We start from the raw sequence: 54,759 nt of genomic DNA, 5'->3' as shown, positions 1-54,759 counted from the left end.
TCAGGGGGCTTGGGGAGATGTCCCCAGCTGCCGTCCTCTCGCCAGCCCTTGTCCTTCGCGTACCGACGCGCACGGGCCTGATGGACGGCCTCGTGGATATCGGCGTAAGGGTCCTCCAGGGCGTCGCCGGGCCGGAACTCGACGCTGGCCGGCTTGATGGCATCGTCATCGATGCTGTCGCGGATGGTGGCGACGTCCTCGCTGCTGACCAGGCCTGACAGGTTGCCGAAGGGGTCGGGGTGGGCCACCAGGCGGCCTTCGTGATGCCAGCAGTGCTGCGGGACACGGGAAACCTGCCAGGTCAGGCCCCGCCAGAGGGCGAGATGCTCATGCTCGAGCCTGAGCGCATCGACGGGGACCAGGGCCTCGAAGAGCCGGCTGTTGAGCACCACGCCGGTCTGGCCGATGCGCACGCCGCCGCGATAGTTGCCCCGTTCCAGGGCCTCGCTCACGGCCTTGCGCTTCTGCGTGGTCTGTGGGGTGCCGACCCCGCAGAGGTGCAGGACGCCATCATCGATCTGCTTGATGACCCAGACCTCGATGGCCTTGCCCAGCAGCTTCCTGATCATCGCAGCCTCCTCCGGGGGGTGCCGCGGGAAGAGGGAGAGAGCGAAGTCCATGTCATCGGGTCGCGTTCCTTGCGCGGCGAGTGGTGTCGCATGACGGTATCACAATGAGACGACAGGCTTTCCTGCCTGGCGTCGGGACGGCCGGCAGCCGTCACGATAGGTAATGATCGCTGGCAGATCAATGCAGGCATTCAGCGCGGCGAGAACCGCCGGGTCAGGCCCATCTCGGCGATCATGCGGGTGGAGATCTCCTCCACCGAGAAGCGGGTGGTGTCGATGTAGGGAATGTGCATCTGGCGGTAGAGCCCCTCGGCCTGGCCGACCTCCTGCATGCACTGGTCCATGGAGCTGTAGCGGCTGTTGGGCCGGCGCTCGTGGCGGATCGCCGCCAGGCGGCGCGGGTCGATGGTCAGCCCGAACAGCTTGTGGCGGTGGGCCGCCAGGGCCCTGGGCAGCTTGAGCGTGCCGTCCTCGTCCAGGTCGTCCTCGGTGAGCGGGTAGTTGGCGGCACGGATGCCGAACTGCAGCGCCAGGTAGAGCGAGGTCGGCGTCTTGCCGCAGCGCGAAACGCCGATCAGGATCACGTCGGCCTTGTCGTACTGGTGAGTGCGGGCGCCGTCGTCGTTGTCCAGGGCGAAGTGCACCGAGTGGATGCGATCCATGTAGACCTCGTCCTTGCCGATGGAGTGGGTGCGCCCCACGGTGTAGCTGGAGTGGGTCGCCAGCTCCTGTTCCAGCGGCGCCAGGAAGGTCGAGAAGATGTCGATCTTGAAGCCGGTGGCGTCGCGAATCACCTCGCGGATCGTCTCGTCGACGATGGTATCGATGATGATCGGCAGTTCGCCGTCGTGCACGGCGGTGGCCTCGATCACCTCCACCAGGGCGCGCGCCTTCTCCACCGAGTCGATGTAGGGCTTGGTCATCATGCGAATCTCGACGTTCTCGAACTGTGCCAGCAGGCTGCGTCCCAGGCTCTCGGCGGTGATGCCGGTGCCGTCGGAGATGAAGAAGGCGGTACGGGTCATGGTCGGTCCAGTCACTCGGGCGGAGATGGCCCATTGTCGATGCTGGCAACGCCGGGAACAAGCGACGGGCCCCGTTGCCCCTCCTGCCCGGGTCACTACAGGAATCCGGGATATTCACCGATTGTTGTAAAAATCCTCCAGTGACTTCGATGTTAGACCAATGGCGAATATGGTCGACCGCTGTTAGAGTCGCGACCATCCCTTCATGCCCTTGCGAGGGACACCGTCATCCGGCATGAAGTCTCAATCGTCGATATCCTGGGAGGTCATGTGGACGAGTACATTCTGTGGTTCGATCAGCTGGGCATGGACGACGTCGAGCGTGTCGGGGGCAAGAACGCCTCGCTCGGCGAGATGATCTCGAACCTGTCCGGAGCCGGTGTCACCGTGCCCGGCGGCTTTGCCACCACGGCCCACGCCTACCGTGAATTCCTCTCCCACGAGGGGCTCAACGACCGGATCAACCAGGCGCTGGCCCGGCTCGACGTCGATGACGTGGGCGAGCTGGCCCGCGTCGGTGCCGAGATCCGCCAGTGGGTGATCGACACCCCGCTGCCGCCGACCTTCGAGCAGCACCTGCGCACCGCCTACGACCGGCTGGTCACCCGGCATCCCGGCCTCAAGGCCGCGGTGCGCAGCTCGGCCACCGCCGAGGACCTGCCCGACGCCTCCTTCGCCGGCCAGCAGGAGACCTTCCTCAACATCGAGGGCTTCGACAACATCAAGCGCGCCGTGCACGAGGTGTTCGCCTCGCTGTTCAACGACCGCGCCATCTCCTACCGGGTGCACCGCGGCTATGCCCACGAGAACGTGGCGCTCTCCGCCGGCATCCAGAAGATGGTGCGCTCCGAGACAGGGGCCAGTGGCGTGATGTTCACCCTGGACACCGAGTCCGGCTACCGCGATGCGGTCTTCGTCACCGCTTCCTGGGGCTTGGGCGAGACCGTGGTGCAGGGCGCGGTCAACCCCGACGAGTTCTACGTCCACAAGTCGACACTGGCCGCCGGCCGCCCGGCGGTACTGCGCCGCAACCTGGGCTCCAAGCTGATCAAGATGGTCTATACCGACGACGCCAGCGCCGGCAAGTCGGTGGCCACCGTGGACGTGCCGCTCAAGGAGCGCGGCCGCTTCTGCCTCGACGACGAGCAGGTCATGGCCCTGGCACGCCAGGCGGTGACCATCGAGGAGCACTACCAGCGCCCCATGGACATCGAGTGGGCGCTGGACGGTGACGACGGCAAGCTCTACATCGTCCAGGCCCGGCCCGAGACCGTGGTCTCCCAGCAGGAGGGCGGCAAGCTCGAGCGCTTCCAGCTCAAGGAGAAGGGGCGCACCCTGGTCGCCGGCCGCGCCATCGGCCAGCGCATCGGCCGCGGTGCGGTGAAGGTCGTCTTCTCCCCGGACGACATGGAGAAGGTGCATCCCGGCGACGTCCTGGTCACCGACATGACCGACCCCGACTGGGAGCCGATCATGAAGCGCGCCTCGGCCATCGTCACCAACCGCGGCGGCCGTACCTGTCACGCGGCGATCATCGCCCGCGAGCTGGGCATTCCCGCCGTGGTGGGCTGCGGCGACGCCACCGAGGCGCTGTCCGACGGTCGCGACGTCACCGTCTCCTGTGCCGAGGGCGACACCGGCCATGTCTACGAGGGGCTGCTGGAGTTCGATCGCCGGGTGACCAGCGTCGACGCCATGCCCGAGATCCCCTTCAAGATCATGATGAACGTCGGCAACCCCGACCGCGCCTTCGGCTTCGCCGGCCTGCCCAATGCCGGCGTCGGCCTGGCGCGCCTGGAGTTCATCATCAACCGCATGATCGGCGTGCACCCCAAGGCGCTGCTCGAGTACGACACCCTGCCGCTCGACCTGCAGCAGACCATCGACCTGCGCACCGCGGGCTACACCGATCCGGTCGGCTTCTACGTCGACAAGCTGGTCGAGGGCATCTCCACCCTGGCCGCGGCCTTCTACCCCAAGCCGGTGATCGTGCGCCTGTCGGACTTCAAGTCCAACGAGTACGAGAACCTGATCGGCGGCAAGCTCTACGAGCCGGGCGAGGAGAACCCCATGCTCGGCTTCCGCGGCGCCGCCCGCTACATCTCCGACTCCTTCCGCCCCTGCTTCGAGCTCGAGTGCCGCGCCCTGAAGCGCGTGCGCGAGGAGATGGGCCTGGACAACGTCCAGATCATGGTGCCCTTCGTGCGCACCACCGACGAGGCCCGCGAGGTGGTCGACCTGCTGGCGGCCAACGGCCTGGCCCGCGGCGACAGGGGGCTCAAGGTGATCATGATGTGCGAGCTGCCGGCCAACGCGCTGCTGGCCGACGACTTCCTCGAGCACTTCGACGGCTTCTCCATCGGCTCCAACGACCTGACCCAGCTCACCCTGGGCCTGGATCGCGACTCCGGCATCGTCGCCCACCTGTTCGACGAGCGTAACCCGGCGGTGAAGCGGCTGCTGGCCATGGCGATCCAGGCGTGCAAGGCCCAGGGCAAGTACATCGGCATCTGCGGCCAGGGCCCCTCGGACCACCCCGACCTGGCCAAGTGGCTGATGGAGCAGGGCATCGACTCGGTCTCGCTCAACCCCGACGCGGTGCTCGAGACCTGGTTCATGCTGGCGGGGGAAACCCTCGGCTAAGTCCCCTTTGGGGTCTGACCCCAAAATTGACTTAGGGGTCTGACCCCGATACAGGACGCCCGGCCGGCTCACATCGGCCGGGCGTCCTGCATGCGTTTTCGCCTATGCTGAAACTCTCCCGACCCCGTCGACGACCACAAGGAGAGTTGATCATGACGACCCCCGCCATTCCCTTCCGCTGCCGAGCCCTGGTGCCGCTCGCCGCGGCGCTGATGCTCGGCCTGCCGCTGTCCGCCCAGGCGGAGGTGGCCTTCGAGTACGACATCCCGGCCATCGCGCCGGAGGTCGCTTCCGGTTTCGAGGAGAAGCCCGGCTGGGCGACCCAGCGCTTCGCGGTGGCCGCCGCCAACCCGCTGGCCACCGACGCCGGCTACCAGGTGCTCAAGGCCGGTGGCAGTGCCATCGATGCGGCCATCGCCGTGCAGATGGTGCTGACCCTGGTGGAGCCCCAGTCGAGCGGCATCGGCGGGGGGGCCTTCCTGATGCACTTCGACGGCGAGAACGTCACGGCCTTCGACGGCCGCGAGATGGCGCCGGGCGGGGTGGATGAAAGCCTCTTCCTGGACGAGGAGGGTGAGCCGCTGGCGTTCATGGACGCCGCCGCCAGTGGCCTCTCGGTGGGGGTGCCCGGCACGGTGCGCATGCTCGAGATGGCCCACAAGAAGCACGGGACGCTGCCCTGGGCCGAGCTCTTCGCCCCGGCCATCGCCCTGGCCGAGCAGGGCTTCGCGGTCAGCCCGCGGCTGCACTCCAGCCTGGCCGGCGAGGAGCGCCTGCGTGACGATCCGCTGGGCAGCGGCTTCTACTACGATGACGACGGCGAGGCCCTGGCGGTGGGGCATGAACTCAGGAACCCCGCTCTCGGCGCCATCCTGCGCGAGATCGCCGAGCATGGCAGCAAGGCGCTGCATACCGGGGCCATCGCCGAGGACCTGGTGTTCCGGGTGCAGGACCACCTCCAGCGCCCCGGCAGTCTGAGCCTCGAGGACATGGCGAGCTACGCGGCCAAGACGCGCGAGCCGCTGTGCACCGACTGGCAGGCCTATACCGTGTGCGGCTTCCCGCCGCCCTCGTCCGGGCACCTGACCGTGATGCAGATCCTCGGCATCCTCGAGCATCTGCCGGCGGTGGAGGAGCCGCTGGTCGACGGCCTGCCCGGCGAGGCGTGGCTGCACCAGTTCCTCGACGCCTCGCGGCTGGCCTTCGCCGACCGCGGCAAGTACATCGCCGACCCGGATTTCGTCGACCCCCCCGGCGGCGGCTGGTCGAGCATGCTCGAGCCCGACTACCTGGCGCTGCGCGCCGGGCTGCTCGGCGACGAGAGCCTGGGCAACGGCGGTGCCGAGCCGGGCTATCCCGGGAAGATGGCCACCGCCTGGGCGGTGCAGCCCGACCAGCCCGAGTACGGCACCAGCCACATCAGCATCGTCGACGAGCAGGGCAACGCCATCGCCATGACCACCACCATCGAGTCGGCCTTCGGTGCGCGGATCCTGGCCGACGGCGGCACCGGCCTGCCTGGCGGCTACCTGCTCAACAACGAGCTCACCGACTTCTCCTTCACGCCCGAGGACGAGGCGGGCACGCCCATCGCCAACCGCGTCGAAGCCCGCAAGCGGCCGCGCTCGAGCATGAGCCCCACCCTGGTCTTCGACCGCGACAGCGGCGACCTGGTGGCGAGCCTCGGCTCCCCGGGCGGGGCGGCGATCATCCACTACACCGCCAAGGCGCTGGTGGCGATGCTCGACTGGGGGCTCGACGCCCAGGAGGCGCTGGACCTGCCCCACGCCATCACCCTGGGCGGGCCGGCGTTCCTGGAGGAGGGGCGCTTCCCCGCCGCGACCCTGGAGGCGCTGAACGCCCGGGGCCACGACGCCAGCGAGCGCGAACTGGTCAGCGGCCTGCAGGCGCTGCGAGTCACCGACGAGGGCTTCTTCGGTGGCGCCGACCCGCGCCGCGAAGGCGTGGTGATGGGCGATTAACTGCGCAGCCAGTTGCGCAGCTTGACCAGCAGCAGGGCGCCGTCGCTGAGGTTGCGGCGGTCGTCGATCAGCTCGCCGAGCAGCTCCGGGCGGTCGGTGATGATGGCGTCGACCCCCAGGTCGATCAGCTGCGACATGCGCGCCCGATCGTTGATGGTCCAGGCGTGGATCTCGTAGCCGTAGGTCCGGGCGAGGCGGATCTCGTTGTCGGTGATGCGGTTGTGGCGCAGGCCCAGGGCGTCGAAACTGCCCCGGTCGAGGGTCCCGGGCAGGATCAGCTGGGCCAGCAGGGTGGTCTGGAGCGCCGGCTCGCGTACCTTGATCTCCCGCACCAGCGACGGCGACATGGTGGCCAGGCGCGTCTCGCCGATCACGTCCGGGTTGCCGCAGAACGCCGCTTCCCTGGCGTCGCGGGTCCTGGCGAGGCAGTCGGCACGCGCTTCGGCCTCGCGATGCAGGGCCTCGATCACCGCCTCGACCAGGGCCACCTCGCGACCCGGGTCGGGCTTCATGTCGATCATCAGGCGGCTGCGGCCGCGAACCGCCGCCAGTGCCTCGTCGAGGCCGGGGATCCGCTCGCCGACGAAGGCGTCGCCGAACCAGCTGCCCACGTCGAAGGCGGCCAGCTCCTCGCGGTCGAGCTCGCGCAGGTCCCGCGGGTCGCCGATCAGCCGGGAGAGGCTGCGGTCGTGGTAGAGCACCACCTGCTCGTCGGCGGTGAGGCGCACGTCGATCTCCACGTAGTCGGCGCCATCCGTGACGGCACGCCGCACCGCCGCCAGGGTGTTCTCCGGCGCCGCCAGGGAACTGCCCCGGTGGGCGATGTTGGTGACCTGGTCGCGCAGCTCGAAGCTGTTGACGATCAGCCAGGCCTGGAAGAGGGCGAAGGCGATCACCCCGAGCTCCACCCCCCAGGCCAGCCGGCCCGGATGGGCGTCCGCCGGGGGCGGGGCGGGGCGCGGCTCGCGATGGGCCAGGCGCAGGTAGAGGCAGGCCGAGAGCAGGGCGTTGGCGGCGATACCCACGAAGGTGATGGCGAGCGTCAGCAGCACGTAGGCGGTGAGGTAGCCGAGCATCGCCGGAATGAGCACGGCGTTGCGCTCCGGCAGCCACCACAGCAGTGGCGTGAAGGCCCGGTCGAAGAGGGTGGTGGCCAGGAACGGCAGGGCGATGATCACCACCAGCAGGGCGATCACCGCCACGGCGATGTGATGGCGTCGGCTGCGGGTCAGGTGGTGGCTGCGGTCGAGCGCCTTGCGGGGCGACAGGTTCTCCAGCACGACCAGCGGCAGGGCGAGGATCCAGCGGAAGTAGAGGGTCGCGGCCAGTCCCGCCCAGATCACCAGCAGCGGGCTGGCGACGGCCAGGAACTGCCACAGCGCCGGCGGGCGCACGCGCTGCACGTAGTAGGGATCCAGCCCACCGAGGAAGACCCCGTAGAGCCAGGCCACGGCGAAGGCCACCGGCACCAGCAGCAGCAGGTGGGTGCCCACCTGCAGCACCACCAGGCCGGCCAGCGCAGGCAGGCGGCGCAGGCTCGTCCACAGCGCCTCGAAGGCCAGCCGGTAGTGGTTGTCCCGGGGGCGCACCGCCACCAGGATCATGCCGGCCTGCTGCACGTAGAGCACCAGGAAGGAGAGACCGATGGCCGCCAGCAGCCAGAGGAGGCCCCCGGGGCTCATCAGGATGTCGATCAGCTCGGCGTTGGTCAGCACCGGCCGGCCGAACTGGCCCAGCAGGCGGGTGAGGGTCCAGGCCACCGCCGGCAGCACCAGGCTCGAGGCCAGCAGGGTGAAGAAGAGATGGTAGGCCACCAGCGGCCGCAGGTGCTCGCGCAGGCTCTGCAGCACCGCGTGACTCAGCTGTGGGAGGGCCAGCATGGAGGGTGTGTCATGACGGTTGGCATGACCTCAGGGTGGCACCGGCAGGACACGCCTAGCAAGTGGCCGGTGTCGGGGGTCAGACCCTTAAGTCCGCTTTGGGGTCTGACCCCAAAGTTTGCTTAATCCTCCAGCGGCAGGCGTTCGTCGGCGACGAGGATGCCGTTGTTGTCGGCGTAGAGCCACTGGCCCGGGGTCAGGGTCACGCCGGCGAAGGTGACCGGTACGTCGCGCTGTCCCTCGCCGCGCTTCTCGCTCTTGCGGGGGTGGGCGCCGAGGGCCTGGACGCCGAGGTCGGTCTCGGCCAGCACGTCCACGTCGCGCACGCAGCCGTACATCACCACGCCGGCCCAGCCGTTCTCCAGCGCCTGCTCGGCGAGCATGTCGCCGAGCATGGCACAGCGCTGCGAGCCGCCGGCATCCACCACCAGCACCGCGGCCTCGCCGGGCTCGCCGACCGCCTGCTTGACCAGGGAGTTGTCCTCGAAGCACTTGACGGTGCGGATCGGCCCGCAGAAGGCCTCGCGGCCGCCGAAGTTGACGAAGATCGGATCCAGGACCCGGACCTCGGGATGGGCATCGCAGATGTCCGGCGTGATGATGGGAGTCATGGGGGCTCCTTGCTCGTGGGGTCGAGTCGCCGATGATGCCACAGACGCGGCGGGGCGGGGGGTGTCCTCGACGAAGGGGGAATCACCGGTAGCCGTCGGGTCGTGACGCCCGGGGTATTTTCCTGATGTCTAGGCTTGGTCCGAAAAGTCGGCGAGCGAAGGCCAGACAAGGCAAAAATCGGCGAAAAGATGGAGTTTACGGGGTGTAAATGAGTACTTTGAGCCGATTTTTAACGCCGTATGGTCGAGCGCAGCCAGTTTTCAGACAAAGCCTAATGCGACAGGAATCGGCATGATAGGCTCTGTTACGTTGACCACTCATGACAACAGGCATCGCCCACGATGCCGGATACGCTAGAGGGAGTCCTTCATGTCTCGCCACTTTCCCCCCTTCGCCCGTACCCTGCTGGCTTCCGCCACCGCCGTGCTGATGGGTGCGACCGCGCTCTCCGCCCAGGCGGAGACCCGTGTCACCTACAAGTCCGCCTCGGCGGGCACCGCCTACTACCAGATGGGCGTCGAGCTCTCGGAGGCGATCCGCCAGGGCACCGACGGCGACGTCGTCCTGACCCTCGAGGAGAGCCAGGGCTCGGTACAGAACGTCATGGAAGTGATGGCACGCCAGGGCAACTACGTCTTCACCACCCCGCCCGGGCTGGTGGAGAGCGCCATGGCCGGCGAGGGCCCCTTCGCCGAACGCCAGAATCCGCGCTTCCAGGAGATCCGCGGCCTCTTCCCGATCCCCGCCATCACCATGCACTTCGTGGTGGCCGGTGACGAGGGCGTCATCTCGCTCGACGACCTGGAAGAGAAGCATATCCTCATCGGCCGTGGCACCTTCGGCGCCCGCGAGGCCCAGCGCTATCTGGAGCTGTTCGAGCTGATGGACAAGGTGCAGGTGGCCAATGCCGAGATCGGCAGCGGGCCCGATGCGCTGAAGAACGGCCAGATCGACGCCTTCGTCACCGCCAGCTCCTTCCCCACGCCCAACGTGATCGAGACCGCCGCCAGCATGCCGATCAGCCTGGTCAGCCTCACCGACGAGCAGATCGAGCAGACCGGTGCGGCCCGCCAGACGATCCCGGGCGGCACCTATGCGGGCGTCGAGGGGGATGTGCAGACCACCTCGCTGCCGGTGATCGCCTACACCACCAGCGACATGGACGACGACACCGCCTACACCCTGACCCGGACCTTCTGGGAGCGCCGCGAGGCGATGGCCGTGGAGTCCCCCTGGTGGGGCGGCATCACCACCGACATGATCGACAACATCGCCGGCAGCCTGCACCCCGGGGCGGTGCGCTACTACGACGAAGCCGGCATCGAGATCCCCGACGACCGGCGTTAACTCCCCTTTGGGGTCAGACCCCTAAGCGGACTTTGGGGTCTGACCCCAAGGTTTGCTTAGGGCTACCTTCGGTTGGCAAGGCTTTCCCATGCATGAATCCGCTGCTCGCCTGCACCCGGCCTGGGTGGTGCTGGGCGCCGTGACCGTGATCTTCCATCTCGGGCTGATCTTCTATGGCCTGACGCCAGCGCTGGTCAGCCGGCCGATCCATATGGCGCTGGTGCTGCCGTGGATCCTGATCTTCGCCGCCCGCACGCCGTTCGAGCGCGGCAGCGGCTGGCTGCTGACCGGGCTGGGGATCGCCGCCTGCGGCTACATCGCCTTCAACGAGGAGGCGCTGTCGCAGCAGTACGGCTTCATCGACACCCGACTGCAGATGGCCATCGGGGTGTTCCTGATCGTGCTGGCGCTCGAGACGGCGCGCCGCGCCATCGGCTGGCCGTTGCCGCTGGTGGCGGCGCTGGCCCTGCTCTACGGGGTGTTCGGCGCCCAGGTGCCGGGCCAGTTCGGCCACCCCGGGCTGCCGATGCAGAGCTTCGTCGGCACCCTGACCATCGCCGAGGGTGGGCTCTGGGGCAAGCTGACCGGGGTGAGCGTGGGCGTGGTGGCGGTCTTCGTCATCTTCGGCGCCGTGCTCAACGCCGGCGAGGCGGGGCGCGGCTTCATGAACATGGCCAGCGCCTTCGCCGGGCGGTTGACCGGCGGGGCGGCCAAGGTCTCGGTGATCTCCTCGGCGCTGATGGGCTCGATCTCCGGCTCCGCCTCGGCCAACGTGGCCTCCACCGGCGCCATCACCATTCCCACCATGGTGCGCCTGGGCTACCCGCGCTCGCTGGCCGGGGCGGTGGAGGCGGTGGCCTCGTCCGGCGGGCAGATCATGCCGCCGCTGATGGGCGCCGGTGCCTTCGTGATGGTCGAGCTCACCGGCACGCCCTATACCCAGATCATGGCCGCCGCGCTGCTGCCGGCGATCCTCTACTTCGTCACCGTGTGGGTCGGCATCAACGCCTACGCCACCCGCCACGACCTGCGGCCCATGGCCACGAGCGAGCAGCCGGCCCCCAGGGAAGTGCTGATCACCTCGCTGTTCTTCGCCGTGCCCTTCGTCATCCTGCTGGAGCGCATCTTCCTCGGCGGCGTCACGCCCCAGTACGCGGCCAGCATCGCCATCTTCGCCGGCATGGCGCTGCTCTGCTTCGACGTGACCCTCGCCTTCTCGCTGCGCGGCTTCGCCGGGCGCATGGCCGAGGCCATGGTCATCGCCGGCCGCCAGGTGGCGGTGATCGGCGCCATCATCATCTGTGCCTCGCTGGTGATCGGGGTGCTCTCGCTGACCGGGCTGGGCGTGAAGGTCACCTCCGGGATCCTCTCGCTGTCGGGCGAGGTGCTGTGGCCGGCGCTGCTGCTCACCGCGCTCGCCTGCCTGGTGCTGGGCATGGAGGTCCCGACCACGGCGGCCTACGTGATCTGCGTCTCGGTGGCCGGTCCGGCGCTCACCGCGCTGGGCCTCGAGCCGCTGCTCGCGCACCTCTTCGTGTTCTGGTTCGCGCTACTCTCGACCATCACCCCGCCGGTGTGTGGCGGGGTCTTCATCGCCGCCGGCATGGTCGGGGAGAACTGGCTCAAGGTCGCCATGAAGGCCATGGCGCTCGGCATCGGGCTCTACATCATCCCGCTGGCCATGGTCGCCAACCCGGACGTCATCCGCCTCGCCTTCGACCCCGTCGGGGCCGTCTTCGACGCGGTGAAGATCGCCGTCGGCCTCACCGGCATCGCCTACGGCGTCATCGCCCGCCGCGCGTGGTGGCTGAGAGCGGTACTGGTGATTGCCGGCGCGCTGGTGATCTTCGCGGTGTGAACCCGGCGGCGCCATTCTCGCACCCGTTCCATGAGCGCGCGCTTATGCTGATGTAAGCGATCGCCTATGGTGCCGAGCGTCGATACCTTCGTACCCTGATCGGGGTCAGCCGGCAGGGAAACGCTTGCGTGGCCGACCGGTCGCGCTCGCAGCGCTCCTTCCCGGCATGTCCAAGACGAGTGGAACGCAAGGGAATCGCATGAAGCTCACATCGCCTTTTCGCCTGCGCGACCTCGACCTGCCCCATGTCGAGTCGCCGTATCGGGCTCGAGAGCGGGTCAGGCAGCGGGCCCGGGCTCCGGCCAACGATCTCTGGATGCTCGGGGTCAACCTGAACCTGGCGTCACCCGAGGGGCAGCGCGGCTATCGACGGCTGCTGGAGCAGGTGGGCGATGGCCGCCTGGTCCTGGTCGAGGACCACCCCCGCTCGCCGATCGTCGAGTGGGACGGCAGCCGCTGGGTGAAGGCCCCGGGCGTGCTGCCTTTTCACTACGAGAGCCTGCTCGAGCGCCAGCTTCCCCGGCTCAATGCGCGTGGCCTGGGCCCGGCGGAGGTCAGGCAGGCCCGGTATCCCGCCTGGGCGGTGTCGCGCCCTGCATCGCCGCCCGAGCCCCCGCGGGAGCCCGCACCTTCGCCACCCCCGGCTCCCGAGCCCCCGCGGGAGCGCATCCTCGAGATCGGCGTCTTCTTCGATGGCACCGGCAACAACAGGGAGAACGACCGGCGGCGGACGGATCGCGATATCACCAATGTCGCCAAGCTTTTTGACCTGTACCTGGAAGATGAAGACCAAGGTTATCACCGGGTCTATGCGCATGGGGTTGGCACGGTAACTGGCGATGAAGGTGCAGACAGGCTTGCGGCCTTGCGCAATCTCTCGGGGCTGGCCTTGGGCGTCGGCCCGGAAGGGGGCCATGCCCGCATCGAGCTGGCGCTGGATCAGCTCCGAACGTTCCTGCGGGGGAACGAAGGCGCCACGGTGATCCTCGATGTGTTCGGCTTCAGCCGCGGCGCGGCCCTGGCCCGGCACTTCGTCAACCTGATCCATCGCTGGCCGGAAACGCTGCCGGTGCCGGACTTTCGCCCGGGCCTGCCGACGCCCCGGGTGCCGCTGCGTCGCATCGAGGCCTTCCCGCCCGGCTTCGTCCCCTTTCCCCAGGTTCGCTTCGTGGGGCTGTTCGATACCGTGGGCAGCTTCTACCTCCCCGGCGACGCCCGCAATCTCGACTTCAACCTGCACCTGGCGCCGGGCAGCGCCATGCGGGTCGTGCAGCTGACCGCCCATCACGAGATCCGCCGCAACTTTCCCCTCAGCAGCCTGGCCGACCCCCGGGGCAACCTGCCCGGGGGATTCAGCGAGATCGTGCTGCCGGGTGTGCATTCCGATGTGGGCGGAGGCTACGAGAATCCCGAGGTGGATTTCGCCAACCACGAGGAGCTGCTGGTGCGCCGCCGGGCCGGACTGGGCAGCAACGGGCGAACCATACGCCTGGCGCAGGAGGAAGCCGCGGCACGGGGGCTGGAGCTGCGCGTGGAGCCGCCCGATGTGCTCGAGATCGAGCGCCGCGCCACCCGCAAGGAGCTGGCGATCCTCGCCCTGCACCAGATGCATCCGCTGGCCCTGCAGCTGGGGGTGCCCCTGCGTGGGCTGGATGAGGCAGAACCAGACCATGCCCTTCCTGCTGAATTGAAGAATGCGTGGGAAACCTGGCAGAGAGCCGGTGCCCGCCTGGAGGATGCGCGAAGCTACCTGCACGGCTATATCCATACCTCCCACCGACAGGAGAGCCTCCCCCATGCCCCGGAAGCTTCCGGCGTTCGCCGTGTCTTCGCCAACCGTCCTCGCAGCGTGTTCGACAAGGCAAGGGAGGTCCAGGATGCCTAGCTTGTCACGTCTGGCGAGGGCCGTGCTGTTGCTGGCGCTGGCATGGGGACTCACCGCCTGCGAGTCGGAACCGCAACGCTACGAGTTTTCCGTGCAGCCGGTGGGTGGGCCTCGAGGCTGGCCTGTATGGGTGGAAGAGCTGACCTTTGATGATTCGTGGGGATCGCCGGCGGGTAACCTGAATGCCGGTTTCGAAAAACGGCCTCCCCGTAGCGGGGCGATCGTCACGTTGCCTCGAGCCATGCCCGCGCCGACCTCGGTACAGGCCCGCTGGTTCTCCTATCGTACCCAGACTTTCTACGAGATCGATCTGGCGCTACCCGAGACGGATGACCTGTTACGCCAGTGGTATCGCGAATATCCGGCGTCCCGGTACCTCCATTACCTGGTGGCCGGTTTCTCGGGAAAGGGGGAGGTGATCGTGTGGTGGCGCGCCTGGTGCCGCGACTGCGGAAATGACCGCAGCCAGGACTTCCATGCCCCGATCATCGAGTCGGCCTTTGCACAGGAAGCAGAAGGCGAGCCCGTCAGGTACGAGAACCGTACTCAAGAATATATCGATGAGGGCGTGATTCCCTCGCCCTGGTGAGCGTGATGTTCAACGTGGGGATGCCTGGCTTGCTGCGCCCTTGACGAGCTTCGGTATTACTGACACTTCTGTGGCGGATGGCTGCCCGCCCGGCGGAACCGGAACCCTCCCGCCATGCATTCGCGGTAAAGACCAATGGCGGCGCCAGGGGACGGCGCTCGCCAGCCCCGCACTTCACATTTCGAACTGCCCGGTGACCGGCGCATCCGGCCATACCACCAACGCCTCCGCCAGCTTCTGCCGGCCGAACAGCACCCACACATCCAGCGCCGGGCCGAGGTCCTCGACCAGTCGCAGGCGATCGGGGTGCCGTTCCAGTACCTCGAGCGCGCAGATGCCGGCGTCATAGCGGCCGGCGAGCAGCCCCTCGGCCACGGTCACGATCGACGCCTCCTCGACCTGCTCGGCATAACCGGCGAGATCGGTGTAGTGCCGCGTGGCCGGTTGCAACCCGATGCGGCGCGGCACCGCCACCTCGGTGCGGGCGAGTACCGCCAGCGGCTTGCTGCCGGCGATGAAGGTATCCACCGGGAAGGCACGATGCATGTAGCGCCCCACGCAATCGCCATGGGACGGATGCGCCGAGCACTGCAGCACATAGTCCACCTCGCCGGCGAGCAGTGCCTCGAAGGCCGTGGGAAAGGCATCGACCAGGCGAATATCGGCCCGCGCAAGGCCCCGAACGGCGAGGTAGCGCTCCAGCACCAGCTCATGGTTGCTTCCGGCAGGGCCCAGGGTGGCAAAGCGCATCGCGGTCTCCCAAGTTCTCTGTGGGGTCAGACCCCTAAGCGAATTTTGGGGTCTGACCCCAAAGCTGAGTTCGGTCGCCTCCATCATCGTCATTGCCGGGGTGGCGGGCAAATCGGCTGCTAGGGGGGCGTGTCCAGGCGGCGGGCGACGGTCTGCCGGAAGGCTTCGCTGCCCAGCACGCGGCCCCGGCGGGTCTGCTGGCGTATCTCCTCGAGCAGGGAGTCGGGCAGGTCGCTGTTGAAGAGCTCACGGTAGCGGTGCTGGCGTCTTGCCGGAGTGGCACCCAGTCCGGTGTAGATCGCATGGGGCTGCACGATGGGATTGTCGTGGCCCAGGGCATTGGCACGATGGCTCGACCACTCGTAGTCCGCCGGCCCGGGCACCATGCCGGCGCGTACTGGGTTGAGCTCGATATAGCGGTAGCAGGCGAAGAGGTAGGGCTCTTCCGCCACCAGGCAGGAGCGGTAGCGGCCCTCGAAGAGCCCGCCGGTACGCTGGTGACGGCGGTTGAAGAACTGGGCGTAGCGCTGTCCGAGCTCCTTCATCATCAGGATCACGCCCTCGGGCGCTTCCTGCGGCGTGGCCAGCAGGTGCACGTGATTGGTCATCAGCACATAGGCGTGCAGGGCGACCCGATAGACCTGCCGGAGCTCGTCGAGCAGGTCCAGGTAGCGCAACGCGTCCTTGCGGTACACGAAACAGGCACCGCGATTGTTGCCGCGCTGAATCAGGTGGAGCGGGGTATCGGGAAGCAACAGCCGAGCCGGACGCGCCATATCGCACTTCCTTGTGCCGTGGACGGATCGAGACTCAGTATAGACCTGAACCGGCTGAGCCGGCTTTGGGGTCAGACCCCTAAGGGGATTTTGGGGTCTGACCCCGGCGCATATGCGAACATGCTGCCATCATCACCGAGAACCCCCTGGTATGCCCGGGACGGGAGAATGGCATGTATGACACCCTGAAGGCCCTGGCGGCGCAGCTGCTGATGCCCATGCCGTTGATGCTGGCAGGCGTGGTGGCGGGCCTGGTGCTGCGGGGCGTTGGCCGGCGCCGCCTGGGCAATGCCCTGGGCATCGGCGCGGTGGGGCTGCTGGTGCTGGCGAGCTGGGCGCCGGTGGCCGACCGCCTGCTCGAGCCCCTGGAGCAGCGCTACCCGGCCATGGTGATGCCCCTCGCGACCCCGGCCGAGGCCATCGTGGTGCTGGGCGGGGGCTGGCATCCGGCGACGGAGTGGCCGGTCACCGCGCAGCTCTCCGAGAGCTCGCTGCCGCGCCTGGTGGAGGGCCTGCGGCTGTGGCATGCCCAGCCCGAGGCCCTGCTGATCGTCAGCGGCGGCAACAGCGAACCGTCGCTGCCCGGCGTCGCGGTGGGCTACGCCCGGGCCGCCAAGGCGCTCGGCGTACCCGACGCGAGTCTCGCCGTGCTGGATAGCGCCCGGAATACCGGGGAGGAGGCCCGAGCCGTCCGCGACCGCCTGGGCGAGGGAGCCAGCATCGTGCTGGTGACCTCGGCATCGCACATGCCCCGTGCCAAGCGGCACTTCGAGGCCGCGGGGCTGTATCCACAGCCGGCACCGACCCACTTTCTCACGGGCCGACACAGCGGCGGCTGGCGCTACTGGCTGCCCGGCGCCGAGCACCTGGCCAAGACCGAACGCGCCCTCTACGAATGGCTGGGGCGCCTGGCCGTCAGGTGGGAGCACGACTCACCGTCATGACCCGGCGGCCACCTCGGGGTCTGACCCCCAGCCCGATCGAAGCCGGTAACATGGCCTTCTCCCGTGACCTCGACAACCCGGGGGTCAGACCCCCGTGGGGGAGTGGCGCCAACCCGGCCAGCCCCGAAAAGCACTCGGCCCCGGCGGCCGCCACCTCGGGGTCTGACCACGAGCCCGATCGGAGCCGGTGACATGGTCTTCTCCCGTGACCTCGGCAACCCGGGGGTCAGACCCCCGCGGGGGAGGGGCGCCAGCCCTGTCTTATAAGGGGCTTTCCCTGCTCAACATCTCTGCCTATCCAACTGATATGGCGTGAATTTCCCCTCCTTATCGCGCGTTGACCTGGCGGCTCGCTGCTGTATGCTTCTCGATCCAAGCAGACTTAGGCCATCACCAAAGATCAACCGCCTGGCGGGCGCCACGCCATGGAGCATAGCCGCGTGGTGGCGTAGAATGCTGTGATTCCAAGAACGATACCGCAGGGGCTGCCGAGCCGAGGCTTGGCAAGGGACGATGAAGGGGCGCAGGAACCGCTCCCGGGCATCTATGTGTTCGCCTTTCCTGGCGCTGCATGGCTTACCTTGTCCTCGCCGCGTGCTCAGCCACGGTATCCAGGCTTGATACAGGGCATGGGAATGCGCCCGTCACAATCCCCGGGCGGTAGCGTGCCTGCAAGACCGCGACCCCCTCGGCCATGAACCGACACGACATCACTTGATCGATACGCTACCGACAAACGCCTGGCTGACCCTGGGCACGGTGCTTGCCGTGCTGGGCACGCTGGCTTCCACGCGCATAGCCCCCGATACGATCCTCATGGCCGCTCTGGCCTTCCTGGTGATCAGTGGCATCCTGACCCCCGGCGAGGCGCTGGTGGGCTTCTCCAACCCGGGTGTGATGACCATCGCCACGCTGTACGTGGTGGCGGCAGGGCTCAAGGAAACCGGGGCCATCCAGTGGCTGGCGCACCGCCTACTCGGTCAGCCGCATCGCCTGCGCCAGGCCCAGCTGCGGGTACTGCTGCCGGCCTCTGGCCTGAGTGCCTTCATGAACAACACCACCGTGGTGGCGATGTTCATTCCCGCCGTGCAGGAGTGGGCCGGGCGGCTCAAGCTGCCCCCTTCAAAGCTGCTGCTGCCGCTGAGCTATGCGGCCATCCTCGGCGGTACCTGCACGCTGATCGGCACCAGCACCAACCTGGTGGTGGATGGCCTGCTGCAGAGCGAGCAGGGCATCGCACTCACCATGTTCTCGCTGGCCTGGGTCGGCGTGCCGCTGGTGCTGGTGGGCGGCGGTTTCCTCTATCTGTTCGCCGACCGGCTGCTCCCCAACCGCCAGGGCGTACTGGAGCAGCTCGAACAGGCTCGGGAATATGCCGTCGAGGTGATGGTGGATGGCAAGGGCCCCCTGGTCGGCAAGACCATTGCCGGTGCCGGGCTGCGCCATCTCACCCACGGCTATCTGGCCGACATCGAGCGCCATGGTCGCTTGCTGACCGCGGTACCGCCGGAAACCGAGCTGCTGGCCGGCGACATCCTGGTGTTCATCGGCGCCCCGGAGTGCGCCCGCGAGTTGCGCCGCATCCATGGCCTGAAGCCCGCGAGCGGCAACGTGCACAAGCTCGATATCGCCCATCACCACCGCTGCCTGGTGGAGGCGGTGATCGGCCCCGACTTCGGTGGCCTGAACCAGACGGTACGCCAGTCGCGCTTCCGTTCCCGCTACCAGGCGGTGATCCTGTCGATCTCTCGTCATGGCAAGCGAATCCCCGGCAAGCTCGGGGACATCAAGCTGCAGATAGGCGATACCCTGCTGCTCGAGACCGCCCAGGACTTCGTCGACCAGTACCGCTACCGCAAGGACTTCCTGCTGGTCAGCGGGCTCAACGACTCCACGCCGCCGGACTTCCGCAAGGCACCGGTGGCGCTGGGCATCCTCGGTGCCATGGTGATGGCCAGCGCCAGCGGCCTGCTGAGCATCCTGGAAGCGGCGCTGCTGGCCGGCGGCGGCATGCTGGTCACCCGCTGCGTGCCGGCCAGCAAGGCGCGGCGCTATGTCGACCTCTCGGTGCTGATCGTGATCGCCGCCTCCTTCGCCCTGGGGGCCGCCATGACCAAGACCGGCGCCGCGGCACAGATCGCCCAGTGGCTGCTGCTGATCGACAACCTGGCCCCCTGGGCAGCCCTGGCGCTGGTCTACCTGATGACGGTGATCTTCACCGAGCTGATCACCAACAACGCCGCCGCGGTGCTGATGTTTCCCATCGCCGTCTCCGTGGCCGAGCAACTGGGCGTCAACTTCATGCCGTTCGTCATCGCCATCATGTTCGCCGCCTCGGCCAGCTTCATGACCCCGCTCGGCTACCAGACGAACCTGATGGTGCTCGGCCCCGGCGGTTATCGCTTCACCGACTACCTGAGGCTGGGTGCCCCGCTGAGCCTGATCGTCGGCGCCACCGCGGTGGGGTTGATACCGCTGGTGTGGGGGTTTTGAGAGGCAAGACGCCGCTTCGCGGCTGAAGAAGGAAGAGGTAAGAAGGAGGGCGTCACTCTCTTCCCTCTTCCTTCTTCTCTCTTCCGTCTGATGTAAGGAGTTGTTTTGACCCATTTCGTAACGAACGAACTACGCGACCACCTGGTCGAGGGCGTTCACGCCGCGGGGCGCGAGGTGCTGGCGATCTACGAGCGTGACTTCGCGGTGGAAACCAAGGACGACGCGAGCCCGCTCACCGAGGCGGACATGGCCTCCCACCACGCGCTCGTGGCGCTGCTCGAAACGTGTGCGCCGGGCGTGCCGATACTCTCCGAGGAATCCGGCGAGATTCCCTACGAGACGCGCCGGGGCTGGCAGCGCTACTGGCTGATCGATCCGCTGGACGGTACCAAGGAGTTCATCAAGAAGAACGGCGAGTTCACTCTCAACGTGGCCCTGGTCGAGCAGGGCGTGCCGGTGTTCGGTATCGTGCATGCGCCCGTGCTGCGCACCACCTGGGTCGGCCAGGTCGGCGGCGCTGCCTTCAAGCTCACGAACGGCAACCACGCCGAGGTGCGGGTGCGCGAGTTGCCCGACCCCGCTGACGCGCCCTGGAAGGTGGTCGGCAGCCGTTCCCACGGCGCCGCAGAGTTCGAGGCCTTCTGTGCCGAGCTGCCGAATCACGAGCGTGTCTCCATGGGCAGTTCGATCAAGCTCTGCCTGGTCGCCGAGGGTGCGGCCGACCTCTACCCGAGGCTCGCCCCCACCTGCGAGTGGGACACCGCCGCCGCCCAGGCCGTGGTCACCGCCGCCGGCGGCGAGGTGCTCGATGCCACCACCCTCGAGCCGCTGCGCTGCAACCGGCAGGAGAGCGTGCTCAACCCCTGGTTCATTGTCTGCGGCCAGCGAGACCCGCGGTGGGAAAGCGCGCTGCGCGCGAGCCTTAAGCCGTAAGCTTCAAGCTGTAAGAAGACCATCCGTGCTGGTGTTGGGGTTACTTACAGCTTACGGCTTCCAGCTCACAGCTACTCTGTGGCTAGCGAGGGCAAAGCCTGCTTGAATGATGGCATCTGGCCTCGAATCGAGGGTGACGTTATGTATGCTCAAAATCTGATTGACAAGGACTTGATGAAAACCTCCATTGAGTCCCTTCCATTACCTGATTTCGTCCGTGACGTCGAGGTAGAGACAGGTGTCGATGCCTCTGGAGAAGAGGCAGTCTGGGTGTGGCTCGTTGTCGATAAGGGCACGATGTCCAGTCTTGAAAACAAGCGAGTCATCAAAGGATTGAGAGAAAAGATCTATGAAATCTTTTCAGACAAGGCTGCGGGCGTGTTGCCCTACATAAGACTGCGAAATCCAGATGAGACGTGAAAGGAGGTATGCTTGACGCTTGCAAACGACCTCCTGGAACAGGCCAGGATACTGGCCAAGCGCGAACCTCAACGCCCCAAACAAGCGAGCCTTCGGCGAGCCGTATCGACGGCCTATTATGCCTTGTTTCATCTTCTGGTCGAGGCTGCCAGTCGTGAGGTGGTCAGAGGCAACAATCACAGGGGGCTGCGTGAGGCTGTGGCGCGCTCGCTTAATCATGGGGACATGAAGAAAGTCTGCAGGAGTATTGCCAACTGGAATCCCCAAAAGCCTCCTGTCCCCATCGCCACGCTTCTAGGCGGGCCTCCGTGTGCTGAGCTGGTTTCTCTATCTCAAGCGTTTTTCGAACTCCAGCAGGCACGACATGAAGCCGACTATGATTTGTCCATGCGCTTTTCTCGAGATGAGGTGACAGAGCTCATTGATATTGCTGAGTCTGCTTTCAGCGATTTTAATGCGCTCAGGAGAGACTCTCGTCAATACAGGACTTTCATGATGGCATTGATGTTTCACCCTGGCTGGTCGCGAGTGTAAAGCTTCAAGCCGTAAGCTGTAAGAATACACCACCTAACTGGTTTTGGGATTACTTACAGCTTACGGCTTACAGCTTAAAGCTATCTTTCTAATAACCTTGAACCCTGAATTTATCTGGAATCTCGATGTCCGAAATAACCCCCGAACGGCAGACCCACCTCAAGCAGCTCGAGGCCGAGTCGATCCATATCATCCGTGAGGTGGCGGCGGAGTTCCGCAACCCGGTGATGATGTACTCCATCGGCAAGGACTCCTCGGTGATGCTGCACCTGGCGCGCAAGGCCTTCTATCCCGGTGTGCCGCCGTTCCCGTTGCTTCACGTCAACACCACCTGGAAGTTCCGCGAGATGATCGCCTTCCGCGATCGCATGGCCGCGGAAGCCGGCATGGAGCTGATCGAGCACATCAACGAGGAGGGGCGTGCCGCCAAGATCAATCCCTTCGACCACGGCAGCGCCAAGTACACCGACGTGATGAAGACGGCCGCCCTCAAGCAGGCGCTGGACAAGTACGGTTTCGATGCCGCCTTCGGCGGGGCGCGCCGCGACGAGGAGGCCAGCCGCGCCAAGGAGCGGGTGTTCTCCTTCCGCGACAAGCATCACCGCTGGGACCCCAAGAGCCAGCGCCCGGAACTCTGGAACGTCTACAACGCCAAGGTCAACAAGGGCGAATCGATCCGTGTCTTCCCGCTCTCCAACTGGACCGAGCTCGATATCTGGCAGTACATCCACCTCGAGTCCATTCCCATCGTGCCGCTCTACTACGCCGCCCCGCGCCCGGTGGTCGAGCGCGACGGCATGACCATCATGGTCGATGACGATCGCCTCCCGCTCGAACCCGGCGAGGTGCCGGAGGAGAAGTGGGTGCGCTTCCGCACCCTGGGCTGCTACCCGCTCACCGGCGCCGTGGAATCCAAGGCCGCCACCCTGCCCGAGATCATCCAGGAGATGCTGCTGACCCGCACCTCGGAACGAAGCGGCCGCGCCATCGACCACGACCAGGCCGGGTCGATGGAGAAGAAGAAGAGGGAAGGGTACTTCTAACGCGCTTCGGGCGCGTTAGAGAGATGGAAGAGGGAAGAGGTCAGAAGGAAGGGAGGCAACATGAACTTTGAGACACTGGATGTGTGGAAACGCTCGGCCAGATTGTCCGCACAGCTTTACCAGCAATTTTCCGGCTTGCGCGATTTTGGTTTTAAGGACCAGATCACTCGTTCCGGCTTGTCGATTCCCAGCAACATCGCTGAAGGCATGGTACGGCCAACCACCAAGGATCGTATCAAGTTTCTATATATCGCATTGGGGTCTTGCGCCGAGTTGCGTACTCAGGTGTATATCGGTACGGAGATTGGGTATGTCGAGCGTGAACAGGGACGCCTGTGGGTGTCCGAAACCAAGGAGATTGCCGCTATGTTAACCGGACTGATTCGACGGCAAGCCTCCCATGGTAAAGCGTCAGCTTCAGGCCACAGTTCGTAGCGGATGTCATCCCTGACCTCTTCCTTCTTCCTTCTTCCCTCTTTTCTCTTATGCCTAGGATTGCGCTATGTCCCACGCCTCCCCGATGATCGCCGACGACATCGAAGCCTACCTCCGCGAACATGAGCAGAAAGACCTGCTGCGCTTCATCACCTGCGGCAGCGTCGACGACGGCAAGTCGACCCTGATCGGCCGGCTGCTGCACGACTCCAAGATGATCTACGAGGATCAACTGGCGGCGATCACCCAGGCCTCGAAGACCAGCGGCACCACCGGTGACGAGGTCGACCTGGCGCTGCTGGTCGATGGCCTGCAGTCGGAGCGCGAGCAGGGCATCACCATCGATGTCGCCTACCGCTTCTTCTCCACCGACAAGCGCAAGTTCATCATCGCCGACACCCCGGGGCACGAGCAGTACACCCGCAACATGGCCACCGGGGCCTCCACCGCCAGCCTGGCGATCATCCTGATCGATGCGCGCCACGGCGTTCAAACCCAAACCAGAAGGCACAGCTTTATCGCCGACCTGCTGGGTATCCAGCACCTGGTGGTGGCCATCAACAAGATGGATCTGGTCGACTACTCCCAGGCGCGCTATGACGAGATCGTCGCCGAGTACCAGGAAGTCGCCGAGAAGCTCAACGCCCGTGACATCCGCTTCGTGCCCATGTCGGCGCTGAAGGGCGACAACGTGGTCAACCCGAGCGAGGCGATGGGCTGGTACCGTGTCGATGGCAAGCCGGGGCCCGCACTGCTCGAACTGCTCGAGCACGTCGAGATCAGCCACGACCAGAACCTGCGCGACCTGCGGCTGCCGGTGCAGTACGTCAACCGCCCCAATCTCGACTTCCGTGGCTACTGCGGCACCCTGGCCGCCGGCATCCTGCACCCCGGCCAGGCCGTGCGTGCGCTGCCCTCGGGCAAGACCAGCAAGGTCGAACGCATCGTCACCTTCGACGGCGACCTGGGGGTGGCCAATCCCGGCCAGGCGATCACCGTCACCCTGGAAGACGAAATCGACATCTCGCGGGGCGACTGGCTGATCGCCGCGGACGACCAGGTGCCGCTGGCCTCCAGCTTCGAGGCGGATATCGTGTGGATGCACGAGACCACCCTGGAACCGGGCAAGCTCTACGACTTCAAGCTCGCCACCCGGGACCTCGCCGGCAAGGTGACGACCATCGACTACCAGGTCGACGTCAACACCCTCGAGCAGCGCCACGCCGATCACCTGGACCTCAACACCATCGCCCGCTGCCGAGTCGAGCTCACCGCCCCGGTGCCGGTAGACGACTACCGCACCAGTCCCGGCACGGGCAGCTTCATCATCATCGACCGGTTGACCAACATCACCGTGGGCGCCGGCATGATCCACCAGTCGCTCGATGCTGAGCTGCCCTACGAATTCCGCGAACACGACAGCAAGGCCAACGTGGTGTGGAACCGCACCAGCGTGACCCAGGCCATGCGCGAGCAGCTCAACGGCCACGCCGGCAAGTGTGTGTGGTTCACCGGGCTCTCCGGTGCAGGGAAATCCTCGCTGGCCAACGCCCTGGAGGTCGAGCTGAATCGCCGCGGCTATCACACCATGCTGCTCGACGGCGACAATATCCGCCACGGCCTGTGCAAGGATCTGGGCATGGGGGAGGCGGATCGCGCCGAGAACATCCGGCGGGTGGGCGAGGTGGCCCGGCTGTTCGCCGAGGCCGGCATCATCGTCATCACCGCCTTCATCTCGCCGTTCCGCGCCGACCGCGACGCCGCCCGCGAGATGTTCGCCGAGGGCGATTTCATCGAGGTCCACGTCGACACCCCGCTGGATATCTGCGAGCAGCGCGACCCCAAGGGGCTCTACCAGAAGGCCCGCGAAGGCAAGATCAAGGACTTCACCGGCATCAACAGCCCCTACGAGGTGCCCAAGGCGGCCGAGGTGACCGTCAACACCGAGGAGCTGGGGCAGCAGGAGATCATCAGCCGGCTGCTGAAGGAGCTGTAATGTGCGGAATCGTTGGCGCAGCCAGCCTGCGCAATGTCACCCCCATTCTTCTCGAAGGGCTGAAGCGGCTGGAATACCGCGGCTACGACTCTGCCGGCATCGCCGTGGCGCTGGCAGGCCAGCTCCAGCGGGAGCGGGAAACCGGCAAGGTCGCCGAACTGGAAGCGAAGCTGGCCAGGCGAGAGGTGAAAGGGCAGCTGGGTATCGCCCACACGCGCTGGGCCACCCACGGCAAGCCGAGCCGCTACAATGCGCACCCGCATATGTCGAATGCCTCGGTGGCGGTGGTGCACAACGGCATCATCGAGAACCACGAGAGCCTGCGCTCGTCGCTTCAGCAGCAGGGTTACACCTTTCACTCCGAGACCGACACGGAAGTGATCGCCCACCTGTTCGATCACCATTACCGGCAGGCCGAAGCGCCTGATGCCGAACAGCGCCTGCTGAGTGCGTTTCGCACCACGCTCTCGTTCCTGCATGGCGCCTATGCCCTGGGCATCATTCATATCGAGCACCCGGAAAGCCTGCTCTGCGCCCGCATGGGCAGCCCGCTGGTGATCGGGGAAGGCAGCGAAGAGCACTTCATCGCCTCCGACCCCCTGGCATTGTTGCAGGTCACCGACCGCTTCATCTACCTGGAAGAAGGTGACCATGCCCTGGTCACGCGCGATGCCTGCCGGATCTATGAGGCCTTGGGGTCAGACCCCAGGGCTGAACAGGCTCGCCAGTCAATGCCGATGACCACGACAGGACAGCCAGCGGGGTCTGACCCCAAGGCCGTGCTGGAGTGGTCAGAGGTGCAGCGCCCCGTCGTGCGCTACGAGCACGGTGACCAGGTGGCCGACAAGGGTGAGTATCGTCACTTCATGCTCAAGGAGATCCACGAGCAGCCGCGCGCCCTGAAGGCCACCCTGGAAGGCAAGGTGTCGGACGAGGGCAGGCTGCTCACTTCCATTCTGGGGCCCGGTGCCGATGCGCTGCTGGCCAGCGTCAAGCAGGTCCAGATCGTTTCCTGTGGCACCAGCTACCATGCCGGGCTGGTGGCGCGCTACTGGCTGGAGGGGCTGGCCGGCCTTCCCTGTGCGGTGGAGATAGCCAGCGAGTTTCGCTACCGCCATGTGGTGGTGCCCGAAGGCACCCTGTTCGTGACCATCTCCCAGTCGGGTGAGACGGCGGATACCCTGGCCGCCCTGCGCTTCGCCAAAACCGCCGGCTATCTCGCCACCCTGGCGATCTGCAATGTGCCGGGCAGTTCCCTCGTCAGGGAATCCGATCTGCGCCTGCTGACCAACGCCGGGCCGGAGATCGGCGTGGCCTCCACCAAGGCCTTTACCACCCAGTTGGCGGCTCTGTTGTGGCTGAGCGTTGCCCTGGGCCGTGAGCGACTGGGCGAGGAACGTGTGGCGTCACTGATGTCCGACCTCGCCGCGCTGCCGGAGCAGGTCGAGCGGGTGCTCGATCTCGAGCCGACCATCGAAGCCTTGGCTGCCCGCTTCGCCAGCAAGCACCATACCCTGTTCCTGGGGCGTGGGCCGCACTATCCGGTGGCCATGGAAGGGGCGCTGAAGCTCAAGGAGATATCCTACATTCACGCCGAGGCCTACGCCGCCGGCGAGCTCAAGCATGGCCCCCTGGCGCTGGTCGACGACGACATGCCGGTGGTGACCGTGGCGCCCAGCGACGAGCTGCTGGAAAAGCTCAAGAGCAACCTGCAGGAAGTGCGCGCCCGCGGCGGCCAGTTGATCAATTTCGTCTGTGAGCATGCTGGCCTTGAAGACGGGGAGGGCGTGCACAACCTGCTATTGCCCAAGGTGGCCGATGAGGTGGCGCCCATCGTCTACAGCGTGCCATTGCAGTTGCTTTCCTACCATGTGGCACTGGTCAAGGGTACCGATGTCGACAAGCCACGTAATCTCGCAAAATCGGTGACGGTCGAGTGATCCCGCTTTCATCCGTTACCGGCAATGCGTAACGACTGACCTTATATGCCCATCAAGACTCTCTGCGTGTTCGGTACGCGCCCCGAAGCCATCAAGATGGCTCCCCTGGCCCTAGCCCTCGCCGGCGATGCGCGTTTCGACGCCCAGGTCTGCGTGACCGGCCAGCATCGCCAAATGCTCGATCAGGTGCTGGATCTCTTCGAGCTCAAGCCCGATCATGACCTGAACATCATGACGCCGGGGCAGGACCTGACCGATGTGACCACGGCGATCCTGCAAGGCATGAAAGGGGTTCTGTCCGAGGTCAAGCCCGATATCGTGCTGGTGCACGGCGACACCTCGACCACCCTCTCCGCCACGCTGGCCGCTTACTACCAGCAGATTCCGGTAGGCCACGTGGAAGCGGGACTGCGCACCGGCAATATCTACTCGCCCTGGCCGGAAGAGGCCAACCGCAAGCTCACCGGCGCCCTGGCCGAGCTGCACTTCGCCCCCACGGACCGCTCCCGGCAGAACCTGCTCGAGGAGGGCGTGGCCCCCGCCAAGGTGCATGTCACGGGTAACACCGTGATCGACGCACTGCTCGATGTGGTCCGCAAGCTGGAACACAGCCCGGTATTCCAGCAGCAGTTTGCCGAGCAGTTCGACTTCCTGGATGCCAACCGCAAGCTGATCCTGGTGACCGGTCACCGTCGCGAGAGTTTCGGTGGCGGCTTCGAGCGTATCTGTCAGGCGCTGCACGATACGGCCGCTCGCCACCCCGAGACCCAGATCGTCTACCCGGTGCATCTCAACCCCAACGTGCGTGAGCCGGTTAACCGGCTGCTGTCGGACATCGACAACGTGCACCTGATCGAACCTCTCGATTACCTGCCGTTCGTCTACCTGATGAACCGGGCCCATCTGATCCTCACCGATTCCGGTGGCGTGCAGGAAGAGGCCCCGTCACTCGGCAAGCCGGTGCTGGTGATGCGAGAAACCACCGAACGCCCAGAAGCCGTTCGTGCAGGTACCGTACGGTTGGTAGGAACAGATGTTGACGCGATCGTGACAGAGATTTCTCGGTTATTAAATGACGGAAGTGCCTATGATCAAATGAGAATGGCTCATAATCCGTATGGCGATGGCCACGCTTGCGAACGGATTATCACCATACTTGCCAGCTGGAAAGCCCGTGCAGGAGCATAACAGGAAATTACAGTCGCTATGAGTTTTCGTAAAATCTGTGTCATTGGGCTAGGTTACATTGGCCTACCAACCGCTGCCGTCATTGCCTCCAGGCAGCGACAGGTCGTAGGCGTTGATATCGATAAAAATGCGGTGGAGACGATCAATCGTGGCGAAATCCACATTGTTGAGCCCGACCTGGATATGCTCGTTCACGCGGCTGTCAAGGAGGGGTACCTCAGGGCGACCACTCGCTCCGAAACAGCAGATGTTTATCTCATTGCCGTTCCGACACCTCTAACCGAAGAAAATCAGCCTGATCTGTCGTTTATTGATAAGGCCGCGCACAACCTTGCTGCAGTGTTGAAGAAAGGGGATCTTGTGATCCTCGAGTCGACATCCCCAGTCGGAACCACAGAACGCTTGGCAAGAATGTTGGCTGAACAGAGACCCGATCTCTCATTTCCGCAGGTTGCTGGCAGCAACGCCGACGTGAATGTTGCTCACTGCCCTGAACGTGTCATGCCTGGAAAGGTTATTCACGAACTGGTTCATAATGATCGAATTGTTGGGGGGATGAGTTCTCGATGCGCAGAACGAGCACGCTCACTCTATGAATTTTTTGTTTCTGGCAAGTGCATAACAACGGATGTTCGTAGTGCCGAGATGTGCAAGCTTGCTGAAAATAGCTTCAGGGATGTGAACATCGCCTTTGCCAACGAGCTATCGGCAATCTGTGACAAGCTTGGGGTGCCCGTTTGGGAGCTTATTCGCTTGGCAAACTTGCACCCGCGGGTAAATATTCTTAACCCTGGCCCAGGCGTGGGCGGACACTGTATCGCTATTGACCCTTGGTTTGTCATCTCGCAGGTACCGGACGAAGCCAGGTTGATCCGGCAAGCCAGAAATGTGAACGACACCCAGCCCAGCAGGGTCATCTCAAAGATTATGGAGAGAGTATCCAATCAGTTCAATAATGAGCATAATGTAACGGTTGGCCTGCTTGGATTGACTTACAAGGCGAATACAGATGATTTGCGAAACAGCCCAGCCTTGGCCATTGCAAATACTTTGGCACATGAAAGGGGGGTGACAATCATGGCGGCCGAGCCGCATCTCAGACGCCGACCTGAGGCCCTCAACGATAATGTTGAGATCGTTTCTTTCGAAGAGGCATGCCAGGCCGACATTGTTGTGGCGCTTGTTCCCCACAGACAGTTTCACAGCAAGATTCATGATCTCACAATTCATGATGTGATAGACTTATGTGGCTTGCTAAATACTCTATAACACATAGTTCAACGAGAAGGTAGAAATGGACTTTTTTCAAGATAAAACAGTAGTGGTGACTGGTGGTTGTGGCACAGTTGGGAAAGAGTTGGTTAACCAGTTGATTTATGAATATCATGTGAAAGAGTTAATCGTTCTCGACAACAACGAGAGTGAGCTTTTTTTTCTTACGGAGACCTACCGGGATCATCCGAACGCTCATTTCTTCCTTTGCGATGTCCGTGATGAGTACGCCTTGACCCGCAAGATGGAAGGCGCAGATATCGTTTTTCACACGGCGGCCTTCAAGCACGTGATCCTCTGTGAACAAGTGCCCCACGAGGCGGTGCAGACCAACATCATGGGCGTGGACAATGTCATTCGTGCCGCCGTGAATGCTGGCGTCTCAAAGGTTATCTTCACCAGTTCCGACAAAGCTGTGAACCCCACCAATGTGATGGGCACCTCCAAGCTCATGGGTGAACGGCTGACCACCGCTGCGAACGTGGAATTCCGTAAATCCGGTTGTATCTTCGCCTCCACACGATTCGGTAACGTCCTCGGCTCCCGTGGTTCTGTGATTCCCATCTTCCGGGAGCAGATTAAAAAGGGTAGGCCCATCACCCTGACTCATGAGGCGATGACTCGCTTTATCATGAGCATTGAAGAGTCTGTACAGCTGATCATCGACTCCGCCATGCTGGCCAGGGGCGGTGAGGTATTTGTGACCAAGATGCCGGTAATCCGCATCAAGGACCTGGCAGAAGTCATGATCGATAAACTAGCGTCTGAGTACCAACGGGACCCGGAGCGGGTTGAGATTCAGGAGATTGGCGTAAAGCCCGGTGAAAAGCTTTACGAAGAACTTATGACTGGCGAAGAAACTGGTCGCGCTATTGAGCTTGAGCGTTATTTCGTGATCAAGCCGGCCATTATGAAACGCTTTACCGACATTGATTACTCATACGACGGAGTGCTATCGAACGAGGTAACAAATCCTTACAATTCGGCCAATGAGCCGGCGCTGACTCATGACGAGTTGTCACAGTTCCTAAGAGACAATCGTCTGATTTAAACTAATTGTCTAAATTATTCATTTCCCAAAGCTCGTATGCGGGAAGAGTAGCAACTGATTGGAGTTTATTATGCACGTTCTCATTCTTGGTGGTGATGGTTATCTGGGTTGGCCGACGGCTATGTACTTCTCGGCCCGAGGCTATGAAGTAACGGTGGTAGACAATTACCTGCGTCGCAACAACTGCCAGGACCTAGACGTTGGTATGCTGTACCCCGTGCCAACTCTCATGGAGCGGGCAAAAATATGGCACGAAAAAACCGGCCATGAGATCAAGGTCGTTATTGGTGACCTGGCTGAACCCCAGGTAATGCGCTCCCTGTTCGATGGCAGTGTTAAATACAATTGGTGTGTTAACCCGAAGTTCACCGGCATTCCGGAAACCGTCGTCCATTACGCGGAGCAGCCGTCCGCGCCTTTCTCTCTGATCGACTACGCCCACGCAGACCTGACTCTCGTCAACAACTTACGGGTTACTAACAACCTTATGTTTGCAGTGCGGGATTTCTCCCGGGACACCCACATCATCAAGTTGGGCACCATGGGCGAGTATGGCACCCCGAACATCGACATTGAAGAAGGCTGGATTGAAATCGAGCATAAGGGGCGTAAGGGCAAGTTCCTGTTTCCCCGTGCAGCCGGCTCGATCTACCACACCACCAAGGTCATGGATACCGACCTTCTCTGGTTTGGCGTACGCATGTGGGACCTGAAGGTCACTGACCTGATGCAGGGGCCGGTATACGGTATTGAGACGGAAGAAGCCGCCGTCGACCCCCGCCTGAGCACGATCTTCAACTACGACGAAGTGTTCGGCACCATCGTAAACCGCTTCATCGTGCAGGCTGTGGTGGATTACCCACTGACTGTCTATGGCAAAGGCGGCCAGACTCGGGGTTACCTGAACATCAAGGACACCCTGCAGTGTATTCATCAATCAGAGAAAAGCCCGGCTGAAAAAGGTGAGCTGCGTATCTTTAACCAGATTATGGAAACCTTCTCGGCCAACGAGCTGGCGGAAATGACCCAGCGTGTAGGCCAGCAGCTTGGCTATGACGTGCAGGTGGACCATCTTGAAAATCCCCGGAAAGAAGCCGAAGAGCACTACTACAACCCGACCTATCAGGGGCTGATTGAGCTTGGCGTGAAACCACACTACCTGACGGAAGACGTTATGGCAGGAATGTTCAAGGTGGTGAAAAAGTATAAAGACAACATCCGTAAGGACGTCATATTTAAAGGCGTTAAGTGGTAGCTGTAGCTAGCATGTCATAGATTTAATTAATTTCCGATTGTGTGGCGGTATAGTATAGGTGAGAGGGCAGATGTCGAAATTAATTCCAATGGACTATTTAAGTGACTTGGATAGTAGGACTATTTTTTGGGGAGATGATCCCGAGACCCTTGGACAAGTTCAGCCACGTACCGATCACACAATTGGATTAATTGGAAGCAGATGGCTTCATAGAAATCTTTCAACTGAGGTAAAAGTTCTACGATTAACTATTGATAACTATGAGGCCTTTATCAAAGGAGGTTGTCCTGATGTTCTCATTGTTGAATCCGCTTTCTCGTTCTCAGCAGGCTGCTGGGATGGAGCGCTGAATAAAACCTCATACAAACATGAAATAATTCTAGAGGTGCTATCGCTTTGCAAAAACTTATCAATACCGACTTTGTTTTGGGATACGCAAGGGATTGAATCAAGCGACTACTTCTCAGGGATTTCAAAATCATTTGACTACGTTTTTTTTTGCTGATAAGCGGCAGGTAGATCTATATTCGCCACAGAATGGAAAGCATCTGCCGCTAGCTGTAAATCCGAGATTTTCTAATCCTTTCCGTCGTTATGATTCAAAGGAAAATAATGACGAATTTGATTTTATAATTGATGGTGCCGCACAAGTTCACCGACACCCCGATCATTTTCGCGTTCTGAAAACTGATTTTTTCTCTAAATCATATTTAATTGATTCTCAAGATCGCGTACTTCGATCAAAAGCGAATGAGCTCGGCTTGCCTTTGTCTCGGATTTTGGGTTCGGTTAGTTACGCTGAACGAAATAGTATTCTAAAAAATACCTTAGCTGAGATTATCATTCCGAACAAAACTCAATCAGCGATGTCCCAGCAAAGAATGATATTGGAGGCGACTGCTAGTAAAGTAATACCGCTCTATGCTGGATACGCAGATCAAGCTGGATTATTGTGTGGTATCCAGTTAGAGTGCGGTAATGATTTGGGGTTAATCGATGCAGCAGCGAAAATCCTACAAATGCCAAAAATGCAGCAAACCGAGTTGGCAAAAATTTACTGGCGCAAGGTTTGTTCTGAGCATACATTTGCAAATCGGCTAAAAAAAATCTACAAAACAGTCGGGTTAAATTTCGATTATCACAATGATCCGCTCGTTAGCGTAATTGCACCGACTTTCCGGTTGGGTAAATTAGCCTCTTTAATTCAATGCTTTGATTCGCAAGACTATAAAAATAAAGAGCTGATAATAATAATAAACTCCAGTAGTCCGCTGCCAGATAGAGTTCGCGACATAACTGAAAATCGTAAAGATATTATAGCAGTTCGCGTACCCAACCATGAATATACAGGGACTTGCTTAAAGATTGGATTAAGTGCTGCGAGGGGGGAGTTGGTTTTTAAAATGGATGATGATGACGTCTACGGGCGCCATTACTTGACAGACCTAGTGTTAGGCCAGCATGCAGTAGATGCTGATTTGTTTGGGAAGCCACCTTGTTATATTGCCTTTGAGGGCGATGACTCATTATATAGAAGAAAAAGCAAATGCCCGATCGATGTTAATTTTAAGTCTTCGGAGTTAATGCCTGGCAAGTTATGGGTCGGGGGTAACTCGATAGGTGGAAAAGCAACAGTATTGCGTGAGATTGATTTTGATGTGAACTGCTATGGTGCGGCTGATACTTCACTTTTATTAGCAGCTAAAAGTGAAGATTTGACAGTATGCCTTCACGATCTATCAAATTTAGTAGCGATTCGCCAGGAAAATACAAACAATCACACATGGCGAGTGTCCAATGCTGAGTTTAGAGAAAAATGTGAAGAAACAGGGAGTTCGTTGAGCAGCATTTGTGATTATTGGTATTCTAGGAGCGCGTTCGAGAAATTTGAAAAGTACTTAGGTTCGAGACAAGGGCGCGACCAAATTACCATGGCACTTGCTTCGATTCCTGAACGAGTTAATCAGCTTCATAGAACATTGCTTTCCGTTATAACTCAAGTAGACAAAATCTATATCTATCTTAACGGTTACGAATCTGTTCCTGAATTTCTGGATCATCCTAAGATAACGGCAGTTCTTAGCAAAGAGTTTGAGGATTTGGGGGCTGCCGGAAAATTTTATTGGATTGACCAGGTTAGTGATGGTTACGTATTTACTATTGATGACGATATTATTTATCCCGGCGATTATGTCGCTCGAATGATTAAAGCTTTGAAGAAGTATAATGACACGGTCGCCGTTTGCGTCCACGGTTCTATATTTGCCAGCCCATTAACTTGGTATTTTGAAAGAACTGAAGTTTTTGGTTTAAAGAAAAGACTAGATAATGACAGGTTTGTAACCTTAGTAGGGACCGGATGTCTCGCGTTTCACAGAAAATGTATAGATTTGAAGTTTTCCGACTTTTATCCAAAAGTTATGTGTGATTTGACCTTTTCTGTCAAAGCTCGGGAGCAAGGTATTCCGTTGATATCTATTAATCGAGAAGCAAATTGGCTAAAACCGCAAAAACAACTTTCGAATAACACATATTATGACCGAATGCTTTTGGAAGATGGTGGGAGAACATTATTAGCTTGTTCTTATGACTGGAGTTTTTCTGAGTATGGACGTTTAATATCTGCTTGGTTAAAAGAAAATATGCAAGAAGTCCCGCTAGAGCAATATTCCGAATTAATGATGGATGTTGAGTTTATTAACTCATTAGATGATGGCTCAGTTCCTCCGCTCTGGGATTCTTCTAAAAGTGTGGTTTATCATAAAAGAAAATTGCAAAAGCTAATGATTGATGCAGAGATAGCTAGAAACGGTAATCTGAAAGACGCGAAAATATTTCTGCCGAGATGCAACGACATTAATGAGTTGCGGTCACATATCGATCTAATTAAGGCTGAATTATGATGAGTGATGATGGTCATAAAGAGCTAGTCGTTATTGTTGGTCCTGGACGGTCTGGTACTTCACTGTTGACAGAGCTGCTCTCAAATCTTGGTTTGAGAAGTGTAGATAATGTTGAGGTGACGGGTGATCAGAATCCTAATGGTGATTTTGAAGATCGGGATGTTAATAAATTAAATCTAGATGTTTATAATCACCTAGGATGCAGTCCTAATTTACCAGTTAGATCAGATTTTGTTACAGCCCCAGGCATTCGCCCATATTTTAAAAGGGCTAGAGCTGTTATAAACAATAGGGTAAATGATGCTAATGGAAAGTGGGGTTTCAAGGATCCAAAGACAGCGAGTTTATTGCCGTTCTGGATTAGGACATTTAATGTTGAAAAAGTGACTCCTCGGTATGTTTTGGCTATTCGAGAGCCTTCTGCGGTTATCGCGTCTTTTGTTAAAAATTATGCAATAAGCCCTCGGTTGGCGGAGTTGATTTGGCTGACACGAATATGTGACTCGTTGCGTCACACTGGTGGCAATTGCTTTATAGTACATTACGAGCACTGGTTTGGAGAATCCTATTTAGAATTGGCGTGTCAGCTAGTTTCTTATCTTAAGTTACCCGTTACCTCTTTAGAGGAAATTAAATCTGTTTTGGACAGAACGGTGGCAGAAAATTTGAACCGGTCACAATATTCCAATGAAGTTTATGAGAGTCCATTTGTAAAAAGGCTATACCAGTCACTATATAATTGCTCTGGTTTCGAATTCGACCGCACTGAGTTAATGCGAGTTGTGAGTGAATGCGAAAGCGCAATGAATGCGTTTTCTGGATGGTGGCTAGTTGCGCAAGAACTGCATAAAAAGAATTTGCGTTTAACCGCTACCAAGAGTGATGTTGACCAAAAAAGTCTTAAAGAGTACATCGAAAACAATAGACAATTGGTTGATTTATCAAATAGATATTTAGAGAATTCTGAAGCGTTAAAAGCTCAGCTATCTTCAGCATCTTTGAGGTTAAATGCTTTAGAAAAAGAAAAAAATGAGCTGTTGTCGAGCTATAAAAATAAATTAAAACGAGCGGAAGCCCTATGTGTTTCTTCTTCATGTAAAATTAAGAAGAAGGATCAGCAACTGGAAAAAGCTCGTCATAGCCTAAAAGTTACACAGCAGTCTTATGCTTATAAAATCGGCTTGATAATTGTAAATGCCATCAAAAAACCTGGAGTAAATACCTTGAAGGCACCTTTTCGATTGCTTAAATTATCCTTGATGTTTCTGAGCGGCCGTCGCTCAACCTAAGAGGGTGTTTACAAAATGGTATATAATTGATTGCTATCACCCCCCTCATGATCGGGAGCAGCAATCATGGCGCGCCGAGGTCGCCCCAAGAAGGTCAAGCCTGAACACCTGCCGGTACTGCGTGAGATCGTCACCGACAAACCGCTGGCGACTCTCACTGAAATTCGCGATGCGCTCGCCGACAGGACCGGGATATCGCTGTATATCGGCACCCTGAGCAAGGCGCTTCAGGAGGCAGGTATCACGCGCCACAAGGGCGCTCCCGATGAGTCTTCTGACAACGGTGACCCGCCGCCTGAGGCAGAGTCGCCTGCGCGGTACGGCTATCAGGACCGCCACCGACAGCAGGCACCAGAACAACGCTATCCCAGTTGCCTGACCGATGCCGAATGGAAGTTAGTGGCCGACATCTTTGATGGCGATGGCCATCGTGGCACACCGCCTCGTTACCCCCGGCGCTTGTTGGTCGATGCGTGCTGCTATGTGGTCCGCAGTGGTTGCTCGTGGCGGATGTTGCCACAGGACTTTCCACCCTGGCAGACCGTGTATCGCATCTTTCGACGCTGGAGCGAACAGGGCAAGTTTGAGCAGATGCACGACCGCTTGCGCGCTCAATGGCGTGAGCGTGAAGGGCGTGACCCGATGCCCAGTGCCGCCATTCTGGATGCCCAGTCGACGCGGCATTCGCCACAAGGCGGAACCAGTGGCTACGACGCCGGGAAGAAGATCAAAGGTCGTAAGTGTCACGTCCTCGTCGATACTCTGGGGCTGGTGCTCGCTGTGAGCGTGACGGCCGCCAGCGTGCAAGACCGCGACGGCGCACACCCTGTCATGGCAAATGGGATGGAAAAATATGCAGGTATATCAACAGTTTTTGTCGATACTGGATATGCGGGACGCTGTGCGCAGACGATCAACCAACAGCACGGCATTACGGTAGAGGTCGTGCGCCATCCTGCCAATGCCAACGTGGGCCGGTGGTGTACACCGAACCAGGGAGACCTCTTCACACGGCAGCCGGATGCCAAGGGCTTCACTGTCCTCCCGAAACGGTGGGTCGTCGAGCGTACCCATGCCTGGATCGAAAAGGCACGTCGGCTGGTGATGCACCATGATCGACGTGTTGAAGTCTCCGAAGCCTGGGTATGGCTGGCGGCTGGCCGCCAGTTGCTCAACCGATTAACCCACACGGCCTGAAAAATTTGTAAACACCCTCTAAGGAAACGCTGCATAAATCCCGCCACAGCTGCCTGACAGCCGTCGGCGGGGTAAAATCTGGCTACCCTGTCACCACCTGACCGAGCCATCCGATGAAGCAGATCTCTTTCGCCCAGGCAGAGCACCAGAACAAGAAGAAGGTGACCCGCCGCGAGCGGTTCCTGGCCCAGATGGAAGCGCTGGTGCCTTGGCAACGGCTCATCGACGTGCTGTCGCCGTCTTACTTCCCGAATGCAGCGGGCAAGCGCGGCCGTCCGCCTATCGGCCTGGAGCGCATGCTGCGGATCTACTTCCTGCAACAGTGGTATGCGCTCGCCGACGAGGCACTTGAAGATGCCATCTACGATAGCCAGGCGATGCGCGATTTCGTGGGTATCGATTTGGCCATCGAGAGCGTGCCGGACGCGACCACGCTGCTGCGCTTCCGTCATCTGCTGGAGAAGCATGCGCTGACCCAGCGAATCTTCGAGGAGATCAATGCTCACCTGGCCGAGAAAGGGCTGTTCATGCGCGAGGGCACGATCGTCGACGCCACCATCGTGGCAGCCGCCCCTTCCACCAAGAACAAGGCCAAGCAGCGCGATCCGGAGATGAAACAGACCAAGAAGGGCAACCAGTGGTACTTCGGGATGAAGGCCCATATCGGCGTCGATGCCGTCACCGGACTGACTCACAGTGTCGCCGCGACCTCGGCCAACGTCGCCGATGTCACCATGGCCGGCGCTCTGGTCCGGGAGGATGACAAACGGGTATACGGCGACGCGGGCTACACCGGCATGTGGAAGCATCTCGGCGAAGAGAAGGATGCCCCGGATTCCAAGTGCTGTGTGGCCGCCAAACGCGGCGCCATCAAGAAGATGGACGACAGCCCAATGAAAACGATGCTGCTGGCGATCGAGAAGGCCAAGGCCAGCATCCGCGCCAAGGTCGAGCACCCGTTTCATGTCATCAAGAACCTCTTCGGCTACCGGAAGGTGCGCTACAAGGGGTTGGCCAAGAACCAGGCGCAACTCTTCAGCCTGTTCGGGCTGGCTAACCTGGTGCTGGCGACACGATGCGAGGGCCAAGTTGATGGGGCCAGTACGCCCTGAATCTGGCCTGGCAGCCGGATAACCCCGCTGTCAGGGAAAACCGACGACCTGAAGTGGTCAGAAAATGATCGCTGACGCGATGATTGAGTCACTCTGAGCCACTCAGCCTCTAAGAACCGAATTGATCAGTGGTTCCCTAAGAACCGAATTGATCAGTGGTTCCCTAAGTAAAGTAAATTTTCAAATTGGACATTGTGCGTGAAGTAGCTTCTTCGCAGTATTGATTAAATATCAAATCAAAAGTCGAGTGACAGTGATAAATCCAGTAACTACAGAACCTCTGGTTTCGGTAATTATTCCAGTCTTCAATACCGAAACCTATCTCCGAGAGTCCATTGATTCCGCTCTGAACCAAACCTTGCGAGAGGTGGAGGTGCTGATTGTCGACGACGGGTCGACAGATGGCAGTCTTGAGATTGCCGAAGAATTCGCGGGTAAACATTCGAACGTTCACGTCTTCAACCAGCAGCGAAAGCGGCAAGGTGCTGCACGCAATCTGGCGTTGGAGTATGCCAGGGGTCGCTATGTTTCGTTTCTGGACTCGGATGACACGCTACCAGCTGATTCATTAAAGCGTATGGTCAACGCTGCGGAACAGTATGGCAGTGATATGGTGTGCGGGATTCAGCAGTCTTTTAGCCATTGGCGCACTTGGGTTGGCGTCCCTGTGCATCAGCGGGAGTTCAATCGCCTGATTGAACGAACCACGATTCATGAGATGCCTACCCTGATACAGGATATCAGTGCCTGTAACCGGCTTATCCGTCGCGAAACTTTGGAGATGCACAGCATTCGCTTTCCGGAAGGTACGGCTGGTGAAGACCTGGATTTTATGGCCAGGATGTATCTGAACTGCGAAGCGATCACCATCTTGCCGGAGGTGGTTTATAACTATCGCGGGCGTGATGACTCCCGAACGAGCCGCATATCCTCTCAGTTTTTCGAGGATCGGGTGTCGGTCACGGAGGGTCTTTCGGAGGCATTTACCTACCACCAGGCCCAGGCTATTTATCAGCGTCTTTTGCGTTCCGAAGTCAGAAAGCTTGTAGGCAACCGCTTCCTGAAGGTGATCAGGCAATCCCCTTACGATGAGCAGTTACAGATTTTCCGGATTGTTGGACGCCTTGTAACCCGGTTGACGTCGGAAGACATGCGGTCTGAAGAGGATTATTCCCTCCGGGAGCAGGTACGCATCATCATGCTTAGCGGGCACGAGTACGATGCCCTTATCGCCTATGAAAATGCCCCACGTAATCCCCGTTATCTTGCCTTGCTGGAGTCGGAAGCTGTCAAGGCGCAGCTTCTTGACCCCATGATGCGGATGCAGTTTCAGGGACTCGCGCGGTTTGAAAAGGTCCAGCAGATTCAGAATTCTCGGGTATTTCTCGTGGCTTCCCGCCTCAGTCTGGCGGCTGCGAAGGTCTTGAGGCTGGCTTCCAGGGTCAAGGGACTTCCGATGCTCAAGTATTTTGCGGTCGCGCCGTTCGCCAAGTTGGCTGGCACGCTGCAGCCAAACGAAGACATCTGGCTGATGGATGAGCGGGTTGCCAGCAGCGCCGAGGACAACGGTTACTTTTTCTTCAAGTACCTTCGGGAAATACATCCGAAGCTTCCCGTGTTCTATGTGCTCAATCGTAATTCGCCACATTGGAACATCGTAGCGCCTTTGGGTAATGTTGTACCGCAATACTCATGGAAACACGCGTGGTTGCTGTGGCGTGCCACCGTAATGCTGTCCACAGACAGCTTCAGGGGCATGAACTACCCGGCAGAAGCTTTTCCGCGCCTTCGCCGCAAGACGCTGAACGTATTCCTGCAGCACGGTGTGGCTGGTAACAAGACCATGACCTACACCAAGGCAAATTACCCTTATTTTTCTCAGGTGATTGCCTCCAATGGTTTCGAAAAGTCTTTCTTCAGCGAGCATTATGGGTTCACCCCCGACCAAGTTAAGCTGACCGGCATAGCCCGCCTGGATGCTCTGCCTAGTTGCCGCGGCACAGAGCGTTCCCGTAAGATTCTGGTCGCACCCACCTGGCGTCGCTGGCTCCGTGGACAGGACCAGATCAATGCAAGCCGCTACTATTACGCCTGGAATAGCTTCATTACCAGCTCGCGATTGGCGAAGTTGTTGGACCAATACGATATGGAGCTGTATTTCCGGCCCCATTTCAACATGATGCACTTCATTGAAGAGTTTGATAAAAGCTCCCCCCGGGTTCATGTCATACGCGACCTGGATCAACCGCTTCATCATCTGATTCGCGAGGCGGATTTGCTGATCACCGATTATTCGAGTGTGATGTATGATTTCTTTTATCAGGAAAAGCCAGTGCTGGGTTATATGTTTGACCGCTATGAGTGGGAAGCCCAGCCACCGGGGCCGCCGCACCTTGATTATGAGCGTGACCTGGCTCTTGAACTGGTTACTACCGAGGAATCCTTGCTTGAGCAGTTACAGCAATGCCTCGAAAATGGCTGCGAGATGGCAAAAGATAAGCGTGAGCGGCTAACAAAGCTGTTCACCTACCGCGATGGCAGAAACTGTGAGCGTATCTATCAGTCGGTGATTGAGGACTTTTCCCAAGCACATACCAATGGGAAGAGAATCGCTGGAAAGGCGCATCAATAAGGTGTCCCAGTTTTTTCCCAGTGGTAGTTTTTAATTCTCGATCGATTTTTTCAGGAGGTCTTTGTGAATAAACGTGAAGCACAACCGTTCGTTATTGTGGGTCAGGGGCGTTGCGGTAGTAATTTGTTAAAGTTTTCACTTAAGCAGAATAATTTTGTGAGTGTAGTAGGAGAGTTGTATAATAAGAATGTTTATAATGATGTTTTTGATTTTGATGGTGCAAGCCGGGCTCATCAGTATTATGAGAATCAGTTTAAAAAGAGTTCTATTGTGGCTGCCGGATTCAAACTTTTCGCGCACCAGGCAACCAAAAAGCCTGCCAAATCCGTGTGGCGCTATCTGGTTAAAGAAAAAGTAAAAGTGATTCATTTGGAAAGAAGAAATAAAGTTGATAGGTTGATTAGTCTTGAAGTTGCAAATGCGACAGGTTCTTTTCTAAAGCACTCAGAAAGCAATGAGTATGAACTACATCAATTAGACTTTCCCGTGAGCTGGTGGCGAGAGCGAATCAAAAACGAATATAAAATAGAGGCACAGTTGTCAAAGCGTTTTTCGAACAACCCATACCTTCATGTCTATTATGAAGACTTGGTGGTAGATTGGTTTGAGAGAACTGGTGACATACAACGCTTTCTGGGTGTGCCTGTCCAACAAATCGATAAGGCAATCGAAAAGCAAGAATCTAAGTCGAAATCTGATCGATTGAATAATTATAATGAGCTGGTTTCTGCTTTTGAGGGCACGGATTACGAGTGGATGTTTTTATAAGTTGTTTGGTTTTTTAAAGATCAGTGTTATTGGTTTTATTGGTAAGGGAATATAGCTAGAATAATGGCAAAAAATATCGTTTCTCACACGAGCCCGCTTCTAGTTCCGGGGTATTTTTTGGAGTGATTTTCTCTTGACTGTTTATGAGGTAAAAGCCGGACGCTGGCTGGTTTCCTTGGGTGCCAAGTTCGCTTACGTGGTGCCCTTTAGGACGTTGCTCGTCGTGCTACTGACTTTGTTTTCACAGGTTTCCCATCTGTTGGCTTTTTTCTTGCCCCTTAAGATTGTAATTTTGCTTGGGTCTGAAGGGATGCCCCGTTACTTTCCGCCATCATTCGCCCAGTTTGATCGTGATCTCTTGGTGGTGTTGCTAGGGGTAGCAACGGTGGGCTTCTTCTTGGCTCATGCGCTCTCCGAGCGTCTGATTGACTGGGTTACTACTGGCGCGGCCCACTTGCTCATGGAGCGCAGCCAGAAGCTGGTGCTGTTTGAGAATCAGAATCAAATTGCCGAGGGAGCCTACCAAGGGTTTGCCAGAGCCTTGGCAGGGCTGGTGTTCTGCCTGCTGGCACTGATCACCTTGGCGTGGTTATACCCTGAAATGGCAATGGTCATGAGTGGCTATCTGGCTTTAACAGCCATGCTGGTGCTGGCTTGTTGCTCGCGTAGTGAAGGCGCACGCGACTGGGTTAGCTCTAACCTGAACGGTTTCATGGGCAACCTCAGTGCACTAGGTTTTTTTACAGTATTCGGGTACCTGGTTGTTGATTTTGTCTTGCTTCAACCCCCCGGAATTCTTGTGGCCATCCTCTCGATTCTTGCAGGGCGTCAGTCCTTCGGTCGCGTTGCCGCAGGGGTAGGAGGGTTGTACCGTCTTTATAGCCAGCGCGAAAAGCTGGATGCAATTTTTTTTCATGGGCGCCCTTTGTTGAGAGTAGTTGCGGACCAGCCGGGGTCATTTTGGCAACACTTGGCTCCCGGAGAACGGGGTAAATGGACTGCACCACTTATGCAGGAGTTTTGCGATGTTGATACGCCTGAGCAGGAGGAGGTCGGCAATGCGTTGAAATGGCTGCAGCCGGCCACCCCTGACATAGGCGTGTTTACTTATCGGGAGGATGCCTCTGTATTGCTGTTGAAGTTGTATGCACATAAACGCGCAGGCGCGGCCCAGCATGAGGCAACATTGCTTGCGGATGCGCCCAAGGACCTTCCAGCCCCTGATTTTCTGGGGGCATCAAAGTTTGACTCTTTTCCCTGTGGCGTATACCGGCTTGAGCCGGGAAAAGTAGTAACTGGGCGGCATCATCGTTCTGGACTCGTCCGGGTGTATTCTCAATTGCTGTTAGTAGAAATGCAAAGTCCCTTGATGGCGCGTTATCTTCGGTCCATGTCGACTCTGCCTCAGAGGATGAGTCTTGTCTGGTTGGAGCGACTTGCAGTAGCGGTCGTCACATCGAAGCAAGCGCAGGCCCTTGAGGGACTGAGGCGGTATTGGCAGGATTTACGCGATCTTCTGAGCGCATTGCCTCTCGTTATCCACAATCCATCAGTAAAGCCCGGTGCGTTGTGGCAAGCTGAGCCCTCTGGGAGCTTGTGTTTGCTACACTGGGAAAAGTGGAGCTTGGAGCCGGCTGGTGCGGGGTGGCCAGTGGGGGACAAGGCTCTTGAACAATTAATTCAGGCCCACCAACATGCCTGTAATCATCGAGAGTTGCTGCGTAATTATCCATCCGAGCATCTGGTGCTGGCGGCGCTGACATACGAGCTTGAGCAGCATGTCAAGAATCAAAGGCTAGAAGTGTCAGTTCAAACAGCAACACAATTGTGGAAGACGCTTGAGGACTTTGTGGTGCAACAGGAGTCAGAGCAGGAGTTGGATAGCAACGTCCATTGACTGTTGACTGCAACCACTTGTATTAGTTTTAATAACGGGATGCATTGATTGAAAAGGTCAACCAGAGTTCTGGTGGTTGCTCCGGTACACAGAAACTGGGGGAACCGTGTTGTCAGGGAAGCAGAGGTTCTCGCTCAGGAAGGATACTCGGTAACAGCGTTGATGCAATGCGAGCACCCGGTCTCGAGAAACGGTGTGAGATATATTAGTGCTCCTTCTGCAAAGGGGCGTCTAAAACGCTTTCTGAAGCTGCCTATGGTGCTTTGGATTGCAATTCGCTTTCGAGCAGATATCTACCATTTACACAATCCCGACATGATTCCTTTAGCGTTTTTCTTACGTATGTTGGGGAAGCATGTCTTCTACGATACACATGAAGACTACTCAAGGCGCTTGCTTTCGCGCGGATGGATTCCTTGTTATCTTCGTAAACCGATTGGCTTGTTTGTTTCGTCATCAGAGCGGCTTCTGAGTTACCTCGTAGACGGGACATTTGTAACCCAGGAAAATCAACTGGTGCGCTTTTCCAAACGTACCTATCTGCTCAGAAACGCTCCTTTCATCCCTGCGCGAGTCAAGAGTAAAGTCGAGTCATTAACTGCAGGTCTTAATAAAGATCCTGCAGTTTATTATCTGTTATATGCTGGGGGTGTATCTAGGGACAGAGGGTTATTTGTCATGCTGGAAGTCGTAAAAAAGTTAAACGATAATAATATTCCAACGCGCTTGTGGCTTATTGGTCCCGAATTATCTCCCTGTCTTGATGAAGCAAAAAAGCTAGCTAGCTGGTCATTTGTTGACTATATGGGTTTGCAAACCCAGGAGGTCGTTTACGCGCACATGGCAAAGGCGGATGTTGGTTTAGCCATACTGGCTGATGTAGGCGATCATTCATCAGCTAGGCCTAGTAAGCTATTCGAATATATGGCTTGGCGGCTGCCATTCGTTGCAAGCGACTTTGAATGTTGGAGGTCTTTTGTAAGAGGGAAAGGGGGGGTATGGATACAACCTGATAATACCGTTGAGCTCTATGGGGCCTTGCAATTACTCCATGATGATGATATTTATAGAGAAATTTTGTCAAATGAAGGTGAGGCTTTTTTTAAAGAATTCAACTGGGAAAATGAAAGCAAGATACTCATTGATGTATACAGGTTGTCTTGTGGCGGACTGATATGAGTTTTAGCAAATTTTTATGAAAGGCCTTTTGGTTGCTCGTTTTTTCGTTTCCTTTGTTGGGCTTAATGAGCGCTTTTGAATGTTGGGAGTATTTATTTCAGGTCATGGTCTGGGTCATTTGAGTCAAGTAAGCGCTGTTCTTGATGAATTGTATTTTATGTCACCTGACTTGTCTCTTACTGTTTTCACGCCCTTGCCTTACCCAGTTCTTGAAGATTGGATTAATATCCCTTTTCATCATGTTTATGGTGAGCATGACGTGGGTATGCGAATGCGTGATGCACTGAATGTTGACTGGAGCGCTAGTCTTTGTAGCTATAGAGAATTACACAGAGGCTGGAATTCAAGAATTGATAATTTGTCTCAAGACCTTGTGGATTATAATATTTCGCTCGTTTTATCAGATGTTCCGTACCTGCCTTTGGCTGCTGCTCAGGAAGTTGGTATACCGTCTGTTGCGATGTGTTCACTTAACTGGGCTGATGTAATCCATCACTATTTTCCAAGGCAGAAGCTCTGGATTGATATGGTGAGAAGAATATATCAAGGTGCAAATGAGTTTTTGGTGCCAGAGCCGGGAATGGTGATGCCGTGGCTAAATAACATAAAGCGTATAGGTCCTGTGGGGCGTATGGGATGTGATCGTAATATTCAACTTAAGAAATATCTTGACATTGAAGAGACGTCTTGTCTAATTTTGGTGGGAATGGGTGGCTTTGATCAACCGTTGAACTTGGCTCGCTGGCCTCAACAATGGCATGGTAGGGAAGTTTATTATCTGATACCGGAAATTTCTCACGGACAAATCCCCAACAGCTTTATCGCTCAAGATTTGCCGTTTCTATACGTTGATTTAATCGCAACATGCGAAATTCTAATTACCAAGCCAGGCTATGGTATGTTTGTTGAGGCTGCAGCAGCTGGTACTTCAATATTGTACGTAGAGAGGAGTGGCTGGCCAGACGTGACATCTCTGACCACTTGGGTTCACCGTGTAGCTAATGCTGTCAAAATATCCCGTAGTGTTTTGGATGAAGGTCTTTTTTTGAATTATGCTGATGAGTTAATTGAAGTTATAAAGAATCCTCCTGTTGCCTTAACTGGGGCTGCTCAAGCTGCTTCCGCTCTTAATCGTTATCTTTGACTATTTAGGCCCGCTATTGTCTAGTTATGTAAAGCCAATTAAGGTCTTGTTGTTAAGTTTTTATTATCCTTCAGATATTAGCGCTGGTGCCTTTCGCGCTGAGGCCTTGGTGAGAGCGCTGGAACATCGGCTTCCCGAAGGAAGTGAGCTGCAGGTCATCACTACTCTCCCAAATCGCTTCAAGGAGGGTGGGAAGGACTCGTGCCAGTCTGTTACCGTGGATGGCAGGGTGACCATTAACCGGTGCGCAGTCTCGGGTGGTGGGCGCGGTATGGTCTCGCAGGCCCGGGCGTTTGCTTCCTATGCACTTCAGGTTCGCCAGCTCATTAATGGGCAGGACTACGACGTGGTGATCGCCAGTTCGTCGCGGCTGATGACCTCCGTGCTGGGGCGTTGGGTGGCAGGGCGCAGTACGGCTCGACTCCATCAGGATATTCGCGACGTCTTCGTCGACAACCTGCCCCATGTGTTACCGCTGGGCACTGGGCGGCTGCTGGCTCCGGTATTCGCCAGGCTCGAGCGTTGGGCGCTGGGTCGTGCTGACCGGGTGAACCTGGTCTCGCGGGGGTTCGAATCCTATTTCGCCTCTCGCTACCCACGCCAGCAGTTCACCTGGCATACCAACGGGATCGATTCGCTGTTCGTCGAGGCGGTGGAGCAGGGCAGGTTCACGCCTGCCGACCAACCGCCGGCGGGTGGGCCCTTGAAGGTGCTATATGCCGGCAACCTGGGGGCCGGCCAGGGGCTGGAGCATATTCTGCCGGGGCTGGCGGCCCGGCTGGCTGGACGAGCCGAGTTCCTGGTGATCGGCGATGGTGGCGCTCGTGCCAGCCTCGAGCAGGCACTGGAGGAGCGCGGTGTCACCAATGTGGAGCTGCAAGCCCCACTGCCCAGGGAGCAGCTGCTCGACAGGTACCGGCATGCCGATGTGCTGTTCCTGCATCTGGATGACATTCCCTCCTTTACCCGCGTGCTGCCCTCCAAGCTGTTCGAGTACGCGGCGACCGGCAAGCCGATCTGGGCCGGTGTGGCCGGGTACCCCGCCAGCTTCGTGGAGCACGAGATCGACAATGCGGCGGTGTTCCCCCCCTGCGACGTGGAGGGGGCGCTCGCGGCACTGGAACGACTTGAGATACACTCACGCCCGCGGCCGGCCTTCGTGGCGAAATGGCGCCGAGACCGGATCATGGATGAGATGGCCACCGACATACTGGCACTGGTAACGAATGAAGCGTGAGTACGAGCGCCGCCACTCCCGGTGGTATGAGGTCCTGTTGCTGGGCCTGGGGGTTCACCTGCTGGTGGGCCTGCCCCTGGTCATCGGCCTGCCCTCGCTGGAACGTTGGGGCTGGGGATTCTGGCACTACCTGCCGGACGTGCGCACCAACACCATCATCGCCATCGCTCTGGCCTTCGTGGCGTCGGCACTCACGTTGCGGCGCATGGCGCGCTTCCCGGGGGCCCAGTTGGCCGCCTACATCATGCCCACGGTATCGATCGCCTTCCTGATCGCGGTGGCGATACTGTTCTTCACCCGCGAGGGCTACACGCGCCAGGTGCTTTTCGGGGGCTACCTGGTCAGCCTGGCGTGGTTCTTCGTGGGGTACTTCATCGGCCGGCGCTTCCGCAGGCTGAAGCTGGCGCTGGTGCCGTTCGGCGATACCAAGCGACTGCTGGGCTCCCGGCAGGTGGATCTCAGGATGCTGGATTCCACCGATCTGGAGGGCGTGCGCTACGATGGCGTGGTCGCCGACCTGCGCGCCACTGATCTCCCCCCCGAGTGGGAGCGGTTCCTGGCCCGCTGCACGTTGAGTCATATCCCCGTCTACCACGTTCGGCAGATATCGGAGTCGCTCTCCGGCCGCGTGCAGATCGATCGCCTTTCCGAGAACGAGTTCGGCAGCCTGCTGCCCTCGTTGGCATATGTCGGCTTCAAGCGAGTGGTGGATCTCCTCGGGGCCTTGCTGCTGCTGCCGCTGCTGCTGCCACTGATGGCGGTGGTGGCCATCCTGATCAAGCGCGACAGCCCCGGGCCGGTGCTGTTCCTGCAGCCGCGCATGGGCTATCGCCAGCGGCCCTTCCTGATGTACAAGTTCCGCAGCATGTATCACGACATGAGCGGCGAGGACTTCACCATCTCCGAGGATGACCCGCGGATCACCCGGGTTGGCATGTGGATCCGCAAGTATCGCATCGACGAGCTGCCGCAGATCTTCAACATCCTGAAGGGGGAGATGAGTTTCATCGGCCCGCGGCCCGAGTCGGCTTCGCTCTCCGAGTGGTACGAGCAGGACGTGCCGTTCTTCAGCTACCGCCATGTGGTGCGCCCGGGCATCACCGGCTGGGCCCAGGTGGAGCAGGGCTACGCCGCCGAGGTGGACGGCATGTCGAAGAAGCTGCAGTACGACTTCTACTACATCAAGCACTTCTCGCTGTGGATCGACGTGCTGATCAGCCTGAAGACGGTGCGGATCCTGTTTACCGGGTTCGGGGCGAGGTAGGTGACAAGGGAGGGGGTGGTGTGAAGCCAAGGCGCCGTGGGGTCTTCAATCCGAAGCGAGCGTTGCGTGATACGCTGTGTCATGAGCGCTGTGCAGAGCTGGCCGAGCAGGTGAGCTATGGCGGCAACCCCGAACACAAGTCGAATCCGGGAGATTTCGGGCTGACCCCGCCCGCTGCACCGAGGCCGGATAAGACGTTGTGCGATACGGCAGGTATCATGACACGCACGGTAGCACTGCAGCTGTTGCAGGCCCCCCACCGTCAAGCTAGTTGGAACCTCAGCGGCTGTTAGACTCTGAACGATGTGGGGCGTGACGAGGTTCCGATGAAGTACTCCGACGAGCGCCGAGAAGCCATCCTCAAGAAGCTGCTCCCGCCGCACAACCGCACGGTGGCGGAGGTGGCCCAGGAAGAAGGCATCTCCGCGGCGACGCTGTACAACTGGCGCAAGAAAGCTCGGCAAGCGGGCCGTCTCCTGCCTGACCAGAGCGATGATCCCGAGGGCTGGAGCTCGCAGGACAAGTTCCATGCCGTGCTCGAAACGGCGGCCCTCAGTGAGGCCGAGCGTGCCGAGTACTGCCGGCAGCGCGGCCTCTATCCTGAGCAGATCCAGCGCTGGCGGGCGAGCTGCGAAGGCGCCAACGACCGGAGCGATGCCGCCTCCAAGCAGCAGAGTGAAGCCCGCAAGGCAGAGCGCCAGGAGAACAAGGAACTCAAACGTGAGCTCCGCCGCAAGGAGGCCGCCCTCGCGGAAACCGCTGCGCTGCTGGCGTTGAGAAAAAAGGCCCGAGCGATCTGGGGGGACGAGGACGAATGATCAGCACTTCAGATCGCCAGGACGCCGTACAGCTGATCGACGAGGCGCGCACCGAAGGAGCCCGCCTGCAGGCCGCGTGCGCAGAGCTCGGCATCGGCACCAACACCTACCGTCGTTGGGTACGGGGCGATCGGGATCGCCGGCCTCAGGCCGTGCGGCCTGTTCCACGCCATGCGCTGTCGCCTGAGGAGCGTCAGCAGGTGCTGGAAATCTGCCATCGTCCCGAGTTCGCCAGCCTGCCGCCCGGGCAGATCGTGCCGCGGCTGCTGGACGAGGAAGGCCTCTACGTGGCGTCAGAGTCCAGCTACTACCGCATCCTCCGGGAGCATGGCGAACAGCACCATCGTGGCCGCGCTCGTGCCCCACGCCCCAAGGGCGATCCTCAGCGACACCGCGTGACACGCCCCAATACCTGTTGGAGCTGGGATGTGACGTATTTGCCGACCCAGGTGCATGGACAGTTCTACTACCTCTACATGATCGTCGACATCTACAGCCGCAAGATCGTCGATGCCGAGGTCTTCGACCAGGAGTCCATGGTCAACAGCAGCGAGGTCATCCAGCGCGCCGTGCTGCGTGAGAGCTGCATCAACCAGCCGCTGGTGTTACACGCCGACAACGGCTCCGCCATGAAGGGCTCGACACTGCAGAGACTGAACATCACCCCGTCGTACAGCCGCCCCCGCGTCTCCAACGACAACGCCTTCTCGGAGTCGCTGTTTCGGACCTGCAAGTACCGGCCCGACTACCCGATAGACGGCTACGAGAGCCTGTCAGCGGCGCAGCGCTGGGTGACCGGCTTCGTGCATTGGTACAACCACGAACATCGCCACAGCGCCATTCGGTTCGTCACACCGGGCGAACGACATGCCGGCCAGGATAACGAGGTGCTGGCAAGGCGAGACGCCATCTATGCCGAGGCGAAACGGCAACATCCCGGTCGGTGGAGCGGTGCCACCCGCAACTGGTCACCGCGCCGGACGGTCTGGCTGAACCCGGACCAGGAAGACCCGCTGGTACAGCGCGATCAGCGGTTAGAAGCCGCCTGATTCCATGTTCCAACTAGCTTGACAGGCATCGAGGCAGGGGCCAGGCGTGGCCTTGTCAGCCGGCAAGAGAAGAACGACTATCCTCAGAATATATGGTCAGTGAGCCGGGATGGGATACCACTGGAGGCCCAATAGGAAAATTCGCAGCAAGGGACCTACCATGGCTACCCTATGCCTGAAGGAGATCCGATGCGGCAAGTGATCCTGGATGCCTGGCATCAGCGAGGTCATGATGGCTGACGGAATGCATATCCAAGCCGACTGGTGTCTTCCAGCCGCTGCGGCAGGAACCGAGGCAGGCAAAGCCGAGTGGTCGTTGTCTATCAATGGACAGTTGGCTACTGAGCTAGAGGACCTGGGTACCGGTGTGGTGCGTGAGCGTGTCGTGGCACCGCTTGAGCTGCTGGGCGAATGGCTGGCCCACAACTGGTGGCGGCTGCGCTGGGAGCCAGAGCAGCAACGGCCGGACCATGATTGGCGGATGAGCCATTGCCTACCAGCCATTGGTGGGGGTGTTGCCTGGCCGAATCTGATGTTCAGCAGCGATGGTGACTTCATTCTCTGTCGATGCGAACCCACGGCGAAGTTGAAAGGCGGTGGCATGCCGGTGCGTTACCTGTCCCGCTTTGAAGAGAGTATTACAGCGGATGCCTTCGAGCGTGGCGTGGATGGCTTCATGAGCCGCTTGGGTGAGCGCCTGGACATCAGCCGTTATCGCCAGGACCTGATCGACCTTTGGAATGCAGTGCTGGAGGAAAGGCGCAATCCGGATGCTGCCATCTGGCGCAAACTCGAAGCGCTGCTCGGCTTCGATGTCGATGAAGGGCCGGAAGGCTTGCTGTCCCAGTTGACACAGCGCTTCGATACCTTGGGGCGAGAAGCTGTCAGTGAGGTGGCCGCGGAAGGCCGACATGACAGCTTGCAGGTATTGGCAAGACTGGAGTTGACGGCTGCTCGTGCTCCCGTTGGTGCTGCGCCGCCGGAGGAGCAGGCGCTACGAAGCGCCATACAGCGCATTCCCCACAATCAGCCTACCTGGCGAAGAGCGGCAGAGGCCGCTCGTATGGCCAGGCGGCAATGGAATCTGGGGGATGGCCCTCTTCTGGACGCTCAGCTTCTCGATTTGCTTGAACTTCCGAAGGAGGTGTTGAGTGAGTCGAGCGGGGCGCCGCATGGGTTGCCGGTGGCGATGAGAACCGAACGGGGCTTGAGGATCGCTCTGGAGCGCAAGAGATTGACAGGCAAGCGCTTTGCGCTGGCGAGAATACTGGCCGATGAACTGTTGGCCCCCCCCGACGACAGGCTGCTACCGGTTACCGATAGCAAGACCGTGAGGCAGCGATTCCAGCGTGCCTTTGCGCAGGAGTTCCTGTGTCCGTTCAGTTCACTGGAAGAAGAGCTCAGCAATCAACCAGTCAATGAAGAGTTCATCGAGGATACGGCTGAACGATATGGGGTATCGTTTCAAACGGTCAGTTATCTCCTGCAGAACCATGGCGTGTGGGATGCAGCTTAGCGAGTGGCAAACAGAGTGAACCGCTGAAGAGACGACCATCGCCGCGGCATTGCCCGCGGCGATGGCGGTTCTGGGTGCACTCCCCGATGGCCGCTGGCACTCACAGTGATTGTTATCAGGAAAGGCAATGCCCCCTCTGAGCCGACAGAGTTTCCATGCGCAAATGCAGGCGCTGCTGGCCGATAGGCCAGCCGAGGACCTGCGCCGGCTGCTGATCGCCCTGGCGGAGGAGGAGCACCCCCGTCAACGGCAGGCGTTTCTCGATCGGCTCCGGTACCACTGTGCCGAACCGGGGGCTTGTGATGCCTTGCCTGCGGATCTTCGGGCCCTGGGAGTGCGCCTGGAGCGCCTGCGGGCCGAGCTGCATGAGATCGCGGAGGCGGAGCCGCAGGACTGGTGGGATGACGAGGACGCCTGTGGCCCTTTCCAGGCGCTGATGCCGGAGGTGTTCGCCCTGTTGGACGAGGCCGCCGAGCGGCTGCGCCGGGGGAATGCGCAAGCCGCGCGTGATACCTATGCCGCGATCTGGCAGATGGTGGATATCGAGAACGACTACGGCCACTGCCCCTGCCTGGAAGAGGTGGATGATGCCGTGGCGCGGGAGCATGCGGCCCGCTACCTCCGCGCGGTGCTGCTGACCACGCCCCCGGCGCAGCAGGTGGCCACGATGCTGCAGGCGGCCGGGGAGGTGCGCTTTTCCGGCCTTGTCGCGCTGCCCGAGTCGCGCTATTGCACCCTGGGCGAGATTGTCGGCGTTGAGCTGGAGCCGCTGCCCGGCTGGGACGGGTTCCTCGACGCAGTGGTGCAGGGGCTGGGGAATCCCCGCTCGAGCCTCGAAGCGATGTGGCTGCGCGAGGCCCTGGCCCGCCGGGAGGGGATCGACGGCATCGCCCGCCTGGCACGGCAAGCGGGTGCCAGGATGCCGCGGCTGTGGCTGGACTGGGTGCGGGCCGCGGTGCGTCAGCGCGAACCCGACCAGGCGGCCGCCATCTGGCGGGAGGCACTGCAGCACTTTCCCCGTGGTGCCGGCATCTGGCCAGCCCTGGCGGATAGCATCCTGACGGCCTACCCCGCGCACCGCGTGCTCGATGGGGAGACCATCGCCTTCGAGGCGTTGCTGGCCAATCCTGCTGGCCACCGGCTGTTGACCCTGCATGAGGCGTTCACAGAGGCAGAGCGCCGCGAGCAGAGGGTGCGCGAGGCGGCGCTGTGGTTGAGCGAAGCCGCCAGGAAGCCGCCAGAACGGGCAAGGCCCCCGTGCCGGCGGACGTGACGGATTCGGCAGCCCAGGCCGCCACCAGCGATCGCGACCGCGACCTCATGACCCCGTCACGGTTCGAGCGGTGGGCCCCTCTGGCCGTGATGGCCTGGTGGCTGGTGGGGGAAGGGCAGCGGGCCAAGGCGCTCGTCTCCGCGCGTGACCAGGCGGTCGGGTGGTCAGTGGGTGATAGTCCACGCTGGGCGCTGTTTGCTTGCCTGCCCACGGTCCTGACGGGGCGTGCGGCGGCGGCGATCGGACCGGCCTCGCAGGCGCTCTGGCAGCAGCTGGCGAATGCCGGCAGTTGGCATGTCGATGAGTCGCCGTTGGCAGGCGCCTCGGCTCACGATCGCGACGCCCTGCCTGCCGCCGATCGGCTCGGTCATGCCCTTGCGGACGCCGGGCAACGCTACCCGCTGTCGGCCCAGGAGCCACCGGCATGGCTGGAGTGGCTGTGTGACACGGCCACGGAGCGTTGCCATGGAATCGTGTCCAACCGGCACCGCAAGGCCTACGATCGTGCCGCGACCTGCGTTGCCGTCTGCGTGGAAACGGCCAGTGCCATGGGCAGAGCGGCCGTTGGTCAGGCGCTGCTGTCTCGGGTTCGGCAGCGCTACCCCCGTCACTCGGCGTTTCAGCGGGCGCTGGATCATGTCACGTGAGGGGCCGCAGGCGCCTCGGTGGATGTCGCTGAGGTTGGGGGTAACCGCCTGGCGACGCTTCGCGCCGCAATCGCCCCGCGGAGCGTGGCTCCCACAGGGTTGGTGACCACCCATGTAGCGGATGGCTGCCCTGTGGGCGCAGATCTTCTGCGCGATCGGCGCCGCAGGCGCCTGGCGGTAACCGCCAACGTCTCAGACCATCGCCAGCGCCGCTTCGCGCCGCAATCGCCCCGCAGAGCGTGGCTCCCACAGGGGGGGCTGGACTAGACCTCTGGTCGCGCTGTGTTGCGCATTGCCGCGCGGCGTGGCTTCCCATACTCTGTATGTATGTATAGTACTTGATAAGCAGAGCCCACATGGCCAGCAACCACCACGACACCGGCTACAAGGAGCTGTTCAGCTACCCAGAGTTCGTCCAGCAGCTGATCGAGGGCTTTGCGCCTGCCGAGATCGCCGAGCTGATGGATTTCTCGTCACTGACGAACCATAGCGGCAACTACATCACGCCGCTGTTCGAGGAGAAGTTCGAGGACGTGGTGTGGTCGGTGGAGATCACCTGGAACGGCATCACCCAGCGGGTCTTCCTGTACATCCTGCTGGAGTTCCAGTCGACGGTAGACGGCACCATGCCGATCCGGCTGATGCACTACGTGGCGTGCTTCTACGATCACCTGCTCAAGACCCGGGTCACCACCCCAGGCAAAGGGCTTCCGCCGGTGCTGCCCATCGTGCTCTACAACGGCTCGGAGCGCTGGACCGCCCGGCAGGACGTGTACGACATGGTGCAGCCGGAACCGCCGAGCTTCCTGCGGATCTACCAGCCGCACCTGCGCTATTACCTGATCGACGAGGGACGTTATACTGACGATGAGCTTGCCGAGCGGCAAACGCCCTTGAGTGGGATCTTCAGTATCGAGAATGCCGCCTCGAGCTGGGAAGCACTGCAGCAAGCCGTCGATCGGATCGTGGCGATCATCCAGGCGGACCCTCTCAAGGCGCGGATTGACCCAGTCATCACCCGCTGGCTGAAGCGTCACCTGAAGCGACTCGGGGCCGGCGTCAACCTGGAGCGGCTGGATAGCTTGGTGGAGGATAGAGACATGCTGGCAGAAAATCTGGAGAACCTGGTGAAGAAGGAGCGTCTGGAGGGGCGCCTTGAGGCGAATCAGGCGACGGCCCGCAACCTGATCAAGCTGGGTGTGCTCACCGACGAGCAGATCGCCGAGGCGACTGGGCTGACGACCGCGGAAGTCCAGGCGCTCCGCGCCGAAGACAAGCACTGATTCCACGGCGGATCATGGCTTGATCTGAAGGGGGCCAATGGAGGCGGTCAACTTCAGTGAACTACGAAGATTATCACTGAGGTACTATCCATGTTGATGCACAATCCCCCTCATCCAGGTGAAATCATCAA

Annotated in this window: 41 protein-coding genes and 1 pseudogene; 36 read left to right on the top strand and 6 right to left on the bottom strand. The window is 59.9% G+C overall.

Going from position 1 to position 54,759, the window contains the following annotated elements:
* Both ACOMD9_RS19290 and ppsR read right to left on the bottom strand, forming a co-directional pair.
* Window positions 1-569: hypothetical protein (locus ACOMD9_RS19290; protein WP_421417612.1), on the bottom strand; the 569-nt coding region annotated here is incomplete at its 3' end.
* Window positions 570-760: 191 nt separating this feature from the next.
* Complete coding sequence (ppsR, locus tag ACOMD9_RS19285) at window positions 761-1,594, bottom strand: posphoenolpyruvate synthetase regulatory kinase/phosphorylase PpsR (protein ID WP_421417611.1); 834 nt, start codon at window positions 1,592-1,594, stop codon at window positions 761-763.
* 270 nt (window positions 1,595-1,864) lie between these two features.
* Here ppsR and ppsA point away from each other — a divergent pair, with 270 nt between their 5' ends.
* Together ppsA and ACOMD9_RS19275 are read left to right on the top strand one after the other, a co-directional pair.
* Complete coding sequence (ppsA, locus tag ACOMD9_RS19280) at window positions 1,865-4,237, top strand: phosphoenolpyruvate synthase (protein ID WP_421417610.1); 2,373 nt, start codon at window positions 1,865-1,867, stop codon at window positions 4,235-4,237.
* Window positions 4,238-4,389: 152 nt separating this feature from the next.
* Window positions 4,390-6,219 (top strand): gamma-glutamyltransferase family protein, encoded by a 1,830-nt coding sequence (locus tag ACOMD9_RS19275; RefSeq protein ID WP_421417609.1) that lies wholly within the window; start codon window positions 4,390-4,392, stop codon window positions 6,217-6,219.
* Here the strand turns inward: ACOMD9_RS19275 and ACOMD9_RS19270 are convergent.
* Together ACOMD9_RS19270 and rraA are read right to left on the bottom strand one after the other, a co-directional pair.
* Window positions 6,216-8,099 carry a glycerophosphodiester phosphodiesterase family protein gene (locus ACOMD9_RS19270; RefSeq protein WP_421417608.1) on the bottom strand — a complete coding sequence of 628 codons (1,884 nt, stop codon included), beginning with the start codon at window positions 8,097-8,099 and terminating at the stop codon, window positions 6,216-6,218. The genes ACOMD9_RS19275 and ACOMD9_RS19270 overlap by 4 nt on opposite strands.
* Window positions 8,100-8,221: 122 nt before the next feature.
* A complete protein-coding gene (rraA, locus tag ACOMD9_RS19265) occupies window positions 8,222-8,710 on the bottom strand; it encodes a ribonuclease E activity regulator RraA (protein WP_421417607.1) in 489 nt (162 codons plus the stop codon).
* 370 nt (window positions 8,711-9,080) lie between these two features.
* Between rraA and ACOMD9_RS19260 the strand changes: the two genes are divergently transcribed.
* The 4 genes from ACOMD9_RS19260 (at window position 9,081) to ACOMD9_RS19245 (ending at window position 14,390) form a co-directional block, all read left to right on the top strand.
* On the top strand, window positions 9,081-10,058 hold the full coding sequence (locus tag ACOMD9_RS19260; RefSeq protein ID WP_421417606.1) for a TAXI family TRAP transporter solute-binding subunit: 978 nt from the start codon (window positions 9,081-9,083) through the stop codon (window positions 10,056-10,058).
* An 88-nt stretch (window positions 10,059-10,146) separates the two neighbouring features.
* Window positions 10,147-11,916 (top strand): TRAP transporter permease, encoded by a 1,770-nt coding sequence (locus ACOMD9_RS19255; protein WP_421417605.1) that lies wholly within the window; start codon window positions 10,147-10,149, stop codon window positions 11,914-11,916.
* Between the two features lie 199 nt (window positions 11,917-12,115).
* Window positions 12,116-13,801 carry a phospholipase effector Tle1 domain-containing protein gene (locus tag ACOMD9_RS19250; protein ID WP_421417604.1) on the top strand — a complete coding sequence of 562 codons (1,686 nt, stop codon included), beginning with the start codon at window positions 12,116-12,118 and terminating at the stop codon, window positions 13,799-13,801.
* A complete protein-coding gene (locus ACOMD9_RS19245) occupies window positions 13,794-14,390 on the top strand; it encodes a DUF2931 family protein (protein ID WP_421417603.1) in 597 nt (198 codons plus the stop codon). Before ACOMD9_RS19250 ends, ACOMD9_RS19245 begins: the two co-directional genes overlap by 8 nt.
* Window positions 14,391-14,564: 174 nt before the next feature.
* Here the strand turns inward: ACOMD9_RS19245 and ACOMD9_RS19240 are convergent, their stop codons facing one another.
* Both ACOMD9_RS19240 and ACOMD9_RS19235 read right to left on the bottom strand, forming a co-directional pair.
* Window positions 14,565-15,140 carry a hypothetical protein gene (locus ACOMD9_RS19240; RefSeq protein WP_421417602.1) on the bottom strand — a complete coding sequence of 192 codons (576 nt, stop codon included), beginning with the start codon at window positions 15,138-15,140 and terminating at the stop codon, window positions 14,565-14,567.
* 119 nt (window positions 15,141-15,259) lie between these two features.
* Window positions 15,260-15,916: a transposase gene (locus ACOMD9_RS19235; RefSeq protein WP_421417601.1), complete on the bottom strand. Its 657-nt coding sequence runs from the start codon at window positions 15,914-15,916 to the stop codon at window positions 15,260-15,262.
* 173 nt (window positions 15,917-16,089) lie between these two features.
* Here ACOMD9_RS19235 and ACOMD9_RS19230 point away from each other — a divergent pair, with 173 nt between their 5' ends.
* The 30 genes and pseudogenes from ACOMD9_RS19230 to ACOMD9_RS19085 all read left to right on the top strand — a co-directional run bounded on the left by ACOMD9_RS19230 (window position 16,090) and on the right by ACOMD9_RS19085 (window position 54,628).
* The gene (locus tag ACOMD9_RS19230; RefSeq protein WP_421417600.1) at window positions 16,090-16,860 is read left to right on the top strand and encodes an ElyC/SanA/YdcF family protein; all 771 of its coding nucleotides are present in this window, start codon (window positions 16,090-16,092) and stop codon (window positions 16,858-16,860) included.
* 714 nt (window positions 16,861-17,574) lie between these two features.
* On the top strand, window positions 17,575-19,353 hold the full coding sequence (locus tag ACOMD9_RS19225) for an SLC13 family permease (protein WP_421417599.1): 1,779 nt from the start codon (window positions 17,575-17,577) through the stop codon (window positions 19,351-19,353).
* 105 nt (window positions 19,354-19,458) lie between these two features.
* Window positions 19,459-20,286, top strand: a complete 828-nt coding sequence (gene cysQ, locus ACOMD9_RS19220; protein WP_421417598.1) for a 3'(2'),5'-bisphosphate nucleotidase CysQ — start codon at window positions 19,459-19,461, stop codon at window positions 20,284-20,286.
* Between the two features lie 102 nt (window positions 20,287-20,388).
* Entirely contained in the window at window positions 20,389-20,706 is a 318-nt protein-coding gene (locus tag ACOMD9_RS19215; protein WP_421417597.1) for a hypothetical protein, read from the top strand.
* A gap of 12 nt (window positions 20,707-20,718) precedes the next feature.
* Window positions 20,719-21,240: a hypothetical protein gene (locus tag ACOMD9_RS19210; RefSeq protein WP_421417596.1), complete on the top strand. Its 522-nt coding sequence runs from the start codon at window positions 20,719-20,721 to the stop codon at window positions 21,238-21,240.
* A 125-nt stretch (window positions 21,241-21,365) separates the two neighbouring features.
* On the top strand, window positions 21,366-22,283 hold the full coding sequence (gene cysD, locus ACOMD9_RS19205) for a sulfate adenylyltransferase subunit CysD (protein ID WP_421417595.1): 918 nt from the start codon (window positions 21,366-21,368) through the stop codon (window positions 22,281-22,283).
* A gap of 60 nt (window positions 22,284-22,343) precedes the next feature.
* Complete coding sequence (locus ACOMD9_RS19200) at window positions 22,344-22,718, top strand: four helix bundle protein (RefSeq protein ID WP_421417594.1); 375 nt, start codon at window positions 22,344-22,346, stop codon at window positions 22,716-22,718.
* Window positions 22,719-22,785: 67 nt separating this feature from the next.
* Window positions 22,786-24,714 (top strand): sulfate adenylyltransferase subunit CysN, encoded by a 1,929-nt coding sequence (gene cysN, locus ACOMD9_RS19195; RefSeq protein ID WP_421417593.1) that lies wholly within the window; start codon window positions 22,786-22,788, stop codon window positions 24,712-24,714.
* The gene (gene glmS, locus ACOMD9_RS19190) at window positions 24,714-26,654 is read left to right on the top strand and encodes a glutamine--fructose-6-phosphate transaminase (isomerizing) (protein WP_421417592.1); all 1,941 of its coding nucleotides are present in this window, start codon (window positions 24,714-24,716) and stop codon (window positions 26,652-26,654) included. Before cysN ends, glmS begins: the two co-directional genes overlap by 1 nt.
* Window positions 26,655-26,705: 51 nt before the next feature.
* On the top strand, window positions 26,706-27,842 hold the full coding sequence (gene wecB / locus ACOMD9_RS19185) for a non-hydrolyzing UDP-N-acetylglucosamine 2-epimerase (RefSeq protein ID WP_421417613.1): 1,137 nt from the start codon (window positions 26,706-26,708) through the stop codon (window positions 27,840-27,842).
* An 18-nt stretch (window positions 27,843-27,860) separates the two neighbouring features.
* Complete coding sequence (wecC, locus tag ACOMD9_RS19180; protein ID WP_421417591.1) at window positions 27,861-29,111, top strand: UDP-N-acetyl-D-mannosamine dehydrogenase; 1,251 nt, start codon at window positions 27,861-27,863, stop codon at window positions 29,109-29,111.
* 25 nt (window positions 29,112-29,136) lie between these two features.
* On the top strand, window positions 29,137-30,165 hold the full coding sequence (locus tag ACOMD9_RS19175; protein ID WP_421417590.1) for an SDR family NAD(P)-dependent oxidoreductase: 1,029 nt from the start codon (window positions 29,137-29,139) through the stop codon (window positions 30,163-30,165).
* 70 nt (window positions 30,166-30,235) lie between these two features.
* The gene (locus tag ACOMD9_RS19170) at window positions 30,236-31,420 is read left to right on the top strand and encodes an NAD-dependent epimerase/dehydratase family protein (protein ID WP_421417589.1); all 1,185 of its coding nucleotides are present in this window, start codon (window positions 30,236-30,238) and stop codon (window positions 31,418-31,420) included.
* 70 nt (window positions 31,421-31,490) lie between these two features.
* Window positions 31,491-31,925, top strand: coding sequence for a CgeB family protein (locus tag ACOMD9_RS19165; RefSeq protein ID WP_421417588.1), 435 nt, complete (start codon window positions 31,491-31,493; stop codon window positions 31,923-31,925).
* Window positions 31,864-34,323 carry a glycosyltransferase family 2 protein gene (locus tag ACOMD9_RS19160; RefSeq protein ID WP_421417587.1) on the top strand — a complete coding sequence of 820 codons (2,460 nt, stop codon included), beginning with the start codon at window positions 31,864-31,866 and terminating at the stop codon, window positions 34,321-34,323. The genes ACOMD9_RS19165 and ACOMD9_RS19160 overlap by 62 nt, the downstream gene beginning before the upstream one ends.
* Entirely contained in the window at window positions 34,320-35,612 is a 1,293-nt protein-coding gene (locus ACOMD9_RS19155; RefSeq protein WP_421417586.1) for a hypothetical protein, read from the top strand. The genes ACOMD9_RS19160 and ACOMD9_RS19155 overlap by 4 nt, the downstream gene beginning before the upstream one ends.
* A 66-nt stretch (window positions 35,613-35,678) precedes the next feature.
* A complete protein-coding gene (locus tag ACOMD9_RS19150; protein WP_421417585.1) occupies window positions 35,679-36,809 on the top strand; it encodes an IS5 family transposase in 1,131 nt (376 codons plus the stop codon).
* A gap of 113 nt (window positions 36,810-36,922) precedes the next feature.
* Entirely contained in the window at window positions 36,923-37,921 is a 999-nt protein-coding gene (locus ACOMD9_RS19145) for an IS5 family transposase (RefSeq protein ID WP_421417584.1), read from the top strand.
* 247 nt (window positions 37,922-38,168) lie between these two features.
* Window positions 38,169-40,553, top strand: a complete 2,385-nt coding sequence (locus tag ACOMD9_RS19140; protein ID WP_421417583.1) for a bifunctional glycosyltransferase/CDP-glycerol:glycerophosphate glycerophosphotransferase — start codon at window positions 38,169-38,171, stop codon at window positions 40,551-40,553.
* 63 nt (window positions 40,554-40,616) lie between these two features.
* A complete protein-coding gene (locus tag ACOMD9_RS19135; protein ID WP_421417582.1) occupies window positions 40,617-41,321 on the top strand; it encodes a sulfotransferase in 705 nt (234 codons plus the stop codon).
* Between the two features lie 133 nt (window positions 41,322-41,454).
* The gene (locus ACOMD9_RS19130) at window positions 41,455-43,218 is read left to right on the top strand and encodes a hypothetical protein (RefSeq protein WP_421417581.1); all 1,764 of its coding nucleotides are present in this window, start codon (window positions 41,455-41,457) and stop codon (window positions 43,216-43,218) included.
* 195 nt (window positions 43,219-43,413) lie between these two features.
* Window positions 43,414-44,397 carry a glycosyltransferase gene (locus tag ACOMD9_RS19125; protein ID WP_421417580.1) on the top strand — a complete coding sequence of 328 codons (984 nt, stop codon included), beginning with the start codon at window positions 43,414-43,416 and terminating at the stop codon, window positions 44,395-44,397.
* Between the two features lie 79 nt (window positions 44,398-44,476).
* A complete protein-coding gene (locus ACOMD9_RS19120) occupies window positions 44,477-45,541 on the top strand; it encodes a hypothetical protein (RefSeq protein WP_421417579.1) in 1,065 nt (354 codons plus the stop codon).
* A 109-nt stretch (window positions 45,542-45,650) separates the two neighbouring features.
* Window positions 45,651-46,778 (top strand): glycosyltransferase family 4 protein, encoded by a 1,128-nt coding sequence (locus ACOMD9_RS19115; RefSeq protein WP_421417578.1) that lies wholly within the window; start codon window positions 45,651-45,653, stop codon window positions 46,776-46,778.
* A complete protein-coding gene (locus tag ACOMD9_RS19110) occupies window positions 46,768-48,042 on the top strand; it encodes an exopolysaccharide biosynthesis polyprenyl glycosylphosphotransferase (RefSeq protein ID WP_421417577.1) in 1,275 nt (424 codons plus the stop codon). Before ACOMD9_RS19115 ends, ACOMD9_RS19110 begins: the two co-directional genes overlap by 11 nt.
* 326 nt (window positions 48,043-48,368) lie before the next feature.
* A pseudogene (locus ACOMD9_RS19105) lies at window positions 48,369-49,909 on the top strand (IS3 family transposase).
* A gap of 208 nt (window positions 49,910-50,117) precedes the next feature.
* Window positions 50,118-51,425 carry a hypothetical protein gene (locus ACOMD9_RS19100; RefSeq protein ID WP_421417576.1) on the top strand — a complete coding sequence of 436 codons (1,308 nt, stop codon included), beginning with the start codon at window positions 50,118-50,120 and terminating at the stop codon, window positions 51,423-51,425.
* Between the two features lie 127 nt (window positions 51,426-51,552).
* The gene (locus tag ACOMD9_RS19095) at window positions 51,553-52,698 is read left to right on the top strand and encodes a tetratricopeptide repeat protein (protein WP_421417575.1); all 1,146 of its coding nucleotides are present in this window, start codon (window positions 51,553-51,555) and stop codon (window positions 52,696-52,698) included.
* A complete protein-coding gene (locus tag ACOMD9_RS19090; protein ID WP_421417574.1) occupies window positions 52,695-53,345 on the top strand; it encodes a hypothetical protein in 651 nt (216 codons plus the stop codon). Before ACOMD9_RS19095 ends, ACOMD9_RS19090 begins: the two co-directional genes overlap by 4 nt.
* 356 nt (window positions 53,346-53,701) lie before the next feature.
* Window positions 53,702-54,628, top strand: a complete 927-nt coding sequence (locus ACOMD9_RS19085; RefSeq protein ID WP_421417573.1) for an Rpn family recombination-promoting nuclease/putative transposase — start codon at window positions 53,702-53,704, stop codon at window positions 54,626-54,628.
* Window positions 54,629-54,759 lie beyond the last annotated feature (131 nt).

This window comes from Halomonas terrestris (genome assembly GCF_049166755.1).
GTDB lineage: Bacteria > Pseudomonadota > Gammaproteobacteria > Pseudomonadales > Halomonadaceae > Halomonas.
This window is presented reverse-complemented; position numbering and strand designations above follow the sequence as displayed.

Excerpts from the sequence above, each read along its gene's own strand:
- ppsR (WP_421417611.1), bottom strand. The coding sequence starts at position 1,594 with ATGACCCGTACCGCCTTCTTCATCTCCGACGGCACCGGCATCACCGCC.
- ACOMD9_RS19275 (WP_421417609.1), top strand. The coding sequence starts at position 4,390 with ATGACGACCCCCGCCATTCCCTTCCGCTGCCGAGCCCTGGTGCCGCTC.
- ACOMD9_RS19270 (WP_421417608.1), bottom strand. The coding sequence starts at position 8,099 with ATGCTGGCCCTCCCACAGCTGAGTCACGCGGTGCTGCAGAGCCTGCGC.
- rraA (WP_421417607.1), bottom strand. The coding sequence starts at position 8,710 with ATGACTCCCATCATCACGCCGGACATCTGCGATGCCCATCCCGAGGTC.
- ACOMD9_RS19260 (WP_421417606.1), top strand. The coding sequence starts at position 9,081 with ATGTCTCGCCACTTTCCCCCCTTCGCCCGTACCCTGCTGGCTTCCGCC.
- ACOMD9_RS19255 (WP_421417605.1), top strand. The coding sequence starts at position 10,147 with ATGCATGAATCCGCTGCTCGCCTGCACCCGGCCTGGGTGGTGCTGGGC.
- ACOMD9_RS19250 (WP_421417604.1), top strand. The coding sequence starts at position 12,116 with ATGAAGCTCACATCGCCTTTTCGCCTGCGCGACCTCGACCTGCCCCAT.
- ACOMD9_RS19245 (WP_421417603.1), top strand. The coding sequence starts at position 13,794 with ATGCCTAGCTTGTCACGTCTGGCGAGGGCCGTGCTGTTGCTGGCGCTG.
- ACOMD9_RS19240 (WP_421417602.1), bottom strand. The coding sequence starts at position 15,140 with ATGCGCTTTGCCACCCTGGGCCCTGCCGGAAGCAACCATGAGCTGGTG.
- ACOMD9_RS19235 (WP_421417601.1), bottom strand. The coding sequence starts at position 15,916 with ATGGCGCGTCCGGCTCGGCTGTTGCTTCCCGATACCCCGCTCCACCTG.
- ACOMD9_RS19230 (WP_421417600.1), top strand. The coding sequence starts at position 16,090 with ATGTATGACACCCTGAAGGCCCTGGCGGCGCAGCTGCTGATGCCCATG.
- cysD (WP_421417595.1), top strand. The coding sequence starts at position 21,366 with ATGTCCGAAATAACCCCCGAACGGCAGACCCACCTCAAGCAGCTCGAG.
- ACOMD9_RS19200 (WP_421417594.1), top strand. The coding sequence starts at position 22,344 with ATGAACTTTGAGACACTGGATGTGTGGAAACGCTCGGCCAGATTGTCC.
- cysN (WP_421417593.1), top strand. The coding sequence starts at position 22,786 with ATGTCCCACGCCTCCCCGATGATCGCCGACGACATCGAAGCCTACCTC.
- glmS (WP_421417592.1), top strand. The coding sequence starts at position 24,714 with ATGTGCGGAATCGTTGGCGCAGCCAGCCTGCGCAATGTCACCCCCATT.
- wecC (WP_421417591.1), top strand. The coding sequence starts at position 27,861 with ATGAGTTTTCGTAAAATCTGTGTCATTGGGCTAGGTTACATTGGCCTA.
- ACOMD9_RS19175 (WP_421417590.1), top strand. The coding sequence starts at position 29,137 with ATGGACTTTTTTCAAGATAAAACAGTAGTGGTGACTGGTGGTTGTGGC.
- ACOMD9_RS19170 (WP_421417589.1), top strand. The coding sequence starts at position 30,236 with ATGCACGTTCTCATTCTTGGTGGTGATGGTTATCTGGGTTGGCCGACG.
- ACOMD9_RS19165 (WP_421417588.1), top strand. The coding sequence starts at position 31,491 with ATGTCGAAATTAATTCCAATGGACTATTTAAGTGACTTGGATAGTAGG.
- ACOMD9_RS19155 (WP_421417586.1), top strand. The coding sequence starts at position 34,320 with ATGATGAGTGATGATGGTCATAAAGAGCTAGTCGTTATTGTTGGTCCT.
- ACOMD9_RS19150 (WP_421417585.1), top strand. The coding sequence starts at position 35,679 with ATGGCGCGCCGAGGTCGCCCCAAGAAGGTCAAGCCTGAACACCTGCCG.
- ACOMD9_RS19145 (WP_421417584.1), top strand. The coding sequence starts at position 36,923 with ATGAAGCAGATCTCTTTCGCCCAGGCAGAGCACCAGAACAAGAAGAAG.
- ACOMD9_RS19120 (WP_421417579.1), top strand. The coding sequence starts at position 44,477 with ATGTTGGGAGTATTTATTTCAGGTCATGGTCTGGGTCATTTGAGTCAA.
- ACOMD9_RS19110 (WP_421417577.1), top strand. The coding sequence starts at position 46,768 with ATGAAGCGTGAGTACGAGCGCCGCCACTCCCGGTGGTATGAGGTCCTG.
- ACOMD9_RS19100 (WP_421417576.1), top strand. The coding sequence starts at position 50,118 with ATGCCTGGCATCAGCGAGGTCATGATGGCTGACGGAATGCATATCCAA.
- ACOMD9_RS19095 (WP_421417575.1), top strand. The coding sequence starts at position 51,553 with ATGCCCCCTCTGAGCCGACAGAGTTTCCATGCGCAAATGCAGGCGCTG.
- ACOMD9_RS19085 (WP_421417573.1), top strand. The coding sequence starts at position 53,702 with ATGGCCAGCAACCACCACGACACCGGCTACAAGGAGCTGTTCAGCTAC.